General features: G+C 71.6%; 52 protein-coding genes, 1 tRNA gene, 1 other RNA gene and 1 pseudogene (1 of these 55 only partly in view). 18 read left to right on the top strand and 37 right to left on the bottom strand.

Features of this window, described 5'->3' with window-relative positions; translation table 11 throughout:
* The 9 genes from Bequi_RS12095 to Bequi_RS12055 form a co-directional block, all read right to left on the bottom strand.
* On the bottom strand, positions 1 to 1,564 hold the 5' portion of the coding sequence (locus tag Bequi_RS12095) for a primosomal protein N' family DNA-binding protein (RefSeq protein WP_249738191.1). The gene continues 596 nt to the left of window position 1, outside the view; only the first 1,564 of its 2,160 coding nucleotides appear in the window; the start codon lies at positions 1,562 to 1,564; its stop codon lies beyond the left edge, outside the window.
* Positions 1,565 to 1,588: 24 nt separating this feature from the next.
* Positions 1,589 to 1,969: an FKBP-type peptidyl-prolyl cis-trans isomerase gene (locus tag Bequi_RS12090; RefSeq protein ID WP_249738190.1), complete on the bottom strand. Its 381-nt coding sequence runs from the start codon at positions 1,967 to 1,969 to the stop codon at positions 1,589 to 1,591.
* 59 nt (positions 1,970 to 2,028) lie between these two features.
* Positions 2,029 to 2,991 carry an FKBP-type peptidyl-prolyl cis-trans isomerase gene (locus Bequi_RS12085; RefSeq protein WP_249738189.1) on the bottom strand — a complete coding sequence of 321 codons (963 nt, stop codon included), beginning with the start codon at positions 2,989 to 2,991 and terminating at the stop codon, positions 2,029 to 2,031.
* A 196-nt stretch (positions 2,992 to 3,187) separates the two neighbouring features.
* Positions 3,188 to 4,579: a Pup--protein ligase gene (gene pafA, locus Bequi_RS12080; RefSeq protein ID WP_249738188.1), complete on the bottom strand. Its 1,392-nt coding sequence runs from the start codon at positions 4,577 to 4,579 to the stop codon at positions 3,188 to 3,190.
* Positions 4,580 to 4,583: 4 nt separating this feature from the next.
* Entirely contained in the window at positions 4,584 to 4,772 is a 189-nt protein-coding gene (locus Bequi_RS12075) for a ubiquitin-like protein Pup (RefSeq protein ID WP_249738187.1), read from the bottom strand.
* A gap of 14 nt (positions 4,773 to 4,786) precedes the next feature.
* Positions 4,787 to 6,523, bottom strand: coding sequence for a depupylase/deamidase Dop (dop, locus tag Bequi_RS12070; RefSeq protein WP_249738186.1), 1,737 nt, complete (start codon positions 6,521 to 6,523; stop codon positions 4,787 to 4,789).
* Positions 6,520 to 8,076, bottom strand: a complete 1,557-nt coding sequence (gene arc, locus Bequi_RS12065; protein WP_249738236.1) for a proteasome ATPase — start codon at positions 8,074 to 8,076, stop codon at positions 6,520 to 6,522. The genes dop and arc overlap by 4 nt, the downstream gene beginning before the upstream one ends.
* Positions 8,077 to 8,078: 2 nt before the next feature.
* On the bottom strand, positions 8,079 to 9,143 hold the full coding sequence (locus Bequi_RS12060) for a tRNA (adenine-N1)-methyltransferase (protein WP_249738185.1): 1,065 nt from the start codon (positions 9,141 to 9,143) through the stop codon (positions 8,079 to 8,081).
* A gap of 16 nt (positions 9,144 to 9,159) precedes the next feature.
* Positions 9,160 to 10,263, bottom strand: coding sequence for a site-2 protease family protein (locus Bequi_RS12055; protein WP_249738184.1), 1,104 nt, complete (start codon positions 10,261 to 10,263; stop codon positions 9,160 to 9,162).
* 62 nt (positions 10,264 to 10,325) lie between these two features.
* Here Bequi_RS12055 and Bequi_RS12050 point away from each other — a divergent pair, with 62 nt between their 5' ends.
* Positions 10,326 to 11,132, top strand: a complete 807-nt coding sequence (locus Bequi_RS12050; protein ID WP_249738183.1) for a PAC2 family protein — start codon at positions 10,326 to 10,328, stop codon at positions 11,130 to 11,132.
* A gap of 6 nt (positions 11,133 to 11,138) precedes the next feature.
* Here Bequi_RS12050 and mshC read toward each other — a convergent pair whose 3' ends face one another.
* From mshC to Bequi_RS12035, 3 genes are all read right to left on the bottom strand, one after another.
* Positions 11,139 to 12,410, bottom strand: coding sequence for a cysteine--1-D-myo-inosityl 2-amino-2-deoxy-alpha-D-glucopyranoside ligase (gene mshC, locus Bequi_RS12045; RefSeq protein ID WP_249738182.1), 1,272 nt, complete (start codon positions 12,408 to 12,410; stop codon positions 11,139 to 11,141).
* Positions 12,411 to 12,522: 112 nt separating this feature from the next.
* Positions 12,523 to 13,395 (bottom strand): undecaprenyl-diphosphate phosphatase, encoded by an 873-nt coding sequence (locus tag Bequi_RS12040; protein ID WP_249738181.1) that lies wholly within the window; start codon positions 13,393 to 13,395, stop codon positions 12,523 to 12,525.
* 132 nt (positions 13,396 to 13,527) lie between these two features.
* On the bottom strand, positions 13,528 to 13,836 hold the full coding sequence (locus Bequi_RS12035) for a DNA primase (protein ID WP_249738180.1): 309 nt from the start codon (positions 13,834 to 13,836) through the stop codon (positions 13,528 to 13,530).
* Positions 13,837 to 13,904: 68 nt separating this feature from the next.
* Here Bequi_RS12035 and Bequi_RS12030 point away from each other — a divergent pair, with 68 nt between their 5' ends.
* Both Bequi_RS12030 and Bequi_RS12025 read left to right on the top strand, forming a co-directional pair.
* Positions 13,905 to 14,198: a DUF5703 family protein gene (locus Bequi_RS12030; RefSeq protein ID WP_249738179.1), complete on the top strand. Its 294-nt coding sequence runs from the start codon at positions 13,905 to 13,907 to the stop codon at positions 14,196 to 14,198.
* Positions 14,199 to 14,343: 145 nt separating this feature from the next.
* On the top strand, positions 14,344 to 14,844 hold the full coding sequence (locus Bequi_RS12025; protein WP_249738178.1) for a prepilin peptidase: 501 nt from the start codon (positions 14,344 to 14,346) through the stop codon (positions 14,842 to 14,844).
* 91 nt (positions 14,845 to 14,935) lie between these two features.
* Here the strand turns inward: Bequi_RS12025 and Bequi_RS12020 are convergent.
* Positions 14,936 to 15,394 (bottom strand): annotated as a pseudogene (locus Bequi_RS12020) (tRNA (cytidine(34)-2'-O)-methyltransferase); the annotation flags it as partial.
* 183 nt (positions 15,395 to 15,577) lie between these two features.
* On the opposite strand from Bequi_RS12020, the gene Bequi_RS12015 reads away from it, so the two are divergent.
* Positions 15,578 to 15,666: transfer RNA gene (locus Bequi_RS12015), tRNA-Leu, on the top strand.
* 82 nt (positions 15,667 to 15,748) lie between these two features.
* Here Bequi_RS12015 and Bequi_RS12010 read toward each other — a convergent pair.
* Positions 15,749 to 17,194: a DUF5129 domain-containing protein gene (locus tag Bequi_RS12010; RefSeq protein WP_249738177.1), complete on the bottom strand. Its 1,446-nt coding sequence runs from the start codon at positions 17,192 to 17,194 to the stop codon at positions 15,749 to 15,751.
* 265 nt (positions 17,195 to 17,459) lie between these two features.
* Between Bequi_RS12010 and Bequi_RS12005 the strand changes: the two genes are divergently transcribed.
* Entirely contained in the window at positions 17,460 to 17,975 is a 516-nt protein-coding gene (locus tag Bequi_RS12005; RefSeq protein ID WP_249738176.1) for an acyl-CoA thioesterase, read from the top strand.
* On the opposite strand, the gene Bequi_RS12000 is transcribed toward Bequi_RS12005, so the two are convergent.
* The 6 genes from Bequi_RS12000 to Bequi_RS11975 all read right to left on the bottom strand — a co-directional run bounded on the left by Bequi_RS12000 (position 17,941) and on the right by Bequi_RS11975 (position 25,710).
* Positions 17,941 to 18,798: a shikimate dehydrogenase gene (locus Bequi_RS12000; RefSeq protein WP_249738175.1), complete on the bottom strand. Its 858-nt coding sequence runs from the start codon at positions 18,796 to 18,798 to the stop codon at positions 17,941 to 17,943. The genes Bequi_RS12005 and Bequi_RS12000 overlap by 35 nt on opposite strands.
* Before the next feature lie 8 nt (positions 18,799 to 18,806).
* Positions 18,807 to 20,171, bottom strand: a complete 1,365-nt coding sequence (mltG, locus tag Bequi_RS11995; protein ID WP_249738174.1) for an endolytic transglycosylase MltG — start codon at positions 20,169 to 20,171, stop codon at positions 18,807 to 18,809.
* Positions 20,168 to 20,710: a Holliday junction resolvase RuvX gene (gene ruvX / locus Bequi_RS11990; protein ID WP_249738173.1), complete on the bottom strand. Its 543-nt coding sequence runs from the start codon at positions 20,708 to 20,710 to the stop codon at positions 20,168 to 20,170. Before ruvX ends, mltG begins: the two co-directional genes overlap by 4 nt.
* A complete protein-coding gene (alaS, locus tag Bequi_RS11985; protein ID WP_249738172.1) occupies positions 20,710 to 23,406 on the bottom strand; it encodes an alanine--tRNA ligase in 2,697 nt (898 codons plus the stop codon). The genes ruvX and alaS overlap by 1 nt, the downstream gene beginning before the upstream one ends.
* Before the next feature lie 145 nt (positions 23,407 to 23,551).
* Complete coding sequence (rpsD, locus tag Bequi_RS11980; protein ID WP_249738171.1) at positions 23,552 to 24,178, bottom strand: 30S ribosomal protein S4; 627 nt, start codon at positions 24,176 to 24,178, stop codon at positions 23,552 to 23,554.
* 131 nt (positions 24,179 to 24,309) lie between these two features.
* The gene (locus tag Bequi_RS11975; protein WP_249738170.1) at positions 24,310 to 25,710 is read right to left on the bottom strand and encodes a replication-associated recombination protein A; all 1,401 of its coding nucleotides are present in this window, start codon (positions 25,708 to 25,710) and stop codon (positions 24,310 to 24,312) included.
* Positions 25,711 to 25,858: 148 nt separating this feature from the next.
* Between Bequi_RS11975 and Bequi_RS11970 the strand changes: the two genes are divergently transcribed.
* Positions 25,859 to 26,902 (top strand): L-idonate 5-dehydrogenase, encoded by a 1,044-nt coding sequence (locus tag Bequi_RS11970; protein WP_249738169.1) that lies wholly within the window; start codon positions 25,859 to 25,861, stop codon positions 26,900 to 26,902.
* 16 nt (positions 26,903 to 26,918) lie between these two features.
* Here Bequi_RS11970 and Bequi_RS11965 read toward each other — a convergent pair whose 3' ends face one another.
* Genes Bequi_RS11965 through Bequi_RS11955 form a run of 3 tightly spaced genes read right to left on the bottom strand, consistent with a single transcriptional unit; the run spans position 26,919 to position 28,873 of the window.
* A complete protein-coding gene (locus Bequi_RS11965; protein WP_249738168.1) occupies positions 26,919 to 28,031 on the bottom strand; it encodes a quinone-dependent dihydroorotate dehydrogenase in 1,113 nt (370 codons plus the stop codon).
* A gap of 9 nt (positions 28,032 to 28,040) precedes the next feature.
* The gene (locus Bequi_RS11960) at positions 28,041 to 28,514 is read right to left on the bottom strand and encodes a hypothetical protein (protein ID WP_249738167.1); all 474 of its coding nucleotides are present in this window, start codon (positions 28,512 to 28,514) and stop codon (positions 28,041 to 28,043) included.
* Positions 28,511 to 28,873, bottom strand: a complete 363-nt coding sequence (locus Bequi_RS11955) for a hypothetical protein (RefSeq protein WP_249738166.1) — start codon at positions 28,871 to 28,873, stop codon at positions 28,511 to 28,513. The genes Bequi_RS11960 and Bequi_RS11955 overlap by 4 nt, the downstream gene beginning before the upstream one ends.
* Positions 28,874 to 28,952: 79 nt before the next feature.
* On the opposite strand from Bequi_RS11955, the gene Bequi_RS11950 reads away from it, so the two are divergent.
* The 3 genes from Bequi_RS11950 (at position 28,953) to sucB (ending at position 33,843) form a co-directional block, all read left to right on the top strand.
* Entirely contained in the window at positions 28,953 to 30,425 is a 1,473-nt protein-coding gene (locus tag Bequi_RS11950; RefSeq protein WP_249738165.1) for a leucyl aminopeptidase, read from the top strand.
* A 145-nt stretch (positions 30,426 to 30,570) separates the two neighbouring features.
* Positions 30,571 to 31,974, top strand: a complete 1,404-nt coding sequence (gene lpdA, locus Bequi_RS11945) for a dihydrolipoyl dehydrogenase (RefSeq protein ID WP_249738164.1) — start codon at positions 30,571 to 30,573, stop codon at positions 31,972 to 31,974.
* Positions 31,975 to 31,998: 24 nt separating this feature from the next.
* A complete protein-coding gene (sucB, locus tag Bequi_RS11940) occupies positions 31,999 to 33,843 on the top strand; it encodes a 2-oxoglutarate dehydrogenase, E2 component, dihydrolipoamide succinyltransferase (RefSeq protein WP_249738163.1) in 1,845 nt (614 codons plus the stop codon).
* A gap of 168 nt (positions 33,844 to 34,011) precedes the next feature.
* Here the strand turns inward: sucB and Bequi_RS11935 are convergent, their stop codons facing one another.
* A complete protein-coding gene (locus Bequi_RS11935; protein WP_249738162.1) occupies positions 34,012 to 35,502 on the bottom strand; it encodes a hypothetical protein in 1,491 nt (496 codons plus the stop codon).
* A 120-nt stretch (positions 35,503 to 35,622) separates the two neighbouring features.
* Between Bequi_RS11935 and lipB the strand changes: the two genes are divergently transcribed.
* From lipB to Bequi_RS11920, 3 genes are read left to right on the top strand one after another with little or no spacing between them, the layout of a single operon-like run.
* A complete protein-coding gene (lipB, locus tag Bequi_RS11930) occupies positions 35,623 to 36,327 on the top strand; it encodes a lipoyl(octanoyl) transferase LipB (protein WP_249738161.1) in 705 nt (234 codons plus the stop codon).
* Between the two features lie 60 nt (positions 36,328 to 36,387).
* Entirely contained in the window at positions 36,388 to 37,410 is a 1,023-nt protein-coding gene (lipA, locus tag Bequi_RS11925) for a lipoyl synthase (protein ID WP_249738160.1), read from the top strand.
* A 22-nt stretch (positions 37,411 to 37,432) separates the two neighbouring features.
* Positions 37,433 to 38,212 carry a DUF4191 domain-containing protein gene (locus Bequi_RS11920; RefSeq protein ID WP_249738159.1) on the top strand — a complete coding sequence of 260 codons (780 nt, stop codon included), beginning with the start codon at positions 37,433 to 37,435 and terminating at the stop codon, positions 38,210 to 38,212.
* A 102-nt stretch (positions 38,213 to 38,314) separates the two neighbouring features.
* Here Bequi_RS11920 and Bequi_RS11915 read toward each other — a convergent pair whose 3' ends face one another.
* Together Bequi_RS11915 and Bequi_RS11910 are read right to left on the bottom strand one after the other, a co-directional pair.
* Complete coding sequence (locus Bequi_RS11915; RefSeq protein ID WP_249738158.1) at positions 38,315 to 38,818, bottom strand: FBP domain-containing protein; 504 nt, start codon at positions 38,816 to 38,818, stop codon at positions 38,315 to 38,317.
* 152 nt (positions 38,819 to 38,970) lie between these two features.
* Positions 38,971 to 39,405, bottom strand: a complete 435-nt coding sequence (locus tag Bequi_RS11910) for an RDD family protein (RefSeq protein ID WP_249738157.1) — start codon at positions 39,403 to 39,405, stop codon at positions 38,971 to 38,973.
* 250 nt (positions 39,406 to 39,655) lie between these two features.
* On the opposite strand from Bequi_RS11910, the gene glnA (Bequi_RS11905) reads away from it, so the two are divergent.
* Positions 39,656 to 41,086 carry a type I glutamate--ammonia ligase gene (gene glnA, locus Bequi_RS11905; RefSeq protein ID WP_249738156.1) on the top strand — a complete coding sequence of 477 codons (1,431 nt, stop codon included), beginning with the start codon at positions 39,656 to 39,658 and terminating at the stop codon, positions 41,084 to 41,086.
* 87 nt (positions 41,087 to 41,173) lie between these two features.
* Here glnA (Bequi_RS11905) and Bequi_RS11900 read toward each other — a convergent pair whose 3' ends face one another.
* From Bequi_RS11900 to Bequi_RS11885, 4 genes are all read right to left on the bottom strand, one after another.
* On the bottom strand, positions 41,174 to 42,091 hold the full coding sequence (locus Bequi_RS11900) for a PD-(D/E)XK nuclease family protein (RefSeq protein ID WP_249738155.1): 918 nt from the start codon (positions 42,089 to 42,091) through the stop codon (positions 41,174 to 41,176).
* 91 nt (positions 42,092 to 42,182) lie between these two features.
* Positions 42,183 to 45,314, bottom strand: a complete 3,132-nt coding sequence (locus tag Bequi_RS11895) for a bifunctional [glutamine synthetase] adenylyltransferase/[glutamine synthetase]-adenylyl-L-tyrosine phosphorylase (protein WP_249738154.1) — start codon at positions 45,312 to 45,314, stop codon at positions 42,183 to 42,185.
* A gap of 7 nt (positions 45,315 to 45,321) precedes the next feature.
* Entirely contained in the window at positions 45,322 to 46,659 is a 1,338-nt protein-coding gene (gene glnA, locus Bequi_RS11890; protein ID WP_249738153.1) for a type I glutamate--ammonia ligase, read from the bottom strand.
* A 90-nt stretch (positions 46,660 to 46,749) separates the two neighbouring features.
* Complete coding sequence (locus tag Bequi_RS11885; protein WP_249738152.1) at positions 46,750 to 47,319, bottom strand: hypothetical protein; 570 nt, start codon at positions 47,317 to 47,319, stop codon at positions 46,750 to 46,752.
* Positions 47,320 to 47,466: 147 nt separating this feature from the next.
* Here Bequi_RS11885 and panB point away from each other — a divergent pair, with 147 nt between their 5' ends.
* Positions 47,467 to 48,333, top strand: a complete 867-nt coding sequence (gene panB, locus Bequi_RS11880; protein WP_249738151.1) for a 3-methyl-2-oxobutanoate hydroxymethyltransferase — start codon at positions 47,467 to 47,469, stop codon at positions 48,331 to 48,333.
* An 88-nt stretch (positions 48,334 to 48,421) separates the two neighbouring features.
* Here the strand turns inward: panB and Bequi_RS11875 are convergent, their stop codons facing one another.
* Positions 48,422 to 48,601, bottom strand: a complete 180-nt coding sequence (locus Bequi_RS11875) for an SPOR domain-containing protein (protein WP_249738150.1) — start codon at positions 48,599 to 48,601, stop codon at positions 48,422 to 48,424.
* Positions 48,602 to 48,659: 58 nt separating this feature from the next.
* Between Bequi_RS11875 and map the strand changes: the two genes are divergently transcribed.
* On the top strand, positions 48,660 to 49,547 hold the full coding sequence (gene map, locus Bequi_RS11870; protein ID WP_249738149.1) for a type I methionyl aminopeptidase: 888 nt from the start codon (positions 48,660 to 48,662) through the stop codon (positions 49,545 to 49,547).
* An 88-nt stretch (positions 49,548 to 49,635) separates the two neighbouring features.
* The gene (ppgK, locus tag Bequi_RS11865) at positions 49,636 to 50,436 is read left to right on the top strand and encodes a polyphosphate--glucose phosphotransferase (RefSeq protein ID WP_249738148.1); all 801 of its coding nucleotides are present in this window, start codon (positions 49,636 to 49,638) and stop codon (positions 50,434 to 50,436) included.
* Positions 50,437 to 50,478: 42 nt separating this feature from the next.
* Here ppgK and rnpB read toward each other — a convergent pair.
* Positions 50,479 to 50,844, bottom strand: an RNA gene (gene rnpB / locus Bequi_RS11860) — RNase P RNA component class A.
* 63 nt (positions 50,845 to 50,907) lie between these two features.
* Here rnpB and Bequi_RS11855 point away from each other — a divergent pair.
* Entirely contained in the window at positions 50,908 to 51,687 is a 780-nt protein-coding gene (locus Bequi_RS11855; RefSeq protein ID WP_249738147.1) for a YaaA family protein, read from the top strand.
* 72 nt (positions 51,688 to 51,759) lie between these two features.
* Here the strand turns inward: Bequi_RS11855 and Bequi_RS11850 are convergent, their stop codons facing one another.
* The 3 genes from Bequi_RS11850 to Bequi_RS11840 are packed head-to-tail and all read right to left on the bottom strand — an operon-like array spanning position 51,760 to position 54,468.
* Positions 51,760 to 52,713 (bottom strand): Nif3-like dinuclear metal center hexameric protein, encoded by a 954-nt coding sequence (locus Bequi_RS11850; RefSeq protein WP_249738146.1) that lies wholly within the window; start codon positions 52,711 to 52,713, stop codon positions 51,760 to 51,762.
* On the bottom strand, positions 52,710 to 53,180 hold the full coding sequence (gene sufU, locus Bequi_RS11845) for a Fe-S cluster assembly sulfur transfer protein SufU (RefSeq protein WP_249738145.1): 471 nt from the start codon (positions 53,178 to 53,180) through the stop codon (positions 52,710 to 52,712). Before sufU ends, Bequi_RS11850 begins: the two co-directional genes overlap by 4 nt.
* 10 nt (positions 53,181 to 53,190) lie before the next feature.
* Complete coding sequence (locus tag Bequi_RS11840; RefSeq protein WP_249738144.1) at positions 53,191 to 54,468, bottom strand: aminotransferase class V-fold PLP-dependent enzyme; 1,278 nt, start codon at positions 54,466 to 54,468, stop codon at positions 53,191 to 53,193.
* A gap of 131 nt (positions 54,469 to 54,599) precedes the next feature.
* Here Bequi_RS11840 and Bequi_RS11835 point away from each other — a divergent pair, with 131 nt between their 5' ends.
* The gene (locus tag Bequi_RS11835; RefSeq protein ID WP_249738143.1) at positions 54,600 to 54,836 is read left to right on the top strand and encodes a hypothetical protein; all 237 of its coding nucleotides are present in this window, start codon (positions 54,600 to 54,602) and stop codon (positions 54,834 to 54,836) included.
* Between the two features lie 414 nt (positions 54,837 to 55,250).
* Here the strand turns inward: Bequi_RS11835 and Bequi_RS11830 are convergent, their stop codons facing one another.
* Both Bequi_RS11830 and Bequi_RS11825 read right to left on the bottom strand, forming a co-directional pair.
* Positions 55,251 to 55,517: a HEPN domain-containing protein gene (locus Bequi_RS11830; RefSeq protein ID WP_206694345.1), complete on the bottom strand. Its 267-nt coding sequence runs from the start codon at positions 55,515 to 55,517 to the stop codon at positions 55,251 to 55,253.
* 27 nt (positions 55,518 to 55,544) lie between these two features.
* On the bottom strand, positions 55,545 to 55,842 hold a 298-nt coding region (locus tag Bequi_RS11825; protein WP_249738142.1), incomplete at its 5' end, for an IS30 family transposase.

Here is a 55,842-nt window from a genome sequence, read left to right as displayed (position 1 = left end):
CGCCCCCGGCCACGCGGAACGGTGCGGCGGGGAAGGCGCGCCGCAGCTCCTCCGCGGTGCGGGTCGAGCCGATCACGAGGGCGCGCACCTGGGAGCGGCTGCATTCGGGGCAGCGGTAGGCGTCCTCCCGGCGGCCGCACACGGTGCACTGGAGCACGCCGCTGCGGCCGTGGAGGGACAGCGGCGCGGAGCACTGCGGGCAGATGCAGCGCGTGCCGCAGAAGGTGCAGGCGACCGCAGGGACGTAGCCGCTGCGCGGGACCTGCACCAGCACCGGGCCGCGGGCGATGCCCTGGCGGATCACGCGCATCGCCTCGCGCGGGATGCGGGAGCGGCCGCTGGGCCCTTCCCGCTCGCGCAGGTACTCGTCCATCGCGACGATGCGGGGGCGCACGGCCGCGAGCGGCGCTGCCTGGGGCGGCAGCAGATGCAGGTAGCCGCTCTGCGCGAGCGCATCGACCTCCACCCCCAGGGAATGGCTCAGCAGCAGCAGCGCGCAGCGCTCCTCGGCGGAGCGGCACTGCAGGATCGTGCGCAGGTGCGGGTAGGGGGCGCGCGGCTCCACGAGGAGGTCGTCCGCCGGGTCGATGCAGATCGCCAGCGCCAGATCCTGCACGGGGGCGAACGCCGCCGAGCGGTTGCCGATCACGACGCGCGAGGCCCCGCGCAGGATCCGGCGGAAGGCGCGGTACCGCTTCTCGGGGCCGTCCGCGCTCGAGAGGACCTCGTGGGCGATCCCGTGGGCGTCGAGCACTCGGCTGAGCCGCTGCACGTCGCGGAGATCCGGTGCGATCACGAGGGCCCCGCAGCCGGCGGGCAGCGCGGCGATCGCTTCTGCGCAGACCTCGTTCCAGCTGTGTGCGGGCTCCAGGACGATCGCGGCGCGGGGCACCGGCCCCTCCGGCGATCCGGCGCGCGCGAGCAGCGCCGTGAGACCGGCGTAGTGCTCGAGGAGCGCGGGGGCGGCCGCCTCGGCGGCCGCCTCGCCCGCTCCCGCCTCACCCGCTTCTGCACCGGCCTTCGAGTCGGCGCTGGCCTCTGCCTCTGATTCGACTGTCGCGGCCTCGGCCTCGGCCTCGGCGGCGGCGCGATCGGCCTTCTCCGCGCGGGCGTGGCGCGGCGGCAGGGCCAGTCGCAGCACGTCGCCGACCGTCCCGCCGCAGCGGTCCGCGACGTCGCGGCACACGCGCAGCATGGCCGGGGAGATGACCTGGTCGTCGGAGACGAGGCGCAGGAGGGGGGCGAGCGGCCGGTCGGTGGTGGGAGCGTCCGTGCGCGCGAGAACGATGCCGTCGTGCTCGCGCCCGGAGAAGCGCACCTTCACGCGCATCCCGGGGCCCGCATCGGCGAGGGAGGCGGGCACGGCGTACTCGAAGGGGCGGTCGAGGTGCGGGAGCACCCCGATCAGCTGCACGGAAGCGACAGGGAGCGACTCGGCGAGCTCGAATCCGGAGGTCGTCCGCAGCCGGCCGCGGCCTCCGGGGCGCGCTCCTGTGTCAGAACCGGCCCCCGCCGCGGGGGCGGGAGCCGGTTCCGGGAGGCCGAAGAGACCGTCCTGCTGCATGGGTGCGCGCGAGAGCGGAGCGGGTCAGCGGGACCGGACGCCGACCAGGTCGCACACGAAGATGAGCGCCTCGCCGGGAGCGATGAAGGGCGGTGCGCCCTGATCGCCGTAGGCGAGAGCGGCGGGGATCTCCAGGCGGCGGCGACCGCCGACCTTCATCCCCTGCACGCCCTGGTCCCAGCCGGCGATGACCTGGCCGACGCCGAGGGTGAAGCGCAGCGGCTCGCCGCGGTTCCAGGACGAATCGAACTCGTCGCCGGTGGAGTGGGCGACGCCGACGTAGTGGACGTCCACGACGTCGCCGCGGCCGGCCTCGGGGCCGTCGCCCTCGATCTCGTCGACGATCACGAGCTCGGTCGGGGTGTCGGTGCCGGGGAACTCGATCTGGGGCTTGCTGCGATCCATGAGGACCTCCTGAAGGGTTGGGTGCTGCGGGAAGAGCGGGGGCGATGGGTGGGAGCTGCTCAGGCGCTGACGGTGGACGCCGCGTCGAGGATGTCCACGACGAACAGGAGCGCTTCGCCGGCCAGGGGGTTCCCCTCGGAGGGCTCGGCGCCGTACGCGTCTGCGGCGGGGATCGCGAGGAGGACCTGGCTGCCGACGGGAAGATCGAGCAGATTGGCGTCCCAGCCGGTGATGACCTGACCCTGGCCCTGCACGAAGCCGAACGGGGCGCCGCGGTCCCAGGACGAGTCGAACTGCGTGCCGTCGGACCACTTCCAGCCGGTGTACTGCATCACGAGATAGTCGCCCGGGCGCGTCATCGGGCCGGAGCCCTGGATCAGGACCTCGCGCTGGGTGGCGGCGGGGGGATCGCCGACCGGCGGGGAGGAGAGAGCCGGTGCGCCGTTCTCCGCGCGGGTCACCGCGGGGAAGCTCCCGCTGGCAGGCTGCTCCTCGCCCTCCGCGCGCAGCGGCGAGACGATGCGGTCGATGTCGGCGACCTGGAGCAGCGAGCGCATCTGGCCCGAGGAGTCCTGCTGCCAGCCGGCCAGGGCGATGCGGGAGCCGACCGTCGCGGTGAGGAAGAAGTCATAAGCCGCCTGGCCGATCGTGTCGGCGCTGACGGTGAGACCGCCCGCAGGAGCGCCCTGCCACCAGGACTGGAGGGTGTCGCCGGTCGCCGCATCGACATACAGGTCGCGCCAGATGAGGGTGGCGCCCTCGGTGATCGCCTCGCCGGTGCCGGCGACGACCGTGCGGGCGTCGGGCTCGGCGACCTCGAGCGGCGCGGTGAACTCGACCACGGGCTCGGTCGCGAGATCCTCGCTGATGGTGACGGCCTCGAGCGCGGGCGCCCCGCCGCCGGCGTCGGAGCCTCCGCTGCTCGCTGCGCCGCCGCCCGCCGTGTCGTCGGTGCAGGCGGCGAGGCCGAGTGCGGCCGAGGCGGCCAGGGCGGAGCTGAGCATGGTGCGACGGCGGATCACCGGGGCGCCTTTCGATCGGGGACGGCTGCGGCGCGCTCGGCCTGCGAGCGCGCCCTCCAGGGTACGGCCTGGCTCTGACAATCCGGCGGGAGGCCCGTGCGCCGGAGCAGTCCGGCCATTCGGAGCAGTCGGATCCGCCGGAGCAGTCCGGCCATTCGGAGCAGTCGGATCCGCCGGAGCAGAGCCGGCAGCCGGATCAGGCGGGCGGCGGGCTCGCGGCGGAGCGCCGGCCCATCTCCCCCATCTCGGCGATCAGGGCGTCGACCTGCTCGGACTCGGTCTGGAACGGATCCATCACGCTCACGGGCATCGCGCCCTGGCGCACCAGTCGCATCGTGGTCCAGTCCGCGACGTGATCGACGCCTGCCTCCTCCGCCGCGGTGATGAAGCGGCCGCGCAGGTGAGCACGGGTGGTGGCCGGCGCGACCGTGCGGGCGCGCGCGATCCTCTCCTCGGGGAGGATCTGCGGAGCGAGCCCGCGCCTCTGGAGGGACGAGAACACGCCCGTGCGCGGGTCGATGTCGTGGTAGGCGAGATCGAGCCGATCGATCTGCGGGCTCGAGAGATCCACGCCGCGGCGCTCGCACACCTGGGCGAACAGCTTCTCCTTGATCGCCCAGTCGAGGTTCTGCGCGGCCCAGGTGCGATCCCCGGTGCGCACGGCGTCGATCCCGCGCTGCCAGGCCTCCAGCACCGGCGCCTCGTCCTGCGTCGCGAGGGGGGCGACGAGATCGAGGTACTGCTGCTGGATGCCGACGGAGGTCTCGGATCCCCCGCCCTCGAGCGGCAGCTGCGCCGTCCCGGGGAGGTCGCGGGCGCTGAGGCGGATCGCGGCGATCGTGTCGGAGAGGACCGGGACCTCGACCACGCGGCCCGTCTCGATCAGCCGCAGGACCAGGTCGGTGGTGGCGAAGCGCAGCCAGGTCGAGACCTCGGACATCGTCGAGTCGCCGACGATCACGTGGAGGCGCCGGAAGCGCTGCGGATCCCCGTGGGGCTCGTCCCGCGTGTTGATGATCGGGCGCGTGCGGGTCGTCGCAGAGGAGACCGCCTCCCACATGTGGTCGCTGCGCCGGGAGAACACGAAGCGGCTCGTGCCGTCCTCCTCCCGCACGACGCCGCCGGCCCCGGTGAGGATCTGGCGCGTGGCGAGGAAGGGCAGGAGGATCCGGGGCAGCCGGGTGAACTCGCCGCGGCGGTCCACGAGGTAGTTCTCATGGCTGCCGAAGGCGTTCCCGGCGGAGTCGACGTTGTTCTTCAGCAGGTGGATGACGGCGTCCTCGCCCTTGGCGGCGAGGGCGGTGTTCGCCATCTGCGCGAGGTGGGCGAAGGTGCGCTCGCCCGCGCGGTCCTGGGCCACCAGCTCCCACCAGTCGTCGCACTCGGCGGTCGCGTACTCGGGGTGCGAGCCGACGTCGAGGTAGAGGCGGGAGGCGTTGCGCAGGAACACGTTCGAGGAGCGGCCCAGCGCCACCACCGGGCGGAACAGCTCGCGCGCGGCGGCCTCCGGCTCCAGAGCCCTGGAGCCGTCGGACCTCACGCAGACGAGACCGAGCTCCGTCTCCAGCCCGCCGATGCGTCGCTCCATGGGGTCACTGACCGCCCTTCTGGACGAAGGAGCGCACGAACGCCTCGGAGTTCTCCTCCAGCACCAGGTCGATCTCCTCGAGGATGTCGTCGGCCCCCTGCACGGAGGCGGAGACCTGGCCGGAGCCGGCGCTCTGCTCCAGGTCCCCGGAGTCCTCGGCGGGGCCCGATCCGTAGATGCTCTGCTGCGACATGTGCGCTCCTTCGTTCAGGGTGTGATCTCGGTGGCGGGTTCCAAGGCGCGCCGGAAGGCGGCGACCACCTCGGCGGGCTCGGCCTCCGGGTCGACGTGGTGCTGCGCGCACCAGTCGGCGGAGCCGACGCGCGGATCGGCCAAGCGGATCCGCGCGCTCGCGCCGTCCTCGGCGACGAGGGTGAGCACGTCCCAGCCCGCTGAAGCAACCGCGGTGGGGTGCGCGGCGACGGCGCGCCCGCGCAGATGGGCGCGCGTGCTGCGCGGCGGTTCCAGCACGGCCCGCTCGACCTCTTCGGGAGTCACCCGGGTGCGCACGCGACCGGCGGCCACGAGCTTCGCGAACAGGCTCCGCTCCGGGCGCAGATCGCTGAGCTGGAGATCGATCGCCCGCAGTCGCGCATCGTCCCACTCGAGCCCGCCGCGGCGGCGGTAGCTCTCCAGCAGGGACAGCTTGGCGACCCATTCGATGCGATCACCTGCGAGACGCGGATCCTCCTCCAGCAGGTCGAGCAGCTCGATCCAGGTGCCGATCACTTCGGCGGTCTCGGGATCGCGCAGGTCCGCGCGGTCGCGGATCGCCTCGGCGTAGGCCCGCTGGATCTGCAGCGCGCTGAGCCGCCCGCCGCCGGCGGCGGGCGCCGTCGCCTGCAGGGAGGGGTCATGGCTGAAGTCGCGCAGGGCGCGCACCGGGTCCTCCAGGGCGATCCGGGGCAGGATCTCCTCGCCGGTGCGCTGCTCCTCCTCCAGAGCGGCCAGGACCAGGGAGGTCATGCCGAGCTTCAGGAAGGTGGAGGTCTCCATGAGGTTCGCATCGCCGATGATCACGTGCAGACGGCGGAACCGGGAGGCGTCGGAATGGGGCTCGTCCCGCGTGTTGATGATCGGGCGGTTCAGGGTGGTCTCGAGCCCGACCTGCTCCTCGAAGAAGTCTGCGCGCGAGGAGATCTGGAACCCCGGCTCCTGGCCCCTGGTGCCGAGGCCGAGACGGCCGGCGCCGACGAGGATCTGACGGGAGGCGAAGAACGGCAGCAGGGCGGCGACGACCCGGTCGAACGGGACGGACCGGTCGAGCAGGAAGTTCTCGTGGGTGCCGTACGAGGCGCCCTTGCCGTCGGTGTTGTTCTTGTAGAGCGCGATCGCGGGGGCCCCGGGGATCGACTCGAGGATCTCCATCGCCCTCTGCGCGATCCGCTCCCCCGCCCGGTCCCACAGCACGCCCTCGGCGGCGGTGGTGAACTCCGGCGAGGAGTACTCGGGGTGCGCGTGGTCGACGTAGAGCCGGGCGCCGTTGCGCAGCACGGCATTGCCGATCGAGCGCTGGGAGGCCCAGTCGAGGATCGCGGCATCATCGCCCTGCGGCGGCGAGTCCGGGGAGCGCAGGGGCGCGTCGAGGTCCACGCTGGGCAGGTGGGCGTCGCTGACCTCGTCGGTGAGCTGCGTGGGGTGGGCGGCGGCGCGCTGGATCTCGAAGCCGCGCGCGTCCCGCAGCGGGGACTCGTCGCCGTAGTCCCAGCGCACGCGCTGCCCGCGCGGCCCCTCCTCCGGAGCCAGGAGGGCATAGGCGCCGACGGCGAGGTGGGAGAGCGCGATCGAGCTGGTCGGCTCGGTGCCGCGGGCGGAGACGTCTGCGTGCAGCACGCCCAGCTCGGTCTCGATGCCCATCACGCGCTGGGTGCGCAGCCCTGTCATCGCAGAGGTCGGTGCCGCGGGTCCGGAGGGCGCCGTGCGCACGTCGTCGGGGATGCTCACGAGGCGCCCTCCTGCGCGCGGCGCTCTGCCTGCAGCGCCACCACGGCCTGGACCCGCGGTCCTCGGCGCCCGGAGATGCGCGCCCAGTCGTCCGGGTGCGCTCCCGAAGGGAGGTCCTCGTTCTCCAGCAGCTCCTGGCGCACGGCGCCGAGCAGGTGCGCGGTGCTGAGGCCCGGGGTGCCGGTCGCGAGGAAGTCCTTGACCGCCGCCTTCTTCGCACGGTCCACGATGTTGCGCAGGGTCGCGCCCGAGACGAAGTCGCGGAAGTGCAGGGTCTCCGCGGTGCCGTCGGTGTACTCCAGGCGCACGTAGGCGGTCCCGGGGCCGTCGGCGTAGATCGCGCTCACCGTCTCATCGAGCATCTGCTCGCGATCATCGCGCAGCGGCAGCTCCGGGCCGAGGTAGAGCGAGAGGATGTCGCGCGCGGCGACCGCATCGGGGCGGCGCACCCGGATCTTCACATCGAGGCGCCCGGGCCGCAGGATCGCCGGATCGATCATGTCCTCGCGGTTCGAGGCGCCGATGACGATCACGTTCTCGAGCGACTCCACGCCGTCGATCTCGGCGAGCAGCTGCGGCACGATCGTGGTCTCGACGTCGGAGGAGAGCCCCGATCCGCGGGTGCGGAACAGCGATTCCATCTCGTCGAAGAACACGACGACGGGGTGCCCGGACTCGGCGTGCTCGCGCGCCCGCTCGAACACGAGGCGGATCGAGCGCTCGGTCTCGCCGACGTACTTGTTGAGCAGCTCCGGGCCCTTGACGTTGAGGAAGAACGAGCGCTGCAGGGCCTCTTCGATGCTGACCCCGCGGGCCTGCGCCGAGCGCACGGCGAGCTCGTGCGCGACGGCCTTCGCGATCATCGTCTTCCCGCATCCGGGCGGGCCGTACAGCAGCACGCCCTTGGGCGGCCGCAGCCCGTACTCGCGATAGAGGTCCTGCTGGAGGAACGGGAGCTCGACGGCGTCGCGGATCGCCTCGATCTGGTCGGCCAGTCCCCCGATCTGCTCGAAGGACGTGTCAGGCACCTGCTCGAGGACCAGATCGGTGATCTCGGCGGTCTCGAGCTGCTCGAGGACCATCTGGGCGCGACCGTCGACGAGCACCTGGTCCCCCGGATGCAGGTCGAGATCCGCGATCCGGCCGGCGCGGCGGAAGGCGCGGACGTCCTCCGGGCCCACCTGCACCAGCACACGGGAGTCGGCGAGGGCCTCGCGCACGGGCACGACTGTGCCTGTCACCTGCGCCGGGACGGCCTCCACTGCGGCGAGCGATTCGTTCAGGCGCAGCTCGGATCCCGGTTCCAGGGCGTCGAGATCCAGCTCGGCGCTCGTCGCGATCCGCAGCCGCCTCCCGTTGTGGAGAACGTCGACCGTAGTGCCCTCGGTGCGGGCGAGGAACGTCGCGTAGGAGTTCGGCGGGTCGCCGATGCGCTCGAGGTCGCTCTTCAGCTGCACGATCTGCGCGCGGGCCGACCGCAGTCCCTCGACCAGTCGCTCGTTGTGCACCGAGAGCTTCTCGAGCTCCTGGGTCATCTCCTGGTAGGTCTTCATGCTCACCGGTCGCGCCCCTGGCGGATGTCCCGCAGCGCGCGCGTGATCTTGCGCGGAGCGACCCCGCGCTCGCCCAGATCCTCGGGCGACCACTCGGTGTCCGTGCCGCCGAAGCCGTCGTTGTCGACGTGGTTCAGCTCGCCCTCGAGCTGCGATCCGGGTGCGGGCCTGCGCGCGCGGCGCATCGCATCCGAGCCGTGGGCGGTGCGCCGCGCGGTGATGAGGAATCCGGTGTGCGCGTTCATCCGGTGCTCGGGGCGCACGGCGAGGCCCTCGAGGTGCCAGGGCCGCACGAAGGACTCCCAGGCGTAGGGCTCGGTGAACTCGCCGTGGTCCCGCAGCGCCTCCGCGGTGCGGGAGAGCTGGGTGACGGTCGCGACATACGCGAGGAAGACGCCGCCGGAGACGAGCGCGGTCGCTGCCGCATCCACGCACTCCCACGGGGCGAGCATGTCCAGCACCACGCGGTCGGCGCAGGGGCCCTCAGCGGCGAGCTCGAGGGCCGTGTCCTGGAAGTCTCCGAGGCTCAGGGTCCAGGCCGGGTTCTCGCCGCCGAAATAGGTCTCCACGTTCTCGCGGGCGACGTTCGCGAAGTCCTCCCGCCGCTCGATGGAGTGGACGGATCCCTCGGGGCCGACGGCGCGCAGCAGCGCGGTCGTGAGGGCACCGGAGCCCACCCCGGCCTCGAGCACGCGCGCACCGGGGAAGATGTCTCCCCACATCAGGATGTGCGCGGAATCCTTCGGGTACACGATCGCGGCGCCGCGCGGCATCGCCATCATGTAGTCGGCGTACAGCGGTCGCAGCGCCTGATACGGGGTGCCCTGGGAGTCGGTGACGATGCTGCCGTCCTCCGCGCCGATGATGTCGTCGTGCTTCAGGAATCCGCGATGGGAGTGGAACTGGGCGCCGGCCCGGAGCGTGATCGTGTTGAGGCGGTTCTTCGTATCCGCGAGCTGCACCTTGTCGCCGAGCACGAACGGCCCCGTGCGATCGAGTCCGGGCCGCTCCGCGCGCGGTGCGGGGGCGGAAGGCGTGCGGGCGGGCTCGAGCGGCGATTCGGTCATGCCCGCCAGTCTAGGGTCACCGCCCCTGGAGCCTGGCGCGGACGTCGGCCGCCGTGATCACCCCGACGACCGCTCCGGAGGGGTCGATGACCAGGTGCAGCGCCCGGCCGTGCGCGCCGAGGACGCGCAGCAGGGCCTCGCCCTCCAGCGTGCTCGAGATCCGCCCGGGCGGTCCGTGGAACGCCGTGACCGCGCCCGCGGGCACCTGGTCGCGCTGATGGGCGGGGACGGCCGCCACCGCGTCGGGATCCAGCAGCCCCGCGCTGCCGTCGGAGCCGATGACGACGGCGAGAGCGCCCTGCTCGGCCCCGAGCGAGCTCTGCTCCAGCGCCGACAGCGGTGCGTCCGCCCGGACGATCCGCGCCCCTCGCGCGAGGTCGGCGATGGAGAGGCCGTCCAGCGCCTCCTGCTGCCGCACCGCGCGCAGCGCGGCGCTCGCCCCCTGCCACAGCATCATCGCGATCATCGCGCCCCAGATCAGGAGCACGATGCCGTAGGAGGGGTCGAGGGATCCCAGGGACAGCAGAGGGATCGCCAGCACGACCACGGCGATGCCGCGGCCGATCCATGCGGTGATCCTGGTGCCGACGGCGGAGCTGCCGAGCACCGCGGCCAGGATGCTCTCCAGGGCGCGGCCGCCATCCATCGGCAGACCGGGCAGCAGGTTGAACGCGGTGAGCGTGAGGTTGAGCGTGGACAGCAGGCTCAGCAGCTGCTGAGCGGCCCCGCCGTCCGGAGCGGCGGAGCTCGCCAGCAGCGCCAGCAGCCCGATGAGGAGGTTCGTCGCAGGGCCCGACAGCGAGATCAGCACGGATGCGCCGTGCGACACGCGCCGCGAGCGGTAGGTGGTGTGCCCGCCCCAGAGGGTGAGCGCGATGTGGTCGACCTGCGCGCCCGCAGCGCGCGCGCTGAACGCGTGGGCGAGCTCGTGCAGCAGGATCGAGACCACCAAGCACAGGGCGAGGAGCACGGAGAGCCCGATCGCGGCGCCCGCGCTCAGCGCGGGGAGGACGGCGAACGAGGGCTGGACGAGGACCGCGATGAGCACGACCATCACCGCGGTCGCTCCGGAGACGCGGATCGGCGGGAGCCCGGGCAGGCGCAGCGAAGGGGTCGGCATGGCGGCACAGTACGCGAGGGCCCTGACGCCTGATGCGCGCGGCGGCGACCTAGACTGAGGGGATGACCCGCATCGCCATCAGCGCATTCCACGGCTGGAACGACGCCGGGGAGGCCGCGAGCGGGGCCGTCGAGCATCTGCTCGAGGTCTGGCCCTCGCGGATCGTCGCCCGCGTCTCCGCCGAGGAGTACATCGACTTCCAGGTGAACCGGCCCGAGACGCGCCTCGACGAGGACGGCCGCAAGGTCATCGACTGGCCCGATACCCGCATCCATCTCGTCACCCCGCCCCGGGGGCCGGAGCTGATCCTGGTGGAGGGCGCAGAGCCCTCCCTGCGCTGGGGCAGCTTCTGCCGCGAGATCATGGAGCATCTGATCCGGCTGGACGCCACGCGTCTCGTGGTGCTCGGCGCCCTGCTGGCCGACGCCCCGCACACCCGCCCGCTGCCCGTCTCGGACTCCCTGGAGCCGGGGGCCGAGGAGCGGATCGACCGGGAGATCTACGAGGGCCCCGTCGGCATCCCCACGATCCTCGCGCGCAGCGCGGTGACCTCGGGACTGCGCACCTCGTCGATCTGGGTGCAGGTGCCCCACTACGTCTCGCAGGCGTCCTCGCCGAAGGCCGTGCTCGCGCTCATGCGCGCGCTGCAGGACCACGTCTCGGCGCCGATCCCCCTGCACGAGCTCGAGGAGGAGGCGGCGGCGTGGGTGCGCGGGGTCGATGAGCTCTCGCGGACCGATCCCGAGATCGCGGAGTACGTGACGAGGCTCGAGAAGTCGCAGGATGCCGCCGACCTCCCTGAGGCCAGCGGCGATGCGATCGCCCGCGAGTTCGAGCAGTTCCTGCGCCGCCGCGAGGACGGCGACTGAGGGGGCTCAGCCCTGCGGGGTCAGCGCGATCCCGAAGAGCGCATCGAGGGCCGAGGACACATCGTCAGGGGCGCCCTGCGGCGCAGGCCGCGCCGCGTCGGCGCCGGCTGAGGAGGCGGCGCCGTCCGCCCACGCATCGAGAGCGCGGAGCGCGCGCGGCGTGTCGAGATCCTCGCGCAGGGCCGCGCGCAGCTCCTCGACCAGGTCGGCATCGCGCGGGGCCGTCGCCGCGGCGGCGCGGTAGGCGGCCAGTCGCGCCTCGGCGCTCTCGAGCTCGCCGTCCGTCCACTCCCAGTCGCTGCGGTAGTGATGGGCCATGAGCACGAGGCGGATCGCCATGGGGTCGGTCCCGCTCGCCACGAGCCGGGAGACGAACACGAGGTTGCCCAGGGACTTGCTCATCTTCTCCCCCTGGTAGGCGACCATTCCCGCGTGCGGGTAGATCCCGGCGAACTCGGAGCCGAGCCCGGCGGCGTGGGAGCGGCCCATGTCGTGGTGGGGGAAGACGAGGTCCCGCCCGCCGGTCTGGATGTCGAACGGCAGGCCGAGGGCATCGCGGGAGATACACACGCACTCGACGTGCCAGCCGGGACGGCCGCGGCCGAGCTCACCGGCATCCCATGCGGGCTCGCCCTCGCGCTCTGCGCGCCACAGGAGCGGATCGAAGCGGCCGCGCTTGCCGGCGCGGTCGGGGTCGCCGCCGCGATCGGCGAAGACCTCCATCATCTGCTCCTCGCTCCAGCCGCACACGTCGCCGAGAGTGCCGTCCTGCGAGAGGTCGTGGTACCAGTCGTCCCCTTCTGCATCGGGCGTGGGGACCTGGTAGGCGCGGCCGCGCTCGCGCAGCTCGTGGACCATGCCGATGATCGGCTCCATCGCCTCGCTCACGCTGAGGTAGGTCTCCGGGGCGATGATGCGCAGGTGCTCCATGTCGTCGGCGAACAGGTCGCTCTCGCGCTGGGCGAGGTCGCGCCAGGGGATGCCGTCGCGCGCGGCGCGCTCGAGCAGCGGGTCGTCCACGTCCGTGACGTTCTGCGCGATCTCGACGTCCCAGCCGGCGTCGCGTACCGCGCGCCGCATCAGATCGGCAGCGTGGTAGGTCGCGGCGTGACCGAGGTGGGTCGCGTCGTAGGGGGTGATGCCGCAGACGTACAGGCGCACGATCCCCTCGGTGCGGGGCTCCAGCGCGCGCACCTGCCCGGTGCGCGAATCGTGCAGTCGCGGCAGCTGCTGCGATGCGGGGAGCGGGGAGATTCGGGGCGAGGTCCAGGAGCGCACCAGCGCATCATACGGGCGCTGCCTGCGCGCACGGCAGGACGCTGCGGCGAGGACGCAGAGGGCGGCGCACCTGGCCGGAGCCGGGTGCGCCGCCCGTGGGGCGAGGGGGTGCTCAGGCCCCCGCGAGGGGATCCAGCACGCCGCTGATGAGCAGGCCCAGCAGTGCGACGCCCGCGAGGATGCGGTAGATCACGAAGCCGCGGTAGGAGCGGTTCTCGATCAGGCGCATGAACCAGACGATCACCGCGTAGCCGATCGCGAACGCGACGAGGGTGGCGACGATGATCGCTGCGAGGGAGGGCTCCCCCGCTGCAGCCGCCGCTGCGCGGCCCTCGCTGCTCAGCAGGGGCGGGATCTCCTCAGCGGCCTTGTAGAGGCCCGAGGCGAAGACGGCGGGCACGGCGAGGAGGAAGGCGTAGCGCGCCGCGGCCTGGCGCGTGTAGCCCATGGCGAGCCCCGCCGTGATCGTCCCGCCGGAGCGGGAGACGCCGGGGATCAGCGCGAGAGCCTGCGCGAGGCCGAACAGGATGCCGTCGCGCCAGCTCAGCTCCTTCAGCTCCTTGGTCTGGCGGCCGAAGCGGTCCGCGAGACCTAGCAGGATGCCGAAGACGATCAGCATCGTCGCGGTGATGTACAGGTTGCGCAGGGTGTGGTCGATCTGCGACTCGAACAGAAGGCCCAGGACGCCGATCGGGATCGACCCGAGGATCACGAGCCAGCCCATGCGCACATCGGGATCGGACTGGGGGACCCTGCCCGCGAGAGCCCGGAACCAGCGGCCGATGATCCGGGTGATGTCCTTCCAGAAGTAGATCAGGACGGCGGTCTCGGTGCCCAGCTGGATGATCGCGGTGAACGCCGCACCGGGGTCGCGCCCCGGCATGAGGAGCTCGCCGATGACTCGCAGATGGGCGCTCGAGGAGATCGGCAGGAACTCGGTGAGCCCCTGGACGATTCCGAGGATGATGGCGTCGAGGAAGGACACTCTGGCTCCAGTCGGGATGAGATGCAGGTGGGATCGGCCGGGCGGGTGGGCCGTGCGACGACCACACAGTACGCGGCGCCCGGCCGTTGGCCGGACGCCGCGTGCGCTGCGGGGGTGAAGATCTCGTGCGGATCAGGACTCGTCGTCGAGATCCTCGTCGTCCTCCACGTCATCGTCCTCGTCGTCGAGATCGTCGAAGTCGTCGTAGTCATCGTCGTCGTCATCATCATCGTCTTCGTCGCCGTCGAAGACGACGAGGGGGGTCGCGATGTCGTAGGCGTCGAACAGAGCGTCGTCGTAGGCGTCGAACGCGGTGGTCAGCTGGTCGGTGGCGGCATCGAGATTCGGATCGTCGTCGCCGCGCGAGGAGGCGGCGGCTTCGTAGTGGCGTTCGAGGGCGGAGATGAAGGAGGCGAGGGCGGAGCGCGGATCCGTGTTCATGCAGGGACCGTACCCCGTGCGAGCGCACAATGGACAGCCCCGCACCGAAGATCTGAAGGAGGAAGCGCGTGCCACGCACCCCCGAGGCGCCTCTGTTCCGCCGCATGCCGCTCAGCAGCCCGCAGATGCTCCGGGATCTGCCGCTCGAATCGGGCCGCAGCGCCGAGGACTACGAGTTCCAGGTCCTCTCGATCCCGCGCGGCGTCTCGATCGGCAGCGCGCGCAAGGCTCTGACAGCGGAGTCGGAGTACGGGCGCTGGGATCTCGTGCGCACCCGGCTGTTCCACGGAGGCGGCAGGCTGGTGTGGATGCGCCGGCGCATCATCCGCATGCGCTCGACCCTGCAGGAGAACGTCTCCTGATCCCCAGCGGCTCCTGACCTCCAACGGCTTCTGACCTCCAGCGGCGACGATCGCTTCGGTCGGGCGCCGGCTGCGTGCGAGGCCCTCCGTCCACAGCATCGGCGCATCTCGTGCGGGCGTGCCCATTTTCTGCTGGAATGAGCGCGTGCTCCCCGCTTCTCCCCTGGTCTGGCTTCCGCTGCTGGCGCATCTGCCCTTCGCTCTCGTGCTCAGCGCCGTCGACCTGCGCGAGCACCGGCTGCCGAACCGCCTCGTCGCCGCGATGACCCTGTGCGCAGTCGCGACGCTCCTGATCGCGGGCGCCGCGGACCCCGGGGCGAGGACGCACCTGCGGTTCGCCGTGGTGGTCGCTGTGCTGTGCGCGGCCGGGGGCATCGCCCTCGCGCTGCTCGCCCCGCAGGTGATCGGGATGGGCGATGCGAAGGCGGCTCCCGCCGTCGCTCTCCTCGCGGCGGCCTGCGGGCCGACGGCCCTGCTCGCCGCCGCGCTCGGCATCGCTCTGCTCGGGGGCGCGGCAGGGATCGCCGTGCTGCTTGCGACCCGTTCGGGGGCGACCCGGTTCGCGTTCGGCCCCGTGCTGCTGGCAGGGCCCTACCTCGGCCTGCTCTTCGCTCCGTTCGTGGAGAGCGCGCTCGGTCTCAGCTGAGCACCCCGCCGGCCTCCGGCCCTGCCGGGGGTGCGCTCGCGGCGGTCTCGTCGCTCTGGGGCGGAATCGCGCCGTCGGCGGTATCGATCGCGGCTCCCGCGTATCCCTGCTGGCGCCATGCCTCGTACACCGCGATGGAGGCGGCGGCGGCGAGGTTCAGGGAGCGGCGGGCGGGCAGCATCGGGATGCGCACGAGCGCGGTGATGCGCGGATGCTCCATGACCTCCTGGGGGAGCCCCGTCGGCTCCGCGCCGAAGAGCAGGATGTCGTCCTCGCGGTACCCGATGTCGGCGAAGGAGATGTCGGTGCGGGAGGTGAACGCGAAGACCCGGGAGCTCGGCAGCGTCCCGAGCGCGTGCTCGAGATCGGGGTGCACGGTCGTGGTGGCGAGGTCGTGATAGTCCAGTCCCGCACGGCGCAGCTTGGAGTCCTCCAGGTCGAAGCCGAGCGGCTCGATGAGATGCAGGGGCGAACCGGTGACGGCGGAGAGGCGGATCGCGCTGCCGGTGTTGCCGGCGATGCGCGGCTCGTGGAAGAAGACGTGGACCATGCCTGACATCCTTCCACCGCGAGGATCCCACCAGCGCCTCGCCGCTGCGGGACGGGCGGACGGCGCGCCGCGGAGCGGAGCGCGGCGTGACTCTGTTCACGAACTCCCCGCAGGGCCCCTCTCGGCGCTGTTCGGCCTGTTCAGCCGTGCTAGAGTTCTTCTCGTTGCTTCGGCGACCATCCTGTCCGGATGGCGGAATTGGTAGACGCGCTAGCTTGAGGTGCTAGTGCCCGTATTAGGGCGTGGGGGTTCAAGTCCCCCTTCGGACACCACGAGGACCGCCCCGGCGCTGAGCGCCGGGGCGGTCCTCTCTGTTCTCGGCCCCTCTCCGCTCTCGCAGCCTCCGCTGGAGGCTCAGAAGGAGTCGGAGCCGCCGGAGAAGCTCGAGGGGCTGGAATCCGCCGAGAAGCTGCTGGAGCTGTCCGAGCCGGATCCGGATCCGGAGCTGCTGGGGTTCAGTGTGTGGAGCATCGAGGCCCCCAGGATCCCGCTCTGGAAGTCGGAAGAGCTGTACGCGGAGCGCGACGGGCTCGTGAACGCGCTCCATGAGCGGATGTCCTTCTGCTTCAGTCCCTGCTTGCGAGCCGCTGCGCCGACGAGCCTGCCCGCCTTCTCGGTCTGCTCGCGCAGCTGCTTCGGGTGATGCCGGATGAGCCGCTCGCCCTTCAGCGGCGGCATGCGCCCGTCCCGCACAGCCTGGACCGCCGCGTCGACTCCGCGGCGGTGCGGCTCCACCTCGAGCACGATCCCTTCCCGCAGGTCCACCGGGATCGAACTCCAGCCTGCTTCGGCCTCCTCCGCCTGCTCCTCGAACTGGGCGCGACCGTTCCCGGTCTCCCAGCGGTCCCGCATCTCGGGACTCATCTGCCGCGCGTACTGGAGGTCATCCTCGAAGGCCGTGAGGTCGCCGCCCTGCAGCAGGGCGATGAGGTCCCTGTCTCGCACCTCCTGAGCCGTCGGCGTCCGCCCGCCGGCGAGCTCCGCCACCGATTCGAGATGGCCCTCGCGCTGGGGTGCGAACGTCTCGCGCGGGAAGCCCCTGTAGGGCGCCAGCGCACGATCGGCCGCGGCGGCGCTGATGCTGTCGGGGAACCTGGCCAGCAGGCGCTCCGTGGTCGCGTCGTACCGCCTGCGCCGCCTCTCCGCCCTGCCCGGGGATTCAGGAGCACGCCGGCGCAGGATCACCGCGGCGATCCCGGCGGCGACGGCGATCCCGGCCGCTGCGAGGACCCAGGGCAGATGAGGGGCGAGCCGCGCCCAGGCGCCGCTCCCGTCGGCGCCGTCGTGCGCGACATAGGCTTGGGCACCGGCGACGACGGCGTCGCTCCAGCGGGCGTCTCGGGCAGCCGGCTTCATCGCACCCGTCACGGCGTCCTTCTGCTCGCGCCTCAGCCCGAGATCCTCCGAGGCATACGCGCCGACCTTCCGCAGCTCGGGGCTCAGCACGATCAGGAGCGTGTGCGGCGCGAGATCGCCGCTCACAGCGGAGACCACCTCGGGGTTCGCGCGCTCTCGAACGTGCTGCGCGACCGAGGCGTCGTAGTCGGAGGCATCGAGATCGTCCGACACCAGAACGGCGATCTGCAGGTCCGCAGGTCCGGCCTCCGGCCGCGGCAGAGCCGAGATCCGGTTGATGATCTGGGCATCGTCGATCACTCCGGCCTCGTCCAGCACAAGGCTCTCGCGGGTGAGCGGTCTTTCTGCCAGTGCGGCGACGGGGTGCAGCGCGACAGGGAGCAGGGCAGCGAGCGCGAGGACCAGGAGCAGTGACCAGATCCTGTGCAGATGATCGGTGCGCACGGAGCCTCCTCCACGGGCGGGCGCTCAGCCGGAGCGTCGACTCGGTGGCGCTCCGCAGTCTTCGGTGATGCGCCGGATTCTGCCATGCGATCAGCACCGGCATCTGCACCCGCAGCCGTCCGCGCGCTCTCCCCGCGCCCCGGCCGCTGCGTCCCAGGCTCCGGATGCGTCCGGCCGGGGTCGCCGGAGCAGGAAGGATGGACAGCGGCCGGGCGCTGCCCGCGCCGCCATCGCCCCCACGCCCCCAACGCCCCGGAGGAACCCCGTGAATCTCCTGCTCCGCCTCGCCCTGCTCCTCTTCTCGGTGCGCAGGCGCGAGCCGCTGTCCATCTGGGACACGGCGGTGACCCCGTTCCGCGTCGCGCCGACGGACCTGGACTACCTGCGCCACATGAACAACTCGAAGTATCTGGCGATCATGGATCTGGGCCGGATGGACCTGATGCTGCGCTCGGGGTTCTGGGACACCATCACGGAGCAGGGCTGGTACCCGGTGGTCGCCGGTCAGACCATCACCTACCGCAGCTCCCTCACTCTCGGTCAGCGGTTCGAGCTGCGCACCCGGGTGCTCGGGATGGATGAGCGCTGGATCTACATGGAGCAGACGTTCGTGCGGGGCGAGGCGATCGTCGCCCAGGCGGTCGTGCGCGCGCGGTTCCTGCGGCGCGAGGGCGGGTCGGTCGCCGTCAGCGACGTGATGGAGGCGCTCGGAGGCGAGCCCCGCGTGCCGGATCTGCCCGAGTGGGTCAGCCCGTGGTCCGAGCAGACGCGCGTCCCCTGAGCTCCGCGCGCGCGGCGGCGAGCATCGCCTCGCGGGGCGCCTCGGCGATCCCGAGCATGGAGCGCAGCTGCATGTCGGCCTGATGCACCAGCATCTCCAGGCCGCTGGCGACCTCTGCGCCGCACTGCGCGAGCAGGGCTGCCAGCGGGGGCGGCCAGGGATCGTAGAGCGCATCGAGCAGCACCGGCAGCTCCGCGGGCAGACTGGGTCCCGCCCACGCGCTCGCGACGGCCTCGGCGCCGGGCAGGGAGAGCGCGCTGACCACCGCGTCAGCCTCGAGGACCTCGTCGCTGCGCTCCCACGGGACGAGATCCACAGCCACGGACAGCCGCTGCCCCAGCTCCACGAGCCCCTGCGCCCGCTGCGGATCGCGGGCGCTCACCAGCGCTCGGGCGGCGCCCATCCGGGCCCCGGCAGCGAGGGCCGACGCTGCGGTCGCCCCCGAGCCGAGCACCCCGATGACGGCCACGGCGCTCGCGCCGTGATCGGCGAGAGCGGCCGCGATGCCGTGCACATCGTGGTTCTCGGCCCTCCAGGAGCCGTCGGGCCTGCGCAGCAGGGTGTTGGAGACCTCCAGGGCATCCGAGATCGCATCATGCGCCGAGGCGAGGGCGAAGGCCTCCGGCTTGCCGGGCATCGTCACGCTGAGACCCTCGAGCTCGCGCGCCTGCGCAGAGCCGAGGAAGTCCGCCAGAGCGCCCGCAGGGACCTCGATGCGCCCGTAGTGCGCATCCTCGATCCCCAGCGCCCGATAGGCGGCTGAGTGGAGGACCGGCGAGAGCGAATGGCCGATCGGGGAGCCGATCACCGCGAAGCGCCGCATGGCCGGGCTCAGCCGCCCGCCGCATCCCGCTCGCGCGCCCACTGCTGCCACTGGGCGACGTTCTGCTGGTGCTCCGCGAAGGTCGTGGCGAACTTCGTCTCGCCGGTCTCGGTGTTCACCGTCACCCAGTACAGCCAGTCCCCCGCTGGCGGGTTCACGGCGGCGTCGAGGGTGGCGCCTCCCGGGTTCGAGATCGGACCGATCGGCAGGCCGGGGTGCAGGTACGTGTTGTACGGGCTGTCCGTGGCGCGCTGCTGCGGCGTGGTGGAGATGCTGTCGCTGCCGGAGAAGTAGGCGACGGTGGAGTCGAGCTGCAGCGCCATCGGGCGCCCGCCGGCCTCGCCGATGCCGTCCAGACGGTTCTCCAGGGTGCGCACCACACGGCCGTAGTCGTCGGGGGTGCGCGCCTCCTTCTCGGCGATGGAGGCGAGGGTGAGGATGCGGTGGCGATCCTCGGGGGCGACGCCGCGGGCGTCGAGCTCGGACTCCATGCGCTCCCACATCATCGTCAGCACATCGCCCGCGGTGGCGTCCTCCGGGATGTCGTACCGGCCGGGCCACAGGTAGCCCTCGGGGGTCCCCGCGGGATTCTCCGGCAGCCCGTAGTCGGTGTAGTGGGCGGCCGCCTCCTCGAAGTCGGCCACGGGGATGCCGGTGGCCTCGGAGACGCGTGCGAAGATCTGCTTGTTCGTCAGACCTTCGGGGACGGTGACGCGCTGCCCCGCCACGTTCGCGGGATCCAGCAGCGCGTCGAGCGCGGCGGCCGAGGACATCTGCTTCTGCAGGCTGTAGGCGCCGGGCTGGATGGTGCTGGCCTCCGGCGAGGCGGTGAAGACCTGGATGAACGGGGCGGCCGACTGGATGACTCCCGCATCGACCAGGGTCGAGGCGATATCGGAGCCGGTGTCGCCGTCCTTGACCTCGATCACCACCTCCTCGCCCGTGCCGGAGCCCTCGTAGTCCTGGGGCGCCTCCTCGGCGACGTTCACGTTGTTCGAGACCCAGTGGTAGGCGTAGAAGCCGCCCGCCGCGAGCGCGAGCACGACTGCAGCGACCAGCAGCAGGGGCAGAAGGTGCAGGGGCGAGCGGCGCGCGGGGGCCTCGTGCGCACCGATCGGGAGCAGCGGATCTGCGCTCTCCTCTGCGAGGAGATCCTGCGGGGAGAGGAAGTCGTCCTCGGTGTAGGCATGCGCGGCTCCCTTGGCGTGCGCGGGGGCGCCTGCGCTCGCATCCTCGCCGAACAGGTCGACTTCAGGCTCCTCGAGCGGATGCTCGAACGCGGAGTCGAGGCGGCGCCGGCGCCCGCGAGCGGGCTCGGCGGAGCGGGGGGCGTCGTCCCAGGGAAGCGGGTTCACATCGTCGTGGTCGCTCATCGGCCGGTCTCCTGTGGGTCGGGGGTCGGCAGCGGGGGCTCGAGCAGCTCTCCGGGAGGAGAGCCGGCCGCGCGCTGCATGTCGAGTGCCTGCTGGAGGATCATGACGGCGGCGACCTGGTCGACCACCGCGCGGTGCTTGCGGCCCTTGCGGCCCGAGCTGTGGAGCGCCTGATGCGCGCTCACGGTCGTGAGGCGCTCATCGATGAAGCGGATCTCGGCGGCGTGCTCGGCGGTGCGCAGAGCCGCTGCGAGCTCGTCGGCGAAGTCGCGCGCCTTCGCCGCTGCTGCGCCCTCCGCACCGCTCAGCGAGCGCGGCAGGCCGACGACGACTCCCCGCGCCCCGGTATCCAGGGCGTGGGAGACGACGCCTGCGACAGCGCTCTGGCGGTCGAGCGTCTCCACGGGCGTCGCGATGAGGCCGTCCCGGTCGCTGCGCGCGAGGCCGACGCGGGCATCGCCCACGTCGATGCCGAGGAGCACCCCGCGGGGCGCCGACGGCGCGCTCGCGGGGCGCTCGGCATCAGCGGCGCCCGTCATCAGGCGGCGCCGATCTGCGCGGCGACCGCATCGAGCGCCTCGGCCGAGCGCGCGGGCTCGCCGCCTCCGCCCTGGGCGAGGTCGTCCTTGCCGCCGCCGCGGCCGCCCATCGCCTCGGCGCCTGCCTTCAGGAGGGCGCCGGCCTTGAGACCGGCCTCGCGCGCTGCGGCGTTCGTCGCGGTGACGAGCGCGGCGCGGCCGGAATCGGAGCCGATGACCGCGACGACCGCAGGCGAGTCCTCGCCGAGGCGCGAGCGCAGGTCCAGGGCGAGCGTGCGCAGGTCGCCCGCCGCCACGCCCTCGCCCGCGTCGTGCAGGAGCACGCGCACGGAGCCGATGGTGCGGGTGGACTCGACGAGCCGCCCCGCCTCCGCCTGCAGCTGGGCGCCGCGCAGCGCAGCGAGCTGCTTCTCCATGTCGCGCACGCGCTGGGTGAGGGAGCGGACGCGATCGGGGAGGTCGTCGGCGCCGACGTTCATCAGCTCGGTGAGCTGCGAGACGAGCGCGCGCTCCTTCGCCTGGTGCTTGTAGGCGTTCAGACCCACGAGCGCGTCCACGCGGCGCACTCCGGATCCGATGGAGGACTCGCCGAGCAGCTGCACGGTGCCGAGCGCACCGGTGCTCGCGACATGGGTGCCGCCGCAGAGCTCCCGCGACCAGTCGCCGCCGATGGAGACGACGCGCACGACGTTGCCGTACTTCTCGCCGAACAGCGCCTGCGCGCCGAGCGCGCGCGCCTCGTCGATCGTCATCTGCTGATCGGTGACCTCGAGCTCCTGCTGGAGCAGGGTGTTCACCCGGCCCTCGATCTGCTCGAGGGTCGACTTCGGCACCGACTGGCCGAAGCGGAAGTCGAAGCGCATGCGGCCGGGCGAGTTCTCCGAGCCCGCCTGGGTGGCGCTGCCGCCGAGCTCCTCGCGCAGGGCCTCGTGGACCATGTGCGTGGCCGTATGCGCCCGCGCGATCGCGCCGCGCCGCTCGGTGTCGATCGCGGCGACCGCGCTCGCCCCGGGGGCGACGTCGCCGTCGACGAGCCGCCCGCGGTGCACGATGAGGCCCTTCACGGGGGTCTGGACGTCATCCACCTCGATGATGCCGCCGCCGGCCAGGGAGATGCGCCCCTGATCGGCGAGCTGGCCGCCCATCTCCGCGTAGAACGGCGTAGCCGCCAGGACGATCTCGACGTCGGCGGGCGCCGTCGCGGAGTCCACGAGCGCACCGTCCACCAGCACGGATTCGACCGTCGTGGCGATCGTGCTCTCGGTGTAGCCGAGGAACGGCACGGCGCCGCCGCGCTCGCCCAGCAGCCGGTTGAACAGCGCGGTGTCGGTGTGGCCGGCCTTCTTCGAGGCGGCATCGGCGCGGGCGCGCTCGCGCTGCTCCTGCATCGCGGCGCGGAAGCCGACCTCGTCGACCGCGAGCCCGACCTCCTGCGCCATCTCGAGCGTGAGGTCGATGGGGAAGCCGTAGGTGTCGTGGAGGCGGAACGCATCCGCCCCGGAGACCGCCCGGCCCCCGCCCGCGCGCACGTCGCCTGCGAGCTGGTCGAAGATCGAGGTGCCCGTCTCGAGGGTGCGGCGGAACGCCTCCTCCTCGCCGTAGATGATGCCGCTGATGCGCTCGAAGTCGGTGCGCACCACCGGGTAGGACTCCCCCATCGCCTCGGCGCACACGGGCAGCAGCTCGGGCATCGCGCTCTGCGTGCAGCCCAGCAGGCGCACCGAGCGGACGGCGCGGCGGATCAGGCGGCGCAGCACATACCCTCGGCCCTCGTTGCCGGGGCGCACGCCGTCCGAGACGAGCATGAGGGCGCTGCGCACATGATCGGCGATGACGCGCATGCGGACGTCGTCCTCCGCGTCGGCGCCGTACTCGCGGCCCGTGAGGGCCTGGGTGCGCTCGATGACGGGGAAGACCTCGTCGATCTCGTACATGTTCTGCTTGCCCTGCAGGAGGTAGGCCAGGCGCTCCACGCCGAGCCCCGTGTCGATCGCCTTCTGGTCGAGCTCGCCCAGCAGCGGGTAGTCCTTGCCGGAGCCCTCGCCGCGCAGGAACTCGTCGAACACCAGGTTCCAGATCTCGATGTAGCGATCCTCCGCGGCCGCATCCTCGGGCCACACCCGGTGGGTGCCGGCGGTCGCGTCGGGACCGTACTCGGGGCCGCGATCGTAGAACCACTCGCAGCACGGTCCCGCCGGGCCGGGCTGGCCGGTGGACCAGAAGATCTCCTCGCGCGGAAGGCGCACGATGCGGTCCTCGGAGAGCCCGACGCTCTCGCGCAGCGTCCGGTAGGAGACCTCGTCCTCTTCCCAGACGGTCGCCCAGAGGCGGTCCTTCTCCAGGCCGTAGCCGCCGTCCTCGAGCGAGGAGGTCAGCAGCTCCCAGGCGTAGGCGATCGCGCCTTCCTTGAAGTAGTCGCCGAAGGAGAAGTTCCCGGCCATCTGGAAGAACGTGCCGTGGCGCGTGGTGCGGCCGACGTTCTCGATGTCGTTGGTGCGGATGCACTTCTGCACGCTCGCAGCGCGCGGCCAGGGAGCCCGCTCGGTTCCCACGATGTAGGGGATGAACGGGACCATCCCCGCGACCGTGAACAGGATCGAGGGGTCGGAGGAGACCAGCGAGTCGCTCGGCACGATCTCGTGCTCCTTCGCGGCGAAGAAGTCGAGATAGCGGCGACGGACCTCGGATGTGCGCATGAGGTGATGGTCCTTCCTGGGCCGCGCGGGCGCGCGGGATGTGCGAGGAGAATGGAAAAGCCCCGGTCAGGGTACCTGGAGGCACCTGCCGGGGCGAGTCCGGCGCGGCCCGAGGGCCGCGCCGCACAGTTCCGCTGAGGCGGGATCAGCGAGCGTAGAACTCCACGACCATCTGCACGTCGCAGGTCACGGGGACCTCGGCGCGCTTCGGGCGGGCGACCAGCTTCGACTTGAGCTCGGACAGCTCGACCTGCAGGTACGAGGGAACAGTGGCGAGCACGTCGCTGTTCGCGCCCTCGGCTGCGAGCTGGTAGGTCTCCTGGGCCTGCGCCTTGGGCTTGATCTGGATGGTCTGGCCGACCTTCACGCGGAAGGAGGGGCGGTCCACCAGCTTGCCGTCGACGAGCACGTGGCGATGGACCACGGCCTGACGCGCCTGGAGGGTGGTGCGGGCGAAGCCGGAGCGCAGCACGAGGGCGTCCAGACGCATCTCGAGCAGCTCGACCATGGACTCGCCGGTCAGACCGGCCTCCTTGCGGGCGTCCAGGTAGGCGCGGTGCATCTGCTTCTCGCGCAGGCCGTACTGGGCGCGCAGACGCTGCTTCTCGCGCAGTCGCACCGCATAGTCGGACTCGGTCCGACGACGGGCGCGGCCGTGCTCGCCCGGGGGGTACGGGCGCTTCTCGAAGTACTTGACGGACTTCGGGGTGAGCGGGAGCCCGAGGGCTCGGGAAAGGCGCGCCTGACGGCGCGCACGGGTGACGTTGGTCACGAGGAGTACCTCTTATCGCATGGTGTGAATCCAGTAAGGCAGCCGCGGATTCAATCAGTGATCCTATCGGCGCCGGAGGGAGCGCTCAACCGAGTCGCCGCACGTCACGTCCGTGTGTCGTGTGCGGTCCATCACGCATCCTGTCCCGACTGCCCTGCGGGCCCGGCGCCCGGACCGCGCACGATTCTCCGCAGGGTGGGCAGCCGGCGCGCGATCTCGGCCTCGGCGCCGCGTCCCGTCGGCTCGTAGTACGCGGCCTCGCGGAGGTCATCCGGGAGGTACTGCTGAGCCGCGACCCCGTGCGGGGCATCGTGCGCGTAGACGTAGGAGACGCCGTGCCCCAGCGACTTCGCACCCCCGTAGTGGGCATCGCGCAGATGGGCCGGCACTGCCCCTCCCCTGCCGGCGCGGACGTCGGCGATGGCTGCATCCAAGGCCCTGTAGGAGCGGTTCGACTTCGGGGCGGTCGCGATGTGCACGACGGCCTGCGCGAGAGGGATCCTTCCCTCCGGCATCCCGAGCATCTGGACGGCCTGCATCGCGGCCACGGCGACCTGGAGCGCCTGCGGGTCGGCCATGCCGACCTCCTCGCTCGCAGCGATCACCACGCGGCGCGCGATGAAGCGAGGATCCTCCCCCGCCTCGATCATGCGGGCGAGGTAGTGCAGCGCGGCATCGGGATCGCTGCCTCGCATCGACTTGATGAACGCGCTCGTCACGTCGTAGTGCTGGTCTCCCGCGCGGTCGTAGCGCAGTGCAGCGCGATCGACCGCCTGGGCGAGGATCGCCGCATCGACCGTGCGCGAGCGCGTCATCAGCGCGGCCCCGGCGGCGGCCTCCAGGGACGTCAGGATCTTGCGCGCATCCCCGCCGCCGAGCCGCAGCAGCGCGGAGCGCGCCTCGTCGGTGAGCTCCACCGCCCCGCCGAGCCCCCGCTCCTCGGCCAGGGCGCGGTCGACCAGGACGTTCAGGTCCTCCTCGCTGAGCGACTCGAGGGTGAGCACGATCGAGCGGGAGAGCAGCGGGGAGATGACGGAGAAGAAGGGGTTCTCCGTGGTCGCCGCGATGAGGGTGACCCAGCGGTTCTCGACGCTCGGCAGGAGCGCATCCTGCTGGGATTTGGAGAAGCGGTGCACCTCGTCGACGAACAGGACCGTCTCGCGGCCGGTGGTGCGCAGCCGGCTGCGGGCCTGGTCGATGACCTCGCGGAGGTCCTTCACCCCGGCGAGGACCGCGCTGATCTCGACGAACTCGCGATCCCCCGACTGCGCGACCACGTAGGCGAGGGTTGTCTTGCCGGTGCCGGGCGGTCCCCACAGGATCACGGAGCTCGGAGCTGTCCGGTCGTCGTCGGCGGCGACGAGTCGCCGCAGCGGGCTGCCGGGATCGAGCACCTTCGACTGCCCGACGATCTCGTCGAGGGAGCGCGGGCGCATCCGGACCGCCAGCGGGGCTCTGTGATCGCGATTGCGATCCGAGAGCGTCCGCGGCGCCGGGGCGTCGCCTGCCAGGGAGAAGAGGTCCTCGTCCATGCCGGCAAGCCTAGGGCCGGGGTCCGACGATCCTGGACCGCGCTGTACAGCGCCCGCGATGACCTGATCTGCTGGACCCCGCACGCAGCTCATCCTCATCGCCCTCAGGCCGGCGCAGCGCCGACCAGCCGACCCGAAGGAGCACCTCATGCTCGCAGCAGTGGTCCACGGTCCTGCAGATCTCCGCGTGGAGGAGATCCCCGAGCCCCGGTGCGCACCGGACGGCGTGATCGTGCAGATGGCGTTCGGAGGCATCTGCGGCTCCGACATCGCCTACTGGCGCTCCGGGATCTCAGGCACCGCCGAGCTGCGCGAGCCGCTCGTCCTCGGGCACGAGGTCTCGGGCACGGTGGCCGAGATCGGACCGGAGGCGGCCGAGGGGCTCGCCGCGCGAGGCATGGAGGTCGGCACCGCCGTGACCGTGCATCCGGCCACGCTCGTCGGCGCGCATGAGGTCCCCGCCTCCACCTCCGCGCGCGCGAACCTGTGGCCCGAGGTGCGCTACTTCGGATCGGCCGCATTCCTCCCCCACGAGCAGGGCGGATTCTCCTCCCACCGCGCGGTGCGGGCAGATCAGCTGCGGGCCGTGCCCGCCGGGGTGAGCCTCCAGGAGGCGGCACTGGCGGAGCCCTTCGGGGTGGCGCTGCACGCCGTGCAGCGCGCCGGGGATCTGCACGGAGCGCGGGTGCTGATCAACGGCGCAGGGCCCATCGGCGCGCTCGCGGTCGTGGCGGCGCACCGAGCGGGGGCTGCGCAGGTGATCGCCGCGGACCTCTCGAGCGCGGCGCTCGACATCGCCGCGCGGCTGGGGGCCGACGAGGTCGTGGACATCTCGGCCGGGCAGGCGCTCCCGCAGGACGTCGACGGGGCCATCGAGGCATCCGGCTCCCCGCGGGCGCTCGGCGGGGTGATCGCAGCGGTGCGCCGCGGCGGCGTGCTGGTGCAGGTGGGAAACCTCCCGACCGGAGAGGTCTCCGCGTCGCTCGGGGGGATCGTCACCCGGGAGATCGATTACCGCGGCTCATACCGCTTCGTCGATGAGATCACCGACGCACTCGCAGCGATGGCAGAGGGCGTGGACCTCACGCCCCTGATCACGCACACGTTCCCGCTGGCTGACGCCGAGGAGGCCTTCGCCGTGGCCGCGGATCGCGCCACCGGGTCCTCCAAGGTCCTCCTGGCTCTGGGCTGAGCGGGCCCCGCCTGCCTCAGGCGCGGCGGAGGCCCCGCGCGATCCGACCCGGCCAGGAGGGGCCCTCGTAGATCAGCCCGGTGTATCCCTGCACCAGGTCCGCGCCGTCGCGCAGCCGCTCGGCGACATCGGAGGCGGTGCGCACGCCGCCGCAGCTGATGACGAGCATGCGGTCCGGCAGAGCCTCGCGCAGCACGGCCAGCATCTCGCGGGACCTGCCTGCGAGGACGGGCCCGGACAGGCCTCCCGCTCCGATCCGCTCGATCAGGTCCCGGCCGCTGCGCAGGGACGCGGGGCGGGAGATCGTGGTGTTGGCGGCGATCACCCCGGCGAGGCCGAGCTCGGCGGCGAGGGCCGCGACCGCGCGCACGTCGTCATCGTGCAGGTCCGGCGCGATCTTCACGAGGACCGGGACAGCACGGCCCAGGCGCTGCTCGCTCGCGCGGGCCTCAGCGAGGACCGCTGAGAGGATCGGCTCGAGGGCCGCGGCGCTCTGGAGATCGCGCAGCCCCGGGGTGTTGGGGCTCGAGACGTTGATGGCGAGATAGCTTGCGTAGGGGGCGAGCAGTCGAGCACTGCGCGCGTAGTCCTCGGCGGCGCAATCGAGCGGGGTGCTCTTCGTCTTGCCGATGTTCACGCCGATCACGGCGCGCTGCCCGCGCTCGGTCGCGCGCACTCGTGCGAGGCGCTGCGCGGCGGCCTCGGCGCCGTGGTTGTTGAAGCCCATCCGATTGATCAGCGCGCGATCCTCGACGAGGCGGAAGGAGCGCGGCTTCGGGTTGCCGGGCTGGGCCTGCGCGGTGATCGTGCCGACCTCCACGTGCCCGAAGCCGAGATCCAGCAGGGCGAGCGGGGCGAGCGCGTGCTTGTCAAATCCCGCTCCGAGGCCGAACGGGCTCGACATCGGCCCCAGCAGGCGCTGCGCCCGCGAGGAGGCTGAGGTGCGGGTCGCCGTCGCCGCAGCCGTCGGCGCCGGGGTGCGGAAGGCGGAGCGCAGGAGCGCGGGACCGCCGGGCAGGGCGGCGGCCGTGCGCAGGGCGAGCACGGTCAGCTCATGGGCGCGCTCGGGATCCAGGCGCCGCAGCACATGGTCGAACAGGAGCGAATAGGGCGAGAAGGAGGTGGCCACGGCGCAAATCTACGCGGCCGCGCCTGGGGGCGCGCCCGCGCGCCGCCGCTGCCGGGACAGGTAGAGGATCGCCACCACCGGAAGGATCAGGGGCACGTAGCCGTAGCCCGCCCCGAAGTCGGACCACACGGTCGAGTCCGGGAAGAGCCCGGGGGCGAGGTGCGTGAGCGACCCCACCGCCACGATGCCCGCGAGCTCCGCGCAGCACAGGAGGAGCGCTGTGCGGGACGCGCCCCCGCCCCGCACGAGCAGGATGGTCACTGCGAGATAGGTGATCGCCGCGAGCAGGGAGAGCGAGTACGGCAGCGGAGCCTCGGCGAACTTCGTCGTCAGCTCGTAGCTCGCGCGACCCGTCGCAGCCAGGGCGAGAATGCCGTACAGCACGATCAGCACTGCGGCGAAACCGCGCGAGCGGCCGCGACCGGAGGGCGCTGGAGTGCGCGAGAGGCGGGGCGCCGGGCGGGGCGTGCGGGCGCTGCTCATGCGAATCCTCCCGGCCAGATCTGCGGCAGCCGCATCTGCAGCACGATCTGCGTGAGCGCGACGGCGAGGATGCCGACGCTCCCCCATCGGCTGCGCTCGTTGACGCCCACCCAGATCGCGCCGAGCGGCAGCGCGAGCCCGGTGGCGAGATACCCGTAGAGCGTGATCCGGTCCGGGGCGTCGCCGCCGCGCAGATCCTGCATAGCCAGGGCGAGAGCCTCGCCGCCCCACACGAGCATCACCAGCGCGGCCGCGCCGAGCAGCACGAAGTCCGCGGCGAACTCCCTCGCCACGTAGTACACCGAGAGCGCCGCGGTCAGCCCGCAGGCCGCGTACAGGGCGATCGCCCACACCGACATCGCCGTGCACCTCCCGTGCGCCCGAACGGGCATGCGCGCTTCCAGCCGCAGGACTGCGGCACCCCCATACGATAAGGGGATGCCAGAGATCACTGTGAACCCCCAGTCCCTCGCCGATGCCGACGCCGATGTCCTCGTGCTGCCCGTCCTGACCGGGAAGGACGACGCCCCCGCGGTCGTCCTCGGCAGCGACGCCCTCAGCGCCCTCACGGCCGCCCTCGGCGTGACCGGCGCCCTCGACGAGATCGTCCGCGTGCCCTCGCCGGAGGGCTTCGCCGCCGGCTCCGTCCTGCTGACGGGTCTCGGCGTCGCCGCGCTCGAGGACGCCGGAGAGGTCGCGCTGCGCCGCGCGTTCGGCGCCGCCGCCCGCACGCTCGCGGGCGTCCCCTCGGCCGCCATCGCCCTCCCCGGCGGAACCGCGGCTCAGATCGCAGCCGCGCTCGAGGGCGCGGCGCTCGGGGCCTATGCCTTCACCGCCCACAAGTCCCCCTCGTCGAAGGCGAAGCCCGCTCTGGGCTCCGTCGTGCTCGTCGGCGCAGACGGCGAGGACTCCTCGGCCGCGGCGGCCGAGCGCGCCCGCGTCCTCGCCGAGATCGTCGGCATCACCCGCGACCTCGTGAACACCCCGCCGAACCTCCTGTTCCCGGCCGCGTTCGCGCAGCGCGCCCAGGAGCTCGCCGCGGATCTGCCCCTGACCGTCACCGTCCTGGACGAGAAGGAGCTCGCCGAGGGCGGGTACGGCGGAATCGTCGGCGTGGGCCAGGGGTCTGCCCGCCCGCCGCGGCTGGTGCGCGTGGAGTACGCCCCGACGGGCGCCGCTCAGCACGTGGCCCTCGTCGGCAAGGGAATCACCTTCGACACCGGCGGCATCTCGCTGAAACCGCCGGCCGGGATGGACGAGATGACCTCCGACATGGCCGGCGCCGCCACCGTCCTCGCGGCGACGCTGGGCGCCGCGCGCCTCGGCCTGCCCGTGCGCGTGACCGCCTTCCTCGCGCTCGCGGAGAACATGCCCGGAGGCGGGGCGCAGCGCCCCGGCGACGTCGTCACCATGCGCAACGGCACGACCGTCGAGGTCCTCAACACCGACGCCGAGGGCCGCATGGTCATGGCCGACGCCCTCGTGGACGCGGCCGCGCTCGAGCCCGATCTCGTGCTCGACGTCGCGACGCTCACCGGCGCCGCCATCGTCGCCCTGGGCAAGCGCACCGCAGCCGTGATGGGCACCGAGGACGCCCGCGCGGCCGTGCTCGAGGCAGCGGCGACGGCGGGCGAGCCCTTCTGGCCGCTGCCCTTCCCCGAGGAGCTGCGCAAGGACCTCAACGGCCAGGTCGCAGACCTGCGCAACATCGGCGACCGCTGGGGCGGCGCCCTGACCGCCGGCATCTTCCTGGCGGAGTTCGTGGGCGAGGCGCAGTGGGGGCACCTGGACATCGCCGGCCCCTCGTTCTCCTCCGCCCCCGAGGGGTACACGGGCAAGGGCGCGACCGGCATGAGCGTGCGCACCCTGCTGGCGCTGCTCGAGGCGCGGGCCGGCGACGGGGCCGCCTGAGCGCTCCGGTGACGGAGGCTCCGTCTCCGTTACCGGTGGGCTCCCGCCGCCTGCCCTCACCACGCAGTCGCGTGGCCTAGCATGGGGGCATTCGGCGCGGCCGCCCCGGGCAGCGTCGCAATCGACTACTCGAGGGAGCTCACCGGTGACGGATTCACCCCAGGACCAGTACGACGTCGTCATCCTCGGCGGCGGCAGCGGCGGCTATGCAGCAGCGCTGCGAGGATCGCAGCTGGGGCTGAAGATCGCCCTCGTCGAGAAGGACAAGGTCGGCGGCACCTGCCTCCACCGCGGCTGCGTGCCCACCAAGGCCCTCCTCCACGTCGGCGAGGTCGCCGACGCCCCCCACGAGGGCTCCGCGATGGGCGTGAACCTCACCCTGGACAGCATCGACCACGCGAAGGTGCTGGACTTCAAGGACAAGATCATCAGCCGCCTCTACAAGGGCCTCCAGGGCCTGGTGAAGGGCTCCGGCGTCGACTACGTCGAGGGCTTCGGCCGGCTGACCGCGAAGGACACCGTCACGGTGGAGACCGCTGAGGGCACCCGCGAGCTCAAGGGCAAGAACATCGTCCTCGCCTCCGGCTCCTTCTCGAAGTCGCTCCCGGGTCTCGAGCTGGGCGGCCGGATCATCGACTCCGAGGCCGCCCTCCAGCTGCCCGAGGCGCCGAAGAACCCGATCATCCTGGGCGGCGGCGTCATCGGCGTCGAGTTCGCCTCGGTGTGGAAGTCGCTCGGCGCCGAGTCCGTCACGATCATCGAGGGCCTGCCCCACCTGGTCGCCAACGAGGACGAGGCCATCTCGAAGACGCTCGAGCGCGCCTTCAAGAAGCGCGGCATCGCCTACTCCCTCGGCATCTTCTTCGAGAAGGCCGAGCAGACCGAGAACGGCGTGAAGGTCACCCTCGCCGACGGCAAGACCTTCGAGGGCGACTACCTCCTGGTCGCCGTGGGCCGCGGCCCGAACACCAAGGACCTCGGCTACGAGGAGCAGGGCATCGAGATGGACCGCGGCTTCGTGCTCGCGGACAAGAACACCCTGAAGACCAACGTCGAGGGCATCTGGGCCGTCGGCGACATCGTGCCCGGACTGCAGCTCGCCCACCGCGGCTTCCAGCAGGGCATCTTCGTGGCGGAGTCGATCGCCGGGCAGTCCCCCGCCCCGATCGTCGAGAGCGGCATCCCGCGCGTCACCTACTGCGAGCCGCAGATCGGCTCCGTCGGGCTCACCGAGAAGCAGGCCAAGGAGCAGCTGGGCGAGGACAAGGTCTCGGTCTACGAGTACAACCTCGGCGGCAACGGCAAGTCCCAGATCCTCGGCACCACCGGCTTCGTGAAGCTCGTGCGCGAGGTCGACGGCCCGATCATCGGCGTCCACTTCGTCGGCACGAACATGTCCGAGCAGATCGGCGAGGCTCAGCTCATCGTCAACTGGGAGGCCTACCCGGAGGACGTCGCCAGCCTGATCCACGCCCACCCCACCCAGAACGAGGCGATGGGCGAGGCGGCTCTCGCCCTCGCCGGCAAGCCCCTGCACTCGCACGCCTGATCCGCGCCCCACCAGGAGAAGAACATGTCTGAATCCGTGAAGATGCCGGCCCTCGGCGAGTCCGTCACCGAGGGCACCGTGACCCGCTGGCTCAAGTCGGTCGGCGATACCGTCGAGGTCGACGAGCCCCTGCTCGAGGTCTCCACCGACAAGGTCGACACCGAGATCCCCTCGCCCGTCGCGGGCACCATCGAGAAAATCCTGGTCCAGGAGGACGAGGATGCCGAGGTCGGCGCAGAGCTCGTCATCATCGGCGACGGCTCCGGCTCCGGCTCCGGCTCGGATGATGCCGCCGAGGGATCGGGCGAGACCGAGGCCCAGCAGGACGAGCCCGCTTCCGAGGGCGAGGACCTCGCCTCGGATCCCACCACTGCGCCCTCCACCGAGGCCGAGCCCGGCCAGGAGGAGGCGCAGGGCGGGGACACCGATCCCGCGCCGAGCGCTGAGGGCTCCGGCGCCTCGAGCGGCGGCCAGGGCCAGGAGGTCACCATGCCGGCCCTCGGCGAGTCCGTCACCGAGGGCACCGTCACCCGCTGGCTGAAGGCCGTGGGCGATTCCGTGGAGGCCGACGAGCCCCTGCTCGAGGTCTCCACCGACAAGGTCGACACCGAGATCCCCTCGCCGTTCGCGGGCACCCTGCTCGAGATCAAGGTCGAGGAGGACTCCGACGCCGAGGTCGGCTCCGTGCTGGCCATCATCGGCGACGCCTCCGCGCAGTCCTCCTCCGCCCCGGCGAGCGAGGTTCCCGCGAAGGAGGAGCCGAAGGCTGAGGAGAAGAAGGCCGAGGAGAAGCCCGCTGAGCAGTCCGCTCCTCAGGGCGAGACCCCGCGCGAGTCTGAGGAGAAGGCATCGGCGAAGGCCGAGGCGAAGACCTCGGGCTCGACCTCCCCCGCCCCGAAGGCCTCGGACTCCGTCTCCGGTGCCGAGGCCAGCGGCTACGTGACCCCGCTGGTGCGGAAGATGGCGGCCGACGCCGGCATCGACCTCTCCTCCGTCTCGGGCACCGGCCTCGGCGGTCGCATCCGCAAGCAGGACGTCTCCGCCGCGATCGAGGCGAAGAAGTCCGAGACCTCCGCTCCTGCTGCAGCTCCTGCGGCGCAGGCAGCGCCCGGCGGCGCGGCCCAGTCGGCGCCGAAGGTCGAGGTCTCCTCGCTGCGCGGCACCGAGGAGAAGATGTCGCGCCTGCGCAAGATCGTCGCGAGCCGCATGGTCGAGTCCCTCCAGACCCAGGCCCAGCTCACCACCGCGGTGGAGGTCGACATGACCCGCATCGCGAAGCTGCGCGGCCGTGCGAAGGACTCCTTCGCGCAGCGCGAGGGCGCCAAGCTCACCTTCCTGCCGTTCATCATCCAGGCGGCGGTCGAGGCGCTGAAGACGTACCCGAAGCTGAACGCGGAGATCGCGGGCGACGTCATCAAGTACCACGGCTCGGAGAACATCGGCATGGCCGCGGACACCGAGCGCGGGCTCGTCGTGCCCGTGATCAAGAACGCCGGCGACCTCAACCTCGCAGGCATCGCCCGTCAGGTCGGCGAGCTCGGCGGCAAGGCGAAGAGCAACAAGCTCACCCCGGACGACCTCCAGGGCGCGACCTTCACGATCACGAACACCGGCTCCGGCGGTGCCCTGTTCGACACCCCGATCGTGCCGAACCCGCAGGTCGGCATCCTCGGGTGCGGCACCATCGTCAAGCGCCCCGCGGTGATCACCACGGAGCAGGGCGACGAGGTCATCGCGATCCGCTCGATGATGTACCTCTTCCTCTCCTACGACCACCGCCTGGTGGACGGCGGCGACGCAGCACGCTTCCTGACCTTCATGAAGCAGCGCCTGGAGAATGGGGCGTTCGAGGCCGATCTCGGTCTCTGATCCCCGCGCGGAGCGATCCGCGACAGGACCTGCGGCGGGCCCGGCACTTCGGTGCCGGGCCCGCCGTTCTGCGTGGGGCCGGCCCGCTCGCGGTCGGGCCGCTCCCTGCGGCTCCTGCCTCCCCGCCCGCACGGTCTCCCCCGCCGTGTCCGCCCGGCTCGGGCCTCGTCAGGGGGCGCTGGAGGAATCCGACACCGGCTCTGCCTCGAGGATCAGCCACCGTCCCTCCAGCGCCTGCAGGCGGAAGCGGATCTGCGTCTCCTCCGCAGGGAGCGCGGTCACGGTCCCGTCCTCGAACCGGGCCTGGCCCGGGGCGACATCGAGCACTGCGAGGACCTCGGCGGTGCCCGACTGCGCATCCAGGGAGGTGAGCTCGGCCGAGACGACGCGGGGCTCGGGAGCGGTGATCGCCGCGTCCTCGAAGAGCGCGCGGCGCCGGGCATCGGCGAGATCCGCGGGCGCGCCGGGCACGTTCGGAGAGGCGCTCGACCGGGAGGTGAGGTAGGCGTGGCGCTGCGCGACGAGCTCCTGCAGTCCATCGCGAGGATCGGGGAGGGCCGACGCGGCGGCGGTGCTCTGGTCGACCCCGTCGGCGCCGCCGTCGGCGTCTCCGGAAGCGACGCCGGAAGCGCCTCCTGGAGCGATGGCGGGCGGGGGCCCCGGCGCGCTGGACACTGGAGAGGCGGCCGCGTCCTTCGCCGCCGCGCCGCCGCCCCCGTCCAGGAGCAGGATGGCTCCCGCGCCCACGAGGAGCGCCGCGGCCGCCGCGGCAGCCGCTGCTCCTGCCCTCGGGAGCACTGCTGACCATCCGCGCCGCCCCCTGCCCGCGGCGCCGCCCGGAACCCATCCTGTGGCGCCGGCCGGATCCCGCCGCCGCCGCGAGGGGAACGGCGCCCGCCCCTCGTCATACCCCTCCACGGCGGTCACCGCCAGCGGCCGCAGCAGCGTCGGCCGCGAGTCGACGAAGCCCTGATGGGCGAGCTCGCGCGCAGGGAGCAGCGGCGCGCGCAGCGCAGAGCCGGAGTCGCCGGTGCCCCCGAAGGGGCCGTTGATCCGCCGTCGCAGGGTGCGGCCCTGGTCCTCCAGCACGGCGTCGATCCAGCGCTGATCCCGCAGGCGCTCATCCGCCTCCGGACTGCGGTGCAGGCCGGAGAGATCCAGCACCATGACCCGTCCGTCACCGCGCAGGGCGAGCCCCTCGTGGGAGGTCAGTCCGAGCACCCATCCCCGATCGTGCAGAGCGTCCAGCAGGAGATCGAGGTCCTCCCGCGCTCCCGCCCGTGCTTCGCGCTCGGGAGCGGCAGGCGGGTGCCCCGCCGCCTCGGCGCGGTGGGTCCCGGGACTGCGCCGCAGCGGTGCCGCCCCTTCGAGCTCCAGCTCTCCCGGGGCGGCGGCGAGAACGCGCGGGGCCGCGCGCACCCCGGCCATCGAGAGATCCAGCAGCAGGTCTCCGATCTCGTCGAGGTGATCGCGGGCCGCACCGTGCAGTCCCCGCACCCGGCAGATCAGCGACCGGCCGCGTCGCAGCAGGGTGGTCTCCAGCTCGCCGTCGCGCTGGATGACAGCGATGAGGCGGTCGGCGTGCTCCGAGGGCTCGGCCTGCACGGGGACGCCCCAGCCGCGCGAAGCGGCGGGGTCTGCGGGGTGTGCGCTCTGCATGGCGGAAGTCTGCACCGGCTGACGGCGGCCCTTCTCGGCCATCCACAATCCCCAGGTCAGGGCGCGCCCGACGGTGCCTCGGTGTCGCCGCCCGCGAGCTCACGGCAGTACCCTGGTGGGGTGCTCGATGTGATCCGACTCGGTTTCAGCGATCCTCTTCCCGCCGGCGACCGCCACGAGGAGTTCGGCCTGCCCCCAGGGCCGGTCGAGTTCAACGCCGCCTGGGACGTCCAGCGCGCCGTGCACGCCGATGTCGTCGCCGGCACTCGCCCGCCGACCCTGATCCTCCTGGAGCACCAGGCGGTCTACACGGCCGGCAAGCTCACGGCCGACCACGAGCGGCCGCGCGACGGCGCCCCGGTGGTGGACATCGATCGGGGCGGGAAGATCACCTGGCACGGCCCCCAGCAGCTCGTGGGCTACCCGATCGTCACCCTCCCTGCCCCGATCGACGTGGTCGGGTTCGTCCGGGCCCTCGAGCAGGCGCTGATCTCGGTGGCCGCCGGATTCGGCGTCGCCACCGAGCCCGTGGAGGGCCGCAGCGGCGTGTGGGTCCGGGGCACCGGGCCCCTCTCCCCTGACCGCAAGCTCGCCGCGATCGGTCTGCGCGTCTCCAAGCGCACCACCATGCACGGATTCGCGCTGAACTGCGCGAACGATCTCTCCTGGGCCCAGAACGTGGTGCCCTGCGGCATCTCGGACGCCGGCGTGACCAGCCTCAGCGAGCAGGTCGGCCGACGCATCCCCGTCGCCGAGGTCATCGACCCGGTCGAGGCGGCCATGGCGCAGCTGGTGTCCGAGCGCACGTCGCCCCGCTCACGCTGATCCCCTGCACGCCCCGGGGCCCGACTAGAGTGGTCGGGACCAGCAACCGAGGAGGAATGCGTGACGATCGCTCCCGAGGGACGCCGTCTGCTCAGGGTCGAGGCGAGGAATGCCGAGACCCCCATCGAGCGCAAGCCCGAGTGGATCAAGACCCGCGCCGTGATGGGCCCCGAGTACTCCGCGATGAAGAAGCGGGTGCACGGCCGCGGCCTGCACACGGTCTGCGAGGAAGCGGGCTGCCCGAACATCTTCGAGTGCTGGGAGGATCGCGAGGCGACCTTCCTGATCGGCGGCGACACCTGCACCCGCCGCTGCGACTTCTGCGACATCGCGACGGGCCGCCCGATGGCACTGGACCCGATGGAGCCCTTCAAGGTGGCCCAGTCCGTCAAGGAGATGGGACTGCGCTACTCCACCGTCACCGGTGTGGCGCGCGATGATCTCCCCGACGGCGCCGCCGGCCAGTTCGCCGAGACCTGCCGTCGCATCCACGAGATGAACCCGGGCACCGGCGTCGAGCTGCTCATCGATGACATCAAAGGCAACGCCTCCGCCCTGCAGCAGGTCTTCGACGCGCAGCCCGAGGTCTTCGGGCACAACCTCGAGACCGTGCCGCGCATCTTCAAGCAGATCCGCCCCGCGTTCCGCTACGAGCGCAGCCTCGAGGTCATCCAGATGGCCAAGGACGCCGGGATGATCACGAAGTCGAACCTCATCCTCGGGATGGGAGAGACGACCGTCGAGATCGTGGACTCCCTGCAGCGACTGCGCGATGCGGGCTGCGACATCATCACGATCACGCAGTACCTGCGTCCCTCGAAGCTGCATCACCCGATCGACCGGTGGATCAAGCCCCAGGAGTTCCTGGAGCTGTCCCACCTCGCCGAGGAGATGGGCTACGTCGGCGTCATGGCCGGCCCCATGGTCCGCTCCTCCTATCGGGCGGGCCGCCTCTGGGCCCAGGCCATGAAGAAGCTCGGCCGCACCATCCCGGAGAACCTCCGCCATCTCGACCAGAACACCCCTGCCCGCCAGGAGGCCGCCAGCGTCGTCGCGCGCATGGCCGCCCCTGCCGCGAGCTGAGAGCACGAGAAGAGACTGACCCATGGCACGCAACGACGCCACGGCCGCCCGCGCGGCTCGCCCGCAGAACGCCTCGACGACCGGGCGCGGCGCGCGCCCTGCCGCCGCCGCAGCCCCGGAGAAGAAGCCCGGCCGGATCAAGCAGTTCGGCGAGGTCTTCCGCATGACGCAGGAGGCGGACCGCACGACCCTCCCGTACATGCTCCTGGGCCTCTTCGGCGCCATCGTGGTGGGCGTGCTGCTGAGCTGGCTGGTGTTCCGCAGCCCGTGGTACGGGGTCTTCCTCGGTCTCGCAGTCGGACTGCTGATCGCGATGTTCATCCTCGCCCGCAAGGCCGAGCTCGCGGCCTTCACCCGCATCAAGGATCAGCCGGGAGCCCCGCTCGCCGCCATGCAGTCGATCCGTCGCGGGTGGGACGTCTACGAGGAGCCCGTGCAGATGGACCCCCGCTCGCAGAAGATGATCTTCCGCGCCTCGGGCCGCGGCGGCGTGGCCCTGGTGGCTGAGGACGGCTCCGGCACCTCCATGCGCCTGCTCGACAAGGAGTCCAAGCGCGTGGCCCGCGTGCTGCACGGCGAGCCCGTTCCCGTGCACCGCATCATCGTCGGCGAGGGCGAGGGCCAGGTGCCCCTGCACAAGCTCCCCACCTACATGCAGCGCATGCAGAAGGCCCTCACGCGCGATGAGTCCGCGGCGGTCACCAAGCGCCTGTCGGCGCTGACCCCCTCGATCCGCAGCGCAGTGCCCCAGGGCATCGACCCCTCCCGCACGCGGGTGAGCAAGCGCTCGATGATGCGCTGAGTCGCACGGCTCCCCATCCGAGCGATGAGGAGAAGGCGGCAGCGCAGCGAAGGGCGGCGGCCGGGTGGATCCCCGGCCGCCGCCCTTCGCCCGTTCCGCGCCTCAAGCCCCGCCGCGCAGCTGCACGAAGAAGCCGCGGATCTTCTGCTGCAGGTCGGCGATGCGGCGCTGGGTCCACCATTCCTGCTCGGCGGGATCGGAGACCTCCGAGATCGAGGGCAGTCGCCGCACGTTCTTCGAGCACGAGAAGTCCCGGCACAGCGAGGTGCCGATGGTGCTCCCGCTGCGACCGGCTGCTCCTGTGCGCTTCGCGCTGACGAAGGCGACGTTGTCGAGCTCGGTGATGTCCTGGCACCAGGAGCACATCATCTTGCGCCGACCGGCGGGCGCCGGTGCGGCGCGCAGGATGGCCCCGAGGAGCTCCCCGGATTCCGGATCCTCGAAGACCACGTAGGACTCCTGCGGCCGCTTCGCGTCGGTCCAGCCCAGGTAGATCTCCCTCTCCCAGGCGACGGCGGAGAGATCCGGCAGGCTCGCCTGGGCCATCTCGTGCTTGGACCCGTTCAGCAGGCTCCCGCGGATCTCCTGCTCGTTCAGTGCGCGCATCGCGACCTCCGTTATCGTTCCGTGACATTCGTTACCTGATCGTGATCTTCCGCCCCTGCCCGCCTCGGGGCCCCGCGGGCCGGGAGGGCGGCGCGGTGTGCCGCGGAGCGCCGCGGCGCGTCCCGACTGCCCGGGCCGGACCCCGTCAGGGCTCAGGCGCGCACGACCGCCGTGCCGGCGACCACGTCATGCAGAGGCTGCAAGTCGCGGTTCCAGATGACTCCGGGCAGGACGAGCAGCAGGAGCGCTGTGCGCACGAGCGCGCGCAGGATCATCGGGGAGCGGCCCTGCACCGGAGTGACGCGCACCCGCAGCAGGAGCTGACCGATCGTCGTGCCGAACAGGCTGATCAGCACCACATTCTGCGCCGCCAGCAGCAGCAGCGAGGCGAGCGAGGAGTAGTCGAACAGGGCCCAGCTCAGCAGGAGGCAGATCGCCCAGTCCACCAGGAGGGACAGCACGCGCCGGCCGAACGGGGCGACGGAACCGGATCCCTCCGCGGGCAGGCCCAGCCGAGAGCCCTTGCAGTATCCCTCCTCCACCGGAGGTCCGTCCAGCCATGCACCCAGGTCGTCGCGATCGATCACCCGTCCAGGGTAGTCGGGCGCCGCGCCGGGGTCGCCCATCCCTCAGCCTCGAGGACCCGCGCCGCTGGCCGGACGCGCATCCAGGGCCCTCCCGGGGCGTCTGCACGATCTGCCCGCTCCGCCTGCCTAGACTTCGAGCATCGGGGCCGGCCCGCTGCGGTCCCGCGGCGGAGACTCTCCGCGCCCCGCTCGGCGGGGCCCATCAGAAGGTTCGTGAAGACGCGCGCGACCGCGCGCGGATGGAGGACATGTGTTCAGCAAGCCCAGTGAGATCGTCACGTACATCGAGGAAGAGGACATCGAGTTCGTCGACATCCGCTTCTGCGATCTTCCCGGCGTGATGCAGCACTTCAACGTGCCGGCCTCGACCTTCACCGAAGAGGCCATGGCCACCGGCCAGATGTTCGACGGATCCTCGATCCGCGGCTTCCAGGCCATCCACGAGTCCGACATGAAGCTCGTCCCGGATCTGGACACCGCGTACATCGATCCGTTCCGCGAGCACAAGACGCTCATCCTGAACTTCTCGATCGTGGACCCGTTCACCGACGAGCCCTACTCGCGCGATCCCCGCACGGTGGCCACCAAGGCCGAGGAGTACCTGAAGTCGACCGGCATCGCCGACACCGCCTTCTTCGCCGCCGAGGCCGAGTTCTACATCTTCGACGACATCCGCTACCGCACGGACATCAACGGCTCGTTCTTCTCCATCGACTCCGACGAGGCCGCGTGGAACACGGACCGCGACGAGTCCGAGTTCGGCGGCAACCAGGGCTACAAGACCCGCGTCAAGGCCGGCTACTTCCCCGTCTCCCCCAACGATCAGATGGCCGATCTGCGCGACGAGATGGTCATGAAGCTCGCCGAGGTCGGTCTCGACATCGAGCGCGCCCATCACGAGGTCGGCACCGCGGGCCAGCAGGAGATCAACTACCGCTTCGACACCCTGCGCAAGGCCGCCGACGACGTCATGAAGTTCAAGTACGTCATCAAGAACGTCGCGTGGGAGGCCGGCAAGACGGCGACCTTCATGCCGAAGCCCCTCTTCGGCGACAACGGCTCGGGCATGCACACCCACCAGTCGCTCTGGAAGGACGGCGAGCCCCTCTTCTACGACGAGCGCGGCTACGGCGGCCTCTCGGACATCGCCCGCTGGTACATCGGCGGCCTCATCGAGCACGCGCCCTCGCTGGTCGCGTTCACGAACCCGACGATCAACTCGTACAAGCGACTCGTGCCCGGCTTCGAGGCGCCCGTGAACATGGTGTACTCGGCGCGCAACCGCTCCGCCGCGATCCGCATCCCTGTCACCGGCACCTCCCCGAAGGCCAAGCGCCTCGAGTTCCGCGCCCCTGACCCGTCGGCGAACCCGTACCTCTCCTTCGCCGCGCAGCTGATGGCCGGCATCGACGGCATCCGCAACCGCATCGAGCCGCCCGAGCCCGTGGACAAGGACCTCTACGAGCTTCCCCCGGAGGAGCACGCCCAGATCAAGCAGCTGCCCGACTCCCTCGGCGCGGCCCTGGACGCGCTCGAGGCCGATCACGACTACCTCACCGAGGGCGACGTGTTCCCCGAGGACCTGATCTCGACCTGGATCGAGTACAAGCGGAAGAACGAGATCGATCCCTTCCGCTTCCGCCCGCACCCCTACGAGTTCGAGCTCTACTACGACATCTGAGCCCGCCCGGCTCCAGAGAGGAGAAGCGCCCGCGGGCGAGGATGGACATCCTCCCCCGCGGGCGCTTCCGCGTTCAGGAAGGCTCGCTCAGCCCAGCGCGTCCAGCCCGCCCTTGGCCTTCAGCAGGCTGAGCATGAGCGCCTTCGGGTCGCGGGCCTCGGGCAGGGCGCTGCCGTCGGACTGGAACGCCCAGACCTTCTTCAGCGAGCAGAAGGCCGTCCACTCCTCCTCCCCCGTCTTCAGCGGCACTACGCGGTATCCGCCGGCCTCGGGCAGGTGGATGATGAACGCGCCGGTCAGCTCGGGCATGTCGCGCACGCTGCCGTCGTCGTCCAGGAGGCCCTCGGCGTTGACGACGGCGACGCCCTGCAGCGCGTATTCGCCGCGCACCTGCTTGGAGGTCTTGATGTCCCCCGAGAGCAGCGAGCCGCCGATCCGCACGATCGCATCGGTCGTCCCCGCATAGCCGACGGTGTGGTTGACGACGGTCTGCTCGATCTCGACGAGCTCCGGCTGGAAGTCCTCGAGGAAGCTGCCGTAGCCCTCGATCCGCACCTCGGCGCGTGCGATCAGCGCGTCGAGATCCCTCTCCTGGGCGAAGGCGCTCTGCTCGGTGCGCATCTGCTCGATCCGCGCGGAGATCTCATCGCGGGCCGGGCGGGCGCCGCTGCGGCCCCAGTCCTCGCAGATCGCGTGCACGAGCGTGCCGAACTCGGAGGCGATCGCGGTGTGCTCGGCGGCGGCTGCGGCGATCTTCTTCTGCGTCGCCCACTTCTCCCGCGTCACCCGCGAGATCTCTGCTCCCGCGCGGCCCGGGTTGCGGTCCAGCCACGCGTACATGTCGAGGGCCCGCTTCGAGGCCATGGTCGCGTACCAGCCCTGGAGATGATCCTTCGCGCGCATCCCGGCGACTGTGGTGATCGAGGGGTAGACGAGCGGGCCGTCGGGCTCCAGGCGGTACATGCGTCCGCGGTCGGTCTGCGCGCTCAGGCTGGGTGTGGTCATGGCTCCTCGTCGGGTCGGGTGCCGGTCCAGGCTACGCAGGCGGATCGGCGCTCCCGGGGAGGCGGCGGTGTGAGATCGCCGCGCGCCCGCCTCAGATGCCCTGCTCGAAGATGGCCTCCTCGGCGAGGGTGCGCGCATGGCGGGTGATCCTCAGGTACCGCTCCTCGAGATCGCGCGCGACCGCGTCCTCGCCGTCGACGAGGTGCGCGACGGCCCGCAGGTCGATCCGGTCCACCGGCAGCACGTCGCCCTCGCGCCCCTTCCAGAGGAACAGGGCGCGGCGCACCTTCCAGGCGAGGAGCCAGGCCGCGCCGAGATCCTCGGCTGTGCGCGGGGTGATCAGCTCCGCGTCTCGAGCAGCGGCGAGCACGTCGAGCGTGCCGGTGGTGCGCAGAGCGGGCACCCCATGCGCGTGCTCGAGGACGAGGAGCTGGGCGACCCACTCCACATCCGTCATCCCCCCGCGACCCAGCTTGAGGTGGCGGGCGGGATCGGCGCCGCGCGGCAGCCGCTCGGACTCGATGCGCGCCTTCATCCGCGAGATCTCTCGACGGGCGGAGGCGGGCAGACCGCTCGCCGGATACCGGTGGCGATCCATCTCCCCTGCCAGTCGCGCCCCGAGCTCCTCAGAGGCCACGAGCACGCGGGCCCGGACGAGCGCCTGCCGCTCCCAGGTCAGCGCGTCGCGCCGGTAGTAGTCGCTCCAGGCGTCGATCGAGCGGGCGAGGACGCCGCTGCGCCCTTCGGGCCGCAGATCCGCATTGACCTTCATGTCCGCCCCGGCAGAGGGGGCGTTGAGGATCTTCTGCAGGTGCGCGGCTACGGCCACGGCGATCTCCCCCGCCGCTTCCCCCGCGCCGCGGTCGGCATAGACGAACTGGACGTCCGCGTCGGAGGCGTAGCCCATCTCCCGGGCCCCGAAGCTGCCGAGCGCGAGCAGCGCGACCTCCACCCCGAGGGACCGCGCCGGGTCGGAGAGGCGCTCGCGCAGCTCCCGGCGACCGGGCAGCGCAGGCTCCGCATCCTCCTGCGCGACGGGCGCGATGGGCGCGACCTCCTGCCCGATCGCCCCGCGCTCCAGAGCGACGGAGTGGTACGCCACCAGCAGTCCGGCCTCGAGCACGGCCTCGGCGAGATCGGTCAGGCCGCGCGCCGCCTGTGCGGGATCGATGAGTCCGACGAGGTGCGCCATCGCAATGCGCACGAGCTCGCGGCGGCGTGCTCGCCGCAGGAGATCCTGGGCGTGCTCCGTGCTGTCGACTCGCCGGATCACCGCGAGGAACTCCGCGTGCAGCGCACCGCGGCCCAGCGGCCGCAGCTCTTCGTCACGCCCCAGCCAGCGCACGGCCTCCGGGATCTGCTCGAGCTGCTCGCCGACGAAGCGTGAGCTCGAGAGCACGCGCGTGAGCCGGCGCGCGGCCGCCCCGCTGTCGCGCAGCAGGGCGAGGTACCAGTGGGAGGAGCCCAGCGCGTCGGAGAGCCGTCGGAAGGCGAGCAGGCCGTAGTCGGGATCGATGCCGTCGGCGAACCATTCGATGAGCGCGGGCAGGAGCTGGCGCTGGATCGCTGCGCGCCGCGAGATCCCCTCGGTCAGCGCGGTGATGTGATCCATCGCGCGCTTGGGATCGCGGTAGCCGATCGCGGCGAGCCGGCTCATCGCGTCCTCGGTGCTCAGCCGCACCTGGCCGTCGGTGAGGTTCGAGGCGGTGACCAGGAGCGGCCGGTAGAAGATGTCCTCGTGCAGCTGGCGCACGCGCCGCCGCGTGCGCTCGTACAGCGTCATGAACTCCTCGGGGCTCGTCCCGATGCTCCGCGCGAGACGGCGCAGCTCCGCCTCGGAGGTGGGCAGCACCTGGGTGCGCCGCATGCGGTGGAGCTGGAGGCGGTGCTCGATGGTGCGCAGGAGCCGGTATGCGGAGTCGAGCTCGGTGACATGGTCGCGGGAGATGTACCCGCCCTCGCCCAGGGCGTGCAGCGCCGGAAGGGTGCCGCGCAGGTGGAGGGACTCGTCGGTGCGGCCGTGCACCATCTGCAGCAGCTGCACGGTGAACTCCACGTCCCGCAGCCCGCCCGGTCCGAGCTTGATGTTGCGGTCGGCCTGGTCCCGCGGGATGTGCGCGATCACCCGGCGCCGCATGGCCCGCGTGCCCTCGACGAAGCCCTCGCGCGTGGAGGCCTGCCAGACCCACGGCTCCACCAGCTCCTCGAACTGCCGGCCCAGTTCGGCATCCCCCGCGACGGCGCGCGCCTTCAGCAGCGCCTGGAACTCCCAGCTCTCCGCCCAGCGGGTGTAGTACCGGCGGTAGGAGTCCAGCGAGCGCACGAGCTCGCCGTCCTTCCCCTCGGGGCGCAGGTTCGCATCGACCTGCCACAGCGATCCCTCGGCGGTGCGGTCCGCGCACACGCGCGCGAGCTCGCGGCACAGGGCGGAGCCGATCCGCGTGAGCTCCTCCTCGTCCACGTCCTCCTCGGCTGCAGCGGCGACGTAGACGACGTCGACGTCCGAGATGTAGTTGAGCTCCCGCGCGCCGGTCTTGCCCATCGCGATCACCGCGAGGCGCACCTTCTCCTGCCCCTCGACGCTCGCCCGCGCCGTGGCGAGCGCGGCCTCGAGCGCGGCGCCCGCGAGCTCTGCGATCGCCGCGGAGACCTCGGGCTGGACGCGCGTGGGATCCTCCGCGCTGACGTCGGCCAGCGCGATCTCCACGAGCCGCTCGTGGTAGGCGATGCGCAGTCCGTCGCGCGCTTCCCGCCCCTCGAGCCGGCCGACGGGGACCGCATCCGCCGGATCGGCGCCGACGGCGCGCAGCATCCGCTCGCGCACCGCACCGGCGGGCGGAGCGAGCGCATCGTCCGTCGCATGCAGCGCGCGATGCGCCTCGGGGTGCCGCGTGAGGAAGTCGCCGAGCGCCACGGAGGTGCCCAGCAGGCGCACGAGGCGGTCGCCTGGGGTGCCGGGCTCGCCGATGCCCGACAGCAGCGCGCCGAGCTCGGAGTCGCGACCTGCGGCGCGGAACGACTCGGCCAGGCGCAGCAGGCCGAGCACCGCCTCATCGCCGTCGGGGGCGGCGCCGAGCACCTCGGCCGCCCCTGGGCCGAGGCCCTGGAGCGCAGGATCGGCGAGGAATCGCTGCACTCGGGAGGTCTGCCCGAATCCGAGCCGGGCGAGGACGCCAGTGGTCGCCGGCGGCTCCGACGGCGAAGCGGTGGGATGCGGTGCCATCGGTGCCTCAGATCAGGTGGAAGGTGGTGGAGAGCTCCTGCGGGGTCACCTGCTCGCGGTAGCGCTGCCACTCCTGGTGCTTGTTCCGCAGGAAGTACTCGAACACCTGCTCCCCGAGCACCGAGGCCATCAGCTCGGAGCCCTCGAACACCTCGAGCGCGCGGTAGAGGTCGCTCGGCAGCGGCTCGATGCCCATGGCGCGCCGCTCGCGCTCGGTGAGCTCCCAGACGGTGTCCTCGGCGCCCTCGGGCAGCTCGTACTCCCCCTCGATTCCCGCCATCCCCGCCGACAGCAGCGCGGCGAAGGCGAGGTAGGGGTTGCACGCGGAATCGGCGCCGCGGAACTCGATGCGGGAGCTCGTGCCCTTAGTGGGCTTGTGGAACGGCACGCGGACCAGGGCCGAGCGGTTGTTGTGGCCCCAGGTCACGTAGCTCGGGGCCTCCTGCGCGCCCCACAGCCGCTTGTAGGAGTTCACGAACTGGTTGGTCAGCGCGCAGTACTCGGGCGCGTGCCGCAGCAGACCCGCGATGAACTGGCGGGCGAGGCGGGAGAGCCCGTACTCGGCGCCCGGCTCGTGGAACGCGTTCTTCCCGCCCTGGAAGAGCGAGAGATGCGTGTGCATCCCGGATCCGGGATGCTCGATCATCGGCTTCGGCATGAACGTGGCCGACTGCCCCATCGTGAGCGCGACCTCCTTCACCACCGTGCGGAACGTGAGGATGTTGTCCGCCGCGGTGAGCGCATCGGTGTAGCGCAGGTCGATCTCGTTCTGACCGGGCCCGTTCTCGTGATGCGAGTACTCGACCTGGATGTTCATCTGCTCGAGGTACTGGATGGCCGTGCGGCGGAAGTCCTTGCCCGCGCCCTTGTGGACGTGGTCGAAGTAGCCGGCGGAGTCGATCGGGACCAGCGGCTCCCCCGACTGATAGGGCTCGCGGAAGAGGTAGAACTCGATCTCGGGGTGGAGGTACAGCTCCAGACCCTTCGCCTCGGCGCGGGCGAGGGCGTCCTTGAGCACGCGGCGGGGATCCGAGGCGGCGGGTTCTCCGTCGGGCGTGAGCACGTCGCACATCATGCGGGCGGTGCCCTCGGTCTCTCCCCGCCAGGGCAGCAGCTGGAACGTCGCCGGATCCGGGCGCAGGAGCATGTCGGACTCGTAGGCGCGCGTGAGGCCCTCGATGGTGGAGCCGTCGAAGCCGATCCCCTCGTCGAAGGCGCTCTCGAGATCCTCGGGCGAGATCGCGATCGACTTCAGCGTCCCGACGACATCGCAGAACCACAGGCGCACGAAGCGCACGTTCCGCTCGGCGACGGTGCGCAGCACTGCATCATGTTGGCGTTCCATGCGCCCAGTCTGCCGCATCGAGCCGACGTTCCAGGATGCGCGGCGGCCCGCCCCGCGCAGTGCGCAGGACGGGCCGTGGAGGAGCGGTGCTCAGCCCTGGGGTGCGAGCATGTACCACTGGCCGTCGCCGGCCTTGGTGAACACTCCGAGCGAATCGCCGTTCGCGGTGACGTCGATCGTGCCGTTCGCCGCAGGCTTCGCCTCGAGCAGATCGGTGGTGAACACGCCCGCGATCTCCGGCGTGAACTGGTCCATGATGCCGTCCGACTCGAGCGCCGAGGCGCAGACGGCCTGGGTGGCGCCGCTGACCGGCTCGTTCGTCGTGGGATCCATCATGAAGCCGCAGGCGGCGTTCGCATCCTTGTTCGCGAGCGCGTTCACGAAATCGATGTAGCGCTGCTCGGCAGTGGCGAGGTCCGCCTCGGTGACCTCGGCAGGGGCTGCCGCTTCGGTCGTCTCCGCCTCGGTGGTGGCGGCCTCAGTGGTCGCGGCCTCCGTGGTCGCAGCCTCGCTCGAGGCGGCGGCCGATGCGGTCGCGGCCTCGGAGGACGGCGCGGCGTCGGTGCCGGAGCCGCCGCAGCCGGCGAGCGCGAGCGTGAGGGCGAGGCCGGAAGCGGCCAGGGCCGCTGTGCGGCCGAGAGTGCGGGGACGAGCGTTCATCGCTGGGCCTTTCATCAGGACTGCACGGGGCACGGCGCTGCGGAGAGCGACATGCCGGACACTGCCGACGCTACACCACTGCTGTGCGCCGCCCGGGCCCCATTACGCTGGGCGCACTGCCATCCTCATCGACCTCAAGGACTCTCCGTGAACACTCCGTCGCTCCGCACCGGCGCTTTCCCCGCGGTTCCTGCGGCCCATGAGACCGCAGACTCCCGGCCCGCGAAGGTGCGCATCCGCCACCTCCAGGAGGCCAAGGGCGCGCGCCGTCCGTTCGCGATGCTCACCGCGTACGACGCGATGACGGCGAAAGTGTTCGAGGAGGCGGGGATCGACGTCCTGCTGGTGGGCGATTCCGTCGGCACGACCGTCCTCGGCTACTCCTCGACCGTCCACACGACCCACCAGGACATGCTGACCTTCACCGGCGCGGTCGCCCGCTCCGTGCACCGGCCTCTCATCGTCGCCGATCTCGCGTTCGGGTCGTACCAGGTCTCGGTCGAGGAGACTGTGCGCCACGGCATCGAGCTGCTGCGCGCGGGCGCGGAGGCCGTGAAGCTCGAGGGCGGCGCCGTCTACGCCGACCGGGTGCGCGCTCTGGTGGACGCCGGCGTCCCGGTGATGGGCCACCTCGGCTTCACCCCGCAGTCCGTCAACGCGCTCTCCGGTCATCGCGTCCAGGGTCGCGATCACGCGGCGGCCGACCGCCTGGCCGAGGACGCGCAGGCCCTGCAGGACGCGGGAGCGTTCGCGATCGTGCTGGAGCTGGTCCCCGCCGCCCTGGCCGCCCGGATCACGGAGATCACCCACGTGCCCACGATCGGCATCGGCGCCGGACGCGACTGCGACGGGCAGGTGCTCGTCTGGGCGGACATGGCGGGCCTGTCGGGCTTCGAAGGGAAGTTCGTGCGCACCTTCGCCGATCTGCGGGGCGAGCTCGGCCGGGCGGCTGCGGACTACCGCGCGAGCGTGGAGGCCGGCATCTACCCCGGTCCGGAGCACTCCTTCGAGTGATCTCTCCTGCCGGATCGGACCGGTGATGCAGTGAGGCGCCCTTCCCGGCCGGGAAGGGCGCCTCTTCGCATCGGGAAGGCGCGGGGCCTCAGGCCTCCTCGTCCCAGTCCTCGTCCTCGCGGTCCCACGCCTCGTTGCGCTTCTCGGCGGTGGACAGCGCCTGCTGCGCCGCCTCGCGCGTCGGGTACGGGCCCATCAGCTCCATGCCCGAGGACTGCTTGCCCTCTTCGACCTGGCCGGTGTCCACGTTGTAGTAGAACTCGCTCATCGTCATCTCCTGCAGTGCTGGACGCGCGTCCCACCAGGGCGGTGAGACACTGAACAGCATGAGCGTAGATCAGCCCTTCCTGCGACCCGAGCGCCGCGCCGTGCTCACCCCCGGCGCGATCGGTCCCTCGCGCAGCGTGCCCGCGTCGATCCCTCGGCCGGAGTACGTGGGCAAGGACGTGGCGGTCTCGGACTCCGGTCCGCACGTCCAGAGCCCCGAGATCATCGCGCGGGTGCGCACCGCCTCCCGCATCGCCGCTCTCGCTCTCGAGGCCGCGGGCCGCGCAGCAGTTCCGGGAGCGACCACGGATGACATCGACGCGGTCGTCCACCAGGTGCTCATCGAGAACGGCGCCTACCCCTCGCCGCTCGGCTACTTGGGCTTCCCGAAGTCGTGCTGCACGAGCCTTAACGAGGTCATCTGCCACGGCATCCCCGACTCCACGGTCATGGAGGAGGGGGACATCCTCAACGTCGACGTCACCGCGCACCTCGACGGCGTGCACGGCGACACCAACGCGACGTTCCTGATCGGCGAGGTCGATCCGCGGGTCGCGGAGCTTGTGGAGCGCTCCCGGGAGGCGATGATGCGCGGGATCCGCGCCGGGAAGCCCGGGCGCGAAGTCAACGTGATCGGGCGCGTGATCGAGAAGTACGTGGGCCGCTTCGGCTACGAGTCCGTCCGCGACTACACCGGGCACGGCATCGCCGAGGGCTTCCACAACGGGCTGATCATCCCCCACTTCGACTCTGCCCCGCTCTATGCGGATGTCATCGAGCCGGGCATGACGTTCACCGTGGAGCCCATGGTGACCCTGGGCTCCCAGGAATGGGAGATGTGGGATGACGGCTGGACCGTCGTCACGAAGGACCGCTCCTTCACGGCGCAGTTCGAGCACACCCTCGTCGTCACCGAGGGCGGCTACGAGATCCTGACTCTCGTCTGACAGACTTGTGCCCGCCTCTCCGCCCGCTCGCGGCGGAGCATCCCTTCATCCGTCCCCCGAGCGCGGGGCGCCCACCCGAGGAGAGACCATGAGCAAGGACGCAAAGGAGCCGAAGGAGGCCTTCGGCATCGACATCGGCGGCAGCGGGATCAAGGGGGCGCCGGTGGACCTCGCGGCGGGAGAGCTCGCGACCGACCGCCTGCGCATCCCCACGCCCCAGCCCTCCACTCCCGACGCCGTCGCCGACACCGTCGCAGAGCTGATCAGCGCCTTCAGCGTCAGCTCCGACCTCCCGATCGGTGTGACCTTCCCCGCGATCATCCAGCACGGGGTCGCGAAGTCCGCGGCGAACGTCGACAAGTCCTGGATCGACACGGACGTCGCGAGCCTGCTGACCGAGCGCACCGGCCATGACGTCTTCGTCGTCAATGATGCGGATGCCGCCGGGATCGCCGAGATGGAGTTCGGCGCCGGGAAGGGGACCAAGGGCGTCGTGCTGATGACGACGCTCGGCACCGGCGTGGGCAGCGCGCTGTTCGTGGACGGGAAGCTCGTCCCGAACACGGAGCTCGGCCACATCCCCCGCGCAGGCGTCAGCTTCGAGGCCACCATCGCGGATTCCGCGCGCGATCGCGAGGGGCTCGACTGGGAGCAGTGGGCCGAGCGCCTGCAGGAGTACTACGCGCTGCTCGAGCTGCTCTTCTCCCCCGATCTGTTCATCGTGGGCGGCGGAGTCTCCAAGAAGCACAAGCACTTCCTGCCGCTGCTCGAGCTGAACGCCCCGATCATCCCCGCGCAGACGCGCAACGATGCCGGGATCATCGGCGCCGCCGCGCTCGCCCGTTCCGAGCGCAAGCGCGCGCGGAAGGCCGCCGCGAAGCAGAAGTGATGCGCCGAAGGCCGGCCCTCTCGGGCCGGCCTTCGCCGTGTGCGGACCAGCCGGCCTGTAAGCCGGGTTCTGTGATCGGCAGTCATCCATCTCGGATCGCCGTTGCCGACGACCTCCAGCGGCCTACCCGGGGGCTCGGTCCGACGACCTCGAGCGCCCCCTGTCTGGCCTTGCTCCCGGTGGGGTTTACCGTGCCGGTTCCGTCACCGGAACCGCGGTGGTCTCTTGCACCACCCTTTCACCCTTACCTCCCCTCGGCGCGAGGCCGAGCGGCGGCGGTCTGCTCTCTGTGGCACTGTCCCGCGGATCGCTCCGGGTGGGTGTTGCCCACCACCGTGTCGGAAGGAGCCCGGACTTTCCTCGGCCCCGGTGCTCGCGCACCGAGGACGCGACTGCCCGGCCGACTGGTCCGCCAGCGATCCTACCGCCCCCTGAGATGCCTGCGCCGCCTGCGATGAACGGAGCCCCCGCGTGCTGATCCTCCTGCCGCCCTCGGAGTCCAAGACCCGTCCGGATCCCTCCTGTGCAGCCGGGTTCGATCCGGAGCTGCTGTCCTTCCCGTCCTTGCACGCGGCGCGGGGGACGATGCTGCGCGCGGCGGGCGCGACAGCGCGGAGCGCCTCGGCCGCCGCGCGGCTCGGGGTCCCCGCCTCGGCGCCTGAGCTCGTCGCGCGGATGGCGCAGCTCGAGCACGAGCCTGCCGTGCCCGCCCTGGAGGTGTACTCGGGGGTGCTGTACGACCAGCTCGATTCCTCAGCCCTGCCGAGCCCGGATCGACGGGTGCTGATCCAGAGCGCGCTGCTCGGAGTGGTCGACGCGCAGCACGACCGCATCCCTGCGTACCGCCTCTCCGCCGATTCGCAGGTGCATCGCCTGGGGAAGGCGGGGGCCTGGTGGCGCCGGCGGCTCGATCCGATCGGCGCCGCCCTGCTCGCAGAGACTGCGGCCTCACCTACTCCCCTGGTGCTCGACTGCCGCTCCGGCGCCTACCGGGCGATGATGCCGCTGCGGTCGGGGTCCGGGGTGCGCGTGCTCGAGGTCTCGCCCGTCCAGGAGCGGGGCGGGGTGCGGAAGGTGATCTCCCACGATGCGAAGCGCTGCCGCGGCTGGGTGACGCGGGCGCTGCTGCAGGATCAGCGCCCGCTCCCGGACGCAGACGCCCTCCTCGGCCTCCTGCAGGAGGTCTTCGCGGGAGAGCTCGGCGTGGAGCTCGAGGGCGATCGCCTGGTCATGGTCGATCGCGCGGATTGACGGCGGGGCACCTCCTGGACACCGGGCGCTGGCCCGGGCCTTCGGCAGCGGTCGGCGAGGCCTCGACAGGGATCAGTCGACGCGCCCGCTCCACGGATCGGTCGGGATCTCGCTCGTCCTCACCTCGAGGTGCGGCAGGGCCGCCTCCAGGAGCTCCTTGGCGAGCGGCAGCCAGAGCGCTTCGCTCGCGCTGTGGGCCACGTCGATCAGCGCGGGCACGGCGCGGGCGTCGGCCCTGCTCTCGAGGTGCTCGAGCGCCGGGTGATGGCGCAGGTCAGAGGTGATGTAGACGTCGGCGCCGGATTCCGCGGCGAGGTCGAGGAAGGAGTCTCCGGCTCCGGGGCAGAGCGCGACCCGTCGGACCTTCCGCTCGGGATCCCCGGTGAAGCGGATGCCCTGGGCGGTGGCGGGCACGAGCGTCGAGATCCGCTCGGCGAGCTGGCGCACCGTCGTGGAGCGGCGCAGCATGCCGGTGGCGCCGAGACCGATGAGCCGGGAGCCGTGCCGGCTGTCCTCGCCCTCATCGCCGTCTGCGTCGCGACCGTCCGCGGGCCGCAGCGGCGCGACACTGCGCAGGCTGAGCGCGCTCACCCACGCCCCGACGGTGCCGAGGCTCGAGCGGTCCACGTTCGTGTGGCCGCACCACAGGGCGGTGCCCGCGCGCAGCAGACGGCCTACGACTGCTCCCTTGCCCGAGTCCTCCGGGAGGAAGCTCGCCCCCTTCATCAGCAGCGGGTGGTGGGTGATCAGGAGATCCGCGCCCGCCTCGACGGCCTCGTCGGCCACGGCGATCGTCGGATCCACGGCCAGCAGGATCTTCCGCACCGTCGCGCTGCGGTCCCCGAGCACGAGACCTGCGCGGTCCCAGTCCTCGGCCCAGTCCAGCGGGTATGCGCCCTCCAGGACCTCCAACACGTCGGCGAGCGTCGGCTCGGGGGCGTCCTTCCCGCGGGGACCGGCGCCCTCGCTGCGGGACTGCGTGCGGGAATCGGAGCCGGCGTCGGTGCCGCGGTGGCGGGGGCTCATGCCGCGCCCCCTGCGAGACCGAGCGTGCGCGCCTCGAGCAGAGCGGCCTGGTAGGCCTTCCACGACATCAGCACGCACTTGACGCGGTTCGGGAACTTCGCCGCTCCGACGAGCGCCACTCCATCCCCGATCACGTCCTCGTCGCCCGCCTCGCGGCCGCGAGCGTGCATCACCTGCTCCATGTGCGCGGCGGTCGCCGCCGCCTCCTCGACGCTGCGGCCGATGAGGAGATCGGCCATGATCGAGGCCGAGGCGCGGCTCATCGCGCATCCCGCCGCGTCATAGGAGATGTCCTCCACCCGCGGCTGCGTGCCGGCGGTGTCGAGGTGGAGGCGCAGGGTGATCTCATCGCCGCAGGTCGGGTTCACGTGGTGCACCTCTGCGGTGAACGGCTCGCGCAGCCCGGCGTGGAGCGGCCGCTTGTCGTGCTCGAACACGATGTCGGTGTAGAGGGACGTCAGGTCCACGGGATCTCTCTCAGTCGAAGCGGGCGAAGAATTCGAGGACGGTCTGCATGCCCGCGATCAGGGCGTCGACCTCCTCCTCGGTCGTGTACACGGAGAAGGTCGCCCGCGTGGTGCCGTGGACTCCGTAGCGGCGGTGCAGGGGCCAGGCGCAGTGGTGGCCGACCCGCACCTCGATGCCGCGGGAGTCCAGCACCTGGCCGACGTCGTGGGGGTGGCGCCCGGCGAGGTCGAAGGCGACGGCCCCGAAGCGGTCCGCCCCGGCCCCCGGGCCGATGATCCGCACTCCGGGCAGCTCCTGCAGGCCACCGATCGCGCGGGCGGTGAGCGCCTGCTCGTGGGCCTGGATGCGCTCCATGCCGAGGGCGTCGAGGTAGTCGCAGGCCGAAGCGAGACCCACGGCCTGGGAGACCATCGGCGTACCGGCCTCGAAACGCGCGGGCGGCTCCGCATAGGTCGATCCCTCCATGGTGACGACCTCGATCATCGAGCCGCCGGTGAGGAAGGGAGGCATCGCCGCGAGGAGCTCGTACCGGCCCCAGAGCACGCCGATGCCCGTCGGCCCGAGCATCTTGTGGCCGGAGAACGCGGCGAAGTCCACGCCGAGCTCCGCGACATCGAAGGGCATGTGGGGCACGGACTGGCAGGCGTCGAGAACGACCAGCGCGCCGACTGCGTGCGCCTTCTCGGTGAGCTCCCGGATCGGGTTGATGGTGCCGAGGACATTGGACTGGTGGCTGATCGCGAGCACCTTCGTGCGCGCGTTCAGGAGCGCGTCGAGTTCGCTGAGGTCCAGGTGGAAGTCCTCGCCGAGCGGGATCCACCGCAGCGTCGCCCCGGTGCGGCGGGCGAGCTCCTGCCAGGGCACGAGATTCGCGTGGTGCTCCATCTCGGTCACGAGGATCTCGTCGCCCGCCCCCACCCGCAGGGCGTCCGGGACCGCCTGATTGCCGCTGCCGAGGGAGTGCGCCACGAGGTTCAGCGCCTCGGTGGCGTTCTTCGTGAAGACGACCTCATCGGGGCTGGGCGCACCGATGAACGCGGCGATCCGCTCTCGGGCTCCCTCATAGGCGTCGGTCGCGGCCTCGGCGAGCCGGTGCGATCCGCGCTTGACCGCAGCATTGTCCCGCTCGAGGAAGGCGACCTCCGCCTCGATGACCTGCCGCGGTCGCTGCGCGGTGGCGCCGGAGTCGAGGTAGACCAGCGGCGTCCCCGGCTCCAGCTCGCGATCCAGGATCGGGAAGTCCCGACGGATCGCGGCGACGTCGAGCGGGGTGGACTGCGAAGTCATGCACGAGCCTCCTGAAGCGGGAGAGACGGGCCGCGAGTGGCCCGTGACCAGTATAGGAAGGGTCGCGCGGAGCGATCCGAGGTCGAAGCGGAGCGCATGGGGGTCGCAGGCGGGCGTGAGAAGGTGGCTGCGTGGAGAACATCATCCTGCTCACGTTCGGACTCGTCGCCCTGGTCACCCTCGGGGTGGCGGTGTCCGCCATGATCCGACGCAGCGCCGCCCAGCGAGAGGCCGGGCTCGACGCCGCGCCCCGCACCCCTGAGGACCGTGAGCGCGATCGCAGCACCGGGCTCATCTGGGCAGTCATCGGCCTGATCGTGATCGGCGGGCTGCTCGGCGCGTACTGGCTGATGGGCGCGACGCGCTGATCGCCCGCGCGGGCTGTGCGCGAGGATGCTCCGAGACATGGTGGAGGCAATGGAGTGTTGCGGGAACAGGCGACCACGGGTTGAGAGGCTGGTTTCCGCGTGGAATCTAAGCACTCGTGGGGATGCCGAGCCCGAGGGCGAGGTCGACGACCCTCTGATCGGCGCGTCGGCGGAACCAAAGAAACGACCTCGAACACGTCTCACTGACACCGAAGTCGACGTTATGCGAACAGCCCGCGCCGACGGTGTCAGCGTGAAGACGCTGGCACGCCGGTACGGAGTTCACCGGGGCACGGTGTGGGCGAAGACGCGGAGGCCGTGAGGAAAGATGAATCGACCGGCTGTTGATGTGGCTAGCGCTATCGCTTGACATGCGCGACGAGCCTCAATCTTGTGTCGTCGGCGAGGTCAATATCATTCATTGGGAGCGCATAGATGCCTACTCGCTTGTCGAGCTGTCGCACGCAACTGCGGGTGCTCCTTGACGATCTCTCGCTGCCGCTCGGCAGATAGCCCGACCTCGTGCAGCAGGTTCAATATCACCACCGCAGTGGTGACATCCACGATGGCGATCAACTCCTCGAAGGTGTGATTCGGTGTTCGTCCTTCGTGGGCCAGATCATTGCGTGCTCGCGTCGTCCGTCGCGCCCATCGGTCAATGTCTGGGACGAGCGTGGACATCGCTTCCTGGTCTGGCCGAGGGCGATGTCAAGGCGTCGAAGCAACATGGGGCTCGCCGGCGAGCAGTCGTGCGAATGCCTCGGTGGGCGTGAGATAGCCCAGTCGGCGGCGGGGTCGATTGTTGATCTCCTCGGCGATGGTGGTGAGGTAGGGCTGGTGATCGGGGATCACCGTGCCCTTGGGCAGGTACTCCCGGTAGAGTCGGTTCGTGTTCTCGTTGCTGGGCCTCTGCCAGGGCGAGTGGGGATCGGCGAAGTAGACCGGCATCGCCGTGGCCAGGGAGACCTTCGCGTGCTGGGCCATCTCGCTGCCCTGGTCCCACGCC

The sequence above is a fragment of the Brachybacterium equifaecis genome (assembly GCF_023509525.1).
GTDB lineage: Bacteria > Actinomycetota > Actinomycetes > Actinomycetales > Dermabacteraceae > Brachybacterium > Brachybacterium equifaecis.
Note: the sequence above shows the minus strand (reverse complement) of the source record. Positions and strands in the feature narration are given on the sequence as shown.

Coding starts and splice junctions, on each gene's coding strand:
- Bequi_RS12090 (WP_249738190.1), bottom strand. CDS start 1,969: ATGGATCGCAGCAAGCCCCAGATCGAGTTCCCCGGCACCGACACCCCG.
- pafA (WP_249738188.1), bottom strand. CDS start 4,579: ATGGAGCGACGCATCGGCGGGCTGGAGACGGAGCTCGGTCTCGTCTGC.
- Bequi_RS12075 (WP_249738187.1), bottom strand. CDS start 4,772: ATGTCGCAGCAGAGCATCTACGGATCGGGCCCCGCCGAGGACTCCGGG.
- arc (WP_249738236.1), bottom strand. CDS start 8,076: ATGAAGACCTACCAGGAGATGACCCAGGAGCTCGAGAAGCTCTCGGTG.
- Bequi_RS12060 (WP_249738185.1), bottom strand. CDS start 9,143: ATGACCGAATCGCCGCTCGAGCCCGCCCGCACGCCTTCCGCCCCCGCA.
- Bequi_RS12055 (WP_249738184.1), bottom strand. CDS start 10,263: ATGCCGACCCCTTCGCTGCGCCTGCCCGGGCTCCCGCCGATCCGCGTC.
- Bequi_RS12050 (WP_249738183.1), top strand. CDS start 10,326: ATGACCCGCATCGCCATCAGCGCATTCCACGGCTGGAACGACGCCGGG.
- Bequi_RS12035 (WP_249738180.1), bottom strand. CDS start 13,836: ATGAACACGGATCCGCGCTCCGCCCTCGCCTCCTTCATCTCCGCCCTC.
- Bequi_RS12000 (WP_249738175.1), bottom strand. CDS start 18,798: ATGCGGCGCTTCGCGGTGATCGGCTCCCCGATCGGCCATTCGCTCTCG.
- mltG (WP_249738174.1), bottom strand. CDS start 20,171: ATGAGCGACCACGACGATGTGAACCCGCTTCCCTGGGACGACGCCCCC.
- ruvX (WP_249738173.1), bottom strand. CDS start 20,710: ATGACGGGCGCCGCTGATGCCGAGCGCCCCGCGAGCGCGCCGTCGGCG.
- alaS (WP_249738172.1), bottom strand. CDS start 23,406: ATGCGCACATCCGAGGTCCGTCGCCGCTATCTCGACTTCTTCGCCGCG.
- Bequi_RS11975 (WP_249738170.1), bottom strand. CDS start 25,710: ATGGACGAGGACCTCTTCTCCCTGGCAGGCGACGCCCCGGCGCCGCGG.
- Bequi_RS11970 (WP_249738169.1), top strand. CDS start 25,859: ATGCTCGCAGCAGTGGTCCACGGTCCTGCAGATCTCCGCGTGGAGGAG.
- Bequi_RS11960 (WP_249738167.1), bottom strand. CDS start 28,514: ATGAGCAGCGCCCGCACGCCCCGCCCGGCGCCCCGCCTCTCGCGCACT.
- Bequi_RS11955 (WP_249738166.1), bottom strand. CDS start 28,873: ATGTCGGTGTGGGCGATCGCCCTGTACGCGGCCTGCGGGCTGACCGCG.
- Bequi_RS11950 (WP_249738165.1), top strand. CDS start 28,953: ATGCCAGAGATCACTGTGAACCCCCAGTCCCTCGCCGATGCCGACGCC.
- sucB (WP_249738163.1), top strand. CDS start 31,999: ATGTCTGAATCCGTGAAGATGCCGGCCCTCGGCGAGTCCGTCACCGAG.
- Bequi_RS11935 (WP_249738162.1), bottom strand. CDS start 35,502: ATGCAGAGCGCACACCCCGCAGACCCCGCCGCTTCGCGCGGCTGGGGC.
- Bequi_RS11920 (WP_249738159.1), top strand. CDS start 37,433: ATGGCACGCAACGACGCCACGGCCGCCCGCGCGGCTCGCCCGCAGAAC.
- Bequi_RS11915 (WP_249738158.1), bottom strand. CDS start 38,818: ATGCGCGCACTGAACGAGCAGGAGATCCGCGGGAGCCTGCTGAACGGG.
- Bequi_RS11900 (WP_249738155.1), bottom strand. CDS start 42,091: ATGACCACACCCAGCCTGAGCGCGCAGACCGACCGCGGACGCATGTAC.
- Bequi_RS11895 (WP_249738154.1), bottom strand. CDS start 45,314: ATGGCACCGCATCCCACCGCTTCGCCGTCGGAGCCGCCGGCGACCACT.
- glnA (WP_249738153.1), bottom strand. CDS start 46,659: ATGGAACGCCAACATGATGCAGTGCTGCGCACCGTCGCCGAGCGGAAC.
- Bequi_RS11885 (WP_249738152.1), bottom strand. CDS start 47,319: ATGAACGCTCGTCCCCGCACTCTCGGCCGCACAGCGGCCCTGGCCGCT.
- Bequi_RS11875 (WP_249738150.1), bottom strand. CDS start 48,601: ATGAGCGAGTTCTACTACAACGTGGACACCGGCCAGGTCGAAGAGGGC.
- map (WP_249738149.1), top strand. CDS start 48,660: ATGAGCGTAGATCAGCCCTTCCTGCGACCCGAGCGCCGCGCCGTGCTC.
- ppgK (WP_249738148.1), top strand. CDS start 49,636: ATGAGCAAGGACGCAAAGGAGCCGAAGGAGGCCTTCGGCATCGACATC.
- Bequi_RS11850 (WP_249738146.1), bottom strand. CDS start 52,713: ATGAGCCCCCGCCACCGCGGCACCGACGCCGGCTCCGATTCCCGCACG.
- Bequi_RS11840 (WP_249738144.1), bottom strand. CDS start 54,468: ATGACTTCGCAGTCCACCCCGCTCGACGTCGCCGCGATCCGTCGGGAC.
- Bequi_RS11830 (WP_206694345.1), bottom strand. CDS start 55,517: ATGTCCACGCTCGTCCCAGACATTGACCGATGGGCGCGACGGACGACG.